This is a genomic window from Mycobacterium sp. 852014-52144_SCH5372336 (genome assembly GCF_001665615.1).
In the GTDB taxonomy this organism is placed as follows: domain Bacteria; phylum Actinomycetota; class Actinomycetes; order Mycobacteriales; family Mycobacteriaceae; genus Mycobacterium; species Mycobacterium neumannii_A.
The window spans coordinates 1-56,935 of record NZ_LZSW01000057.1; the positions used below are offsets into that span (position 1 = coordinate 1).

At 67.5% G+C, this 56,935-nt stretch carries 55 protein-coding genes (1 of these 55 cut by a window edge); 27 read left to right on the forward strand and 28 right to left on the reverse strand.

What is annotated here, in order from left to right:
• Positions 1-216: 216 nt before the first annotated feature.
• Both A5759_RS18500 and A5759_RS18505 read left to right on the forward strand, forming a co-directional pair.
• On the forward strand, positions 217-2,133 hold the full coding sequence (locus tag A5759_RS18500; RefSeq protein WP_082962192.1) for a dynamin family protein: 1,917 nt from the start codon (positions 217-219) through the stop codon (positions 2,131-2,133).
• A gap of 79 nt (positions 2,134-2,212) precedes the next feature.
• Complete coding sequence (locus A5759_RS18505; RefSeq protein ID WP_068200151.1) at positions 2,213-3,706, forward strand: dynamin-like GTPase family protein; 1,494 nt, start codon at positions 2,213-2,215, stop codon at positions 3,704-3,706.
• 5 nt (positions 3,707-3,711) lie between these two features.
• Here the strand turns inward: A5759_RS18505 and A5759_RS18510 are convergent, their stop codons facing one another.
• From A5759_RS18510 to A5759_RS18560, 11 genes are all read right to left on the reverse strand, one after another.
• On the reverse strand, positions 3,712-4,950 hold the full coding sequence (locus A5759_RS18510; RefSeq protein WP_068200154.1) for a glycosyltransferase: 1,239 nt from the start codon (positions 4,948-4,950) through the stop codon (positions 3,712-3,714).
• A gap of 3 nt (positions 4,951-4,953) precedes the next feature.
• On the reverse strand, positions 4,954-8,031 hold the full coding sequence (locus tag A5759_RS18515) for an adenylate/guanylate cyclase domain-containing protein (RefSeq protein WP_231984694.1): 3,078 nt from the start codon (positions 8,029-8,031) through the stop codon (positions 4,954-4,956).
• Between the two features lie 234 nt (positions 8,032-8,265).
• On the reverse strand, positions 8,266-8,718 hold the full coding sequence (locus A5759_RS18520) for a hypothetical protein (protein WP_068200159.1): 453 nt from the start codon (positions 8,716-8,718) through the stop codon (positions 8,266-8,268).
• Between the two features lie 19 nt (positions 8,719-8,737).
• The gene (locus A5759_RS18525) at positions 8,738-9,196 is read right to left on the reverse strand and encodes a hypothetical protein (protein WP_082962207.1); all 459 of its coding nucleotides are present in this window, start codon (positions 9,194-9,196) and stop codon (positions 8,738-8,740) included.
• A gap of 39 nt (positions 9,197-9,235) precedes the next feature.
• A complete protein-coding gene (locus A5759_RS18530; protein WP_068200165.1) occupies positions 9,236-10,180 on the reverse strand; it encodes an LLM class F420-dependent oxidoreductase in 945 nt (314 codons plus the stop codon).
• A gap of 28 nt (positions 10,181-10,208) precedes the next feature.
• On the reverse strand, positions 10,209-10,832 hold the full coding sequence (locus A5759_RS18535) for a TIGR03085 family metal-binding protein (protein ID WP_068200168.1): 624 nt from the start codon (positions 10,830-10,832) through the stop codon (positions 10,209-10,211).
• A gap of 26 nt (positions 10,833-10,858) precedes the next feature.
• Positions 10,859-11,335, reverse strand: a complete 477-nt coding sequence (locus tag A5759_RS18540) for a hemerythrin domain-containing protein (protein ID WP_068200172.1) — start codon at positions 11,333-11,335, stop codon at positions 10,859-10,861.
• A gap of 299 nt (positions 11,336-11,634) precedes the next feature.
• Positions 11,635-13,974, reverse strand: coding sequence for an arylsulfatase (locus tag A5759_RS18545; RefSeq protein ID WP_082962193.1), 2,340 nt, complete (start codon positions 13,972-13,974; stop codon positions 11,635-11,637).
• Between the two features lie 51 nt (positions 13,975-14,025).
• Positions 14,026-14,622 carry a hypothetical protein gene (locus A5759_RS18550; RefSeq protein ID WP_068200175.1) on the reverse strand — a complete coding sequence of 199 codons (597 nt, stop codon included), beginning with the start codon at positions 14,620-14,622 and terminating at the stop codon, positions 14,026-14,028.
• Between the two features lie 11 nt (positions 14,623-14,633).
• Positions 14,634-16,250 (reverse strand): long-chain fatty acid--CoA ligase, encoded by a 1,617-nt coding sequence (locus tag A5759_RS18555; protein ID WP_082962194.1) that lies wholly within the window; start codon positions 16,248-16,250, stop codon positions 14,634-14,636.
• Positions 16,247-17,758, reverse strand: a complete 1,512-nt coding sequence (locus tag A5759_RS18560) for a wax ester/triacylglycerol synthase family O-acyltransferase (RefSeq protein WP_068200178.1) — start codon at positions 17,756-17,758, stop codon at positions 16,247-16,249. Before A5759_RS18560 ends, A5759_RS18555 begins: the two co-directional genes overlap by 4 nt.
• Positions 17,759-17,873: 115 nt before the next feature.
• On the opposite strand from A5759_RS18560, the gene A5759_RS18565 reads away from it, so the two are divergent.
• Positions 17,874-19,139: a CdaR family transcriptional regulator gene (locus A5759_RS18565; RefSeq protein WP_068200181.1), complete on the forward strand. Its 1,266-nt coding sequence runs from the start codon at positions 17,874-17,876 to the stop codon at positions 19,137-19,139.
• On the opposite strand, the gene A5759_RS18570 is transcribed toward A5759_RS18565, so the two are convergent.
• The 4 genes from A5759_RS18570 to A5759_RS26490 form a co-directional block, all read right to left on the reverse strand.
• Positions 19,132-19,920 (reverse strand): SDR family oxidoreductase, encoded by a 789-nt coding sequence (locus A5759_RS18570; protein ID WP_068200184.1) that lies wholly within the window; start codon positions 19,918-19,920, stop codon positions 19,132-19,134. The two genes, A5759_RS18565 and A5759_RS18570, sit on opposite strands and share 8 nt — an antisense overlap.
• A complete protein-coding gene (locus A5759_RS18575; RefSeq protein ID WP_068200186.1) occupies positions 19,917-20,765 on the reverse strand; it encodes an SDR family NAD(P)-dependent oxidoreductase in 849 nt (282 codons plus the stop codon). Before A5759_RS18575 ends, A5759_RS18570 begins: the two co-directional genes overlap by 4 nt.
• 106 nt (positions 20,766-20,871) lie before the next feature.
• Positions 20,872-21,786: an alpha/beta hydrolase gene (locus A5759_RS18580; protein WP_068200190.1), complete on the reverse strand. Its 915-nt coding sequence runs from the start codon at positions 21,784-21,786 to the stop codon at positions 20,872-20,874.
• A gap of 3 nt (positions 21,787-21,789) precedes the next feature.
• Positions 21,790-21,918 (reverse strand): hypothetical protein, encoded by a 129-nt coding sequence (locus A5759_RS26490; RefSeq protein WP_255392536.1) that lies wholly within the window; start codon positions 21,916-21,918, stop codon positions 21,790-21,792.
• 290 nt (positions 21,919-22,208) lie between these two features.
• On the opposite strand from A5759_RS26490, the gene dnaK reads away from it, so the two are divergent.
• From dnaK to A5759_RS18605, 4 genes are all read left to right on the forward strand, one after another.
• Positions 22,209-24,068, forward strand: a complete 1,860-nt coding sequence (gene dnaK / locus A5759_RS18590; RefSeq protein WP_068200196.1) for a molecular chaperone DnaK — start codon at positions 22,209-22,211, stop codon at positions 24,066-24,068.
• Positions 24,065-24,670, forward strand: coding sequence for a nucleotide exchange factor GrpE (gene grpE, locus A5759_RS18595; protein WP_068200199.1), 606 nt, complete (start codon positions 24,065-24,067; stop codon positions 24,668-24,670). The genes dnaK and grpE overlap by 4 nt, the downstream gene beginning before the upstream one ends.
• Before the next feature lie 150 nt (positions 24,671-24,820).
• Positions 24,821-25,999, forward strand: a complete 1,179-nt coding sequence (gene dnaJ, locus A5759_RS18600; RefSeq protein ID WP_068200202.1) for a molecular chaperone DnaJ — start codon at positions 24,821-24,823, stop codon at positions 25,997-25,999.
• The gene (locus tag A5759_RS18605) at positions 25,999-26,385 is read left to right on the forward strand and encodes a heat shock protein transcriptional repressor HspR (RefSeq protein WP_068200205.1); all 387 of its coding nucleotides are present in this window, start codon (positions 25,999-26,001) and stop codon (positions 26,383-26,385) included. The genes dnaJ and A5759_RS18605 overlap by 1 nt, the downstream gene beginning before the upstream one ends.
• On the opposite strand, the gene A5759_RS18610 is transcribed toward A5759_RS18605, so the two are convergent.
• Genes A5759_RS18610 through A5759_RS18620 form a run of 3 tightly spaced genes read right to left on the reverse strand, consistent with a single transcriptional unit; the run spans position 26,382 to position 29,520 of the window.
• Complete coding sequence (locus tag A5759_RS18610) at positions 26,382-27,284, reverse strand: aldose 1-epimerase (protein WP_068200210.1); 903 nt, start codon at positions 27,282-27,284, stop codon at positions 26,382-26,384. The genes A5759_RS18605 and A5759_RS18610 overlap by 4 nt on opposite strands.
• A gap of 45 nt (positions 27,285-27,329) precedes the next feature.
• A complete protein-coding gene (locus A5759_RS18615; RefSeq protein WP_068200214.1) occupies positions 27,330-28,493 on the reverse strand; it encodes an FAD-binding oxidoreductase in 1,164 nt (387 codons plus the stop codon).
• 16 nt (positions 28,494-28,509) lie between these two features.
• Positions 28,510-29,520 carry a hypothetical protein gene (locus A5759_RS18620; RefSeq protein ID WP_068200217.1) on the reverse strand — a complete coding sequence of 337 codons (1,011 nt, stop codon included), beginning with the start codon at positions 29,518-29,520 and terminating at the stop codon, positions 28,510-28,512.
• Between the two features lie 99 nt (positions 29,521-29,619).
• On the opposite strand from A5759_RS18620, the gene A5759_RS18625 reads away from it, so the two are divergent.
• Positions 29,620-30,267 carry a TetR family transcriptional regulator gene (locus A5759_RS18625; protein ID WP_068200220.1) on the forward strand — a complete coding sequence of 216 codons (648 nt, stop codon included), beginning with the start codon at positions 29,620-29,622 and terminating at the stop codon, positions 30,265-30,267.
• Here the strand turns inward: A5759_RS18625 and A5759_RS18630 are convergent.
• Positions 30,262-30,924, reverse strand: coding sequence for a GAP family protein (locus tag A5759_RS18630; RefSeq protein WP_369816237.1), 663 nt, complete (start codon positions 30,922-30,924; stop codon positions 30,262-30,264). The genes A5759_RS18625 and A5759_RS18630 overlap by 6 nt on opposite strands.
• Positions 30,925-30,942: 18 nt before the next feature.
• Between A5759_RS18630 and A5759_RS18635 the strand changes: the two genes are divergently transcribed.
• Positions 30,943-31,161: a hypothetical protein gene (locus tag A5759_RS18635; RefSeq protein ID WP_068200225.1), complete on the forward strand. Its 219-nt coding sequence runs from the start codon at positions 30,943-30,945 to the stop codon at positions 31,159-31,161.
• A 33-nt stretch (positions 31,162-31,194) separates the two neighbouring features.
• On the opposite strand, the gene A5759_RS18640 is transcribed toward A5759_RS18635, so the two are convergent.
• Positions 31,195-31,614 carry a hypothetical protein gene (locus A5759_RS18640; RefSeq protein WP_068200229.1) on the reverse strand — a complete coding sequence of 140 codons (420 nt, stop codon included), beginning with the start codon at positions 31,612-31,614 and terminating at the stop codon, positions 31,195-31,197.
• Between the two features lie 192 nt (positions 31,615-31,806).
• Between A5759_RS18640 and clpB the strand changes: the two genes are divergently transcribed.
• From clpB to nhaA, 7 genes are all read left to right on the forward strand, one after another.
• Positions 31,807-34,353 (forward strand): ATP-dependent chaperone ClpB, encoded by a 2,547-nt coding sequence (clpB, locus tag A5759_RS18645; protein ID WP_068200231.1) that lies wholly within the window; start codon positions 31,807-31,809, stop codon positions 34,351-34,353.
• 155 nt (positions 34,354-34,508) lie between these two features.
• On the forward strand, positions 34,509-35,327 hold the full coding sequence (gene ttfA / locus A5759_RS18650) for a trehalose monomycolate transport factor TtfA (RefSeq protein ID WP_068200234.1): 819 nt from the start codon (positions 34,509-34,511) through the stop codon (positions 35,325-35,327).
• Between the two features lie 41 nt (positions 35,328-35,368).
• Positions 35,369-36,145 (forward strand): SDR family oxidoreductase, encoded by a 777-nt coding sequence (locus A5759_RS18655; RefSeq protein ID WP_068200237.1) that lies wholly within the window; start codon positions 35,369-35,371, stop codon positions 36,143-36,145.
• A 12-nt stretch (positions 36,146-36,157) separates the two neighbouring features.
• Positions 36,158-37,057: a hypothetical protein gene (locus A5759_RS18660; RefSeq protein ID WP_068200240.1), complete on the forward strand. Its 900-nt coding sequence runs from the start codon at positions 36,158-36,160 to the stop codon at positions 37,055-37,057.
• Positions 37,050-37,709 carry an RNA methyltransferase gene (locus A5759_RS18665; RefSeq protein ID WP_068200243.1) on the forward strand — a complete coding sequence of 220 codons (660 nt, stop codon included), beginning with the start codon at positions 37,050-37,052 and terminating at the stop codon, positions 37,707-37,709. The genes A5759_RS18660 and A5759_RS18665 overlap by 8 nt, the downstream gene beginning before the upstream one ends.
• Before the next feature lie 15 nt (positions 37,710-37,724).
• Entirely contained in the window at positions 37,725-38,825 is a 1,101-nt protein-coding gene (locus tag A5759_RS18670; RefSeq protein ID WP_068200247.1) for a glycoside hydrolase family 76 protein, read from the forward strand.
• A complete protein-coding gene (gene nhaA, locus A5759_RS18675) occupies positions 38,822-40,672 on the forward strand; it encodes a Na+/H+ antiporter NhaA (RefSeq protein ID WP_068200250.1) in 1,851 nt (616 codons plus the stop codon). The genes A5759_RS18670 and nhaA overlap by 4 nt, the downstream gene beginning before the upstream one ends.
• Here the strand turns inward: nhaA and A5759_RS18680 are convergent.
• The gene (locus A5759_RS18680; RefSeq protein WP_068200617.1) at positions 40,669-41,358 is read right to left on the reverse strand and encodes a DedA family protein; all 690 of its coding nucleotides are present in this window, start codon (positions 41,356-41,358) and stop codon (positions 40,669-40,671) included. The genes nhaA and A5759_RS18680 overlap by 4 nt on opposite strands.
• A gap of 139 nt (positions 41,359-41,497) precedes the next feature.
• Between A5759_RS18680 and A5759_RS18685 the strand changes: the two genes are divergently transcribed.
• Together A5759_RS18685 and fbaA are read left to right on the forward strand one after the other, a co-directional pair.
• Positions 41,498-42,511 carry an alcohol dehydrogenase catalytic domain-containing protein gene (locus A5759_RS18685; RefSeq protein ID WP_068200251.1) on the forward strand — a complete coding sequence of 338 codons (1,014 nt, stop codon included), beginning with the start codon at positions 41,498-41,500 and terminating at the stop codon, positions 42,509-42,511.
• A gap of 48 nt (positions 42,512-42,559) precedes the next feature.
• The gene (gene fbaA, locus A5759_RS18690) at positions 42,560-43,603 is read left to right on the forward strand and encodes a class II fructose-bisphosphate aldolase (protein WP_068200256.1); all 1,044 of its coding nucleotides are present in this window, start codon (positions 42,560-42,562) and stop codon (positions 43,601-43,603) included.
• A 49-nt stretch (positions 43,604-43,652) separates the two neighbouring features.
• Here fbaA and A5759_RS18695 read toward each other — a convergent pair whose 3' ends face one another.
• On the reverse strand, positions 43,653-44,540 hold the full coding sequence (locus tag A5759_RS18695; RefSeq protein ID WP_082962196.1) for a DUF4878 domain-containing protein: 888 nt from the start codon (positions 44,538-44,540) through the stop codon (positions 43,653-43,655).
• A 115-nt stretch (positions 44,541-44,655) separates the two neighbouring features.
• Here A5759_RS18695 and A5759_RS18700 point away from each other — a divergent pair, with 115 nt between their 5' ends.
• Positions 44,656-45,072, forward strand: a complete 417-nt coding sequence (locus tag A5759_RS18700) for a DUF3151 domain-containing protein (protein WP_068200621.1) — start codon at positions 44,656-44,658, stop codon at positions 45,070-45,072.
• Here A5759_RS18700 and A5759_RS18705 read toward each other — a convergent pair whose 3' ends face one another.
• The 3 genes from A5759_RS18705 to A5759_RS18715 all read right to left on the reverse strand — a co-directional run bounded on the left by A5759_RS18705 (position 45,073) and on the right by A5759_RS18715 (position 47,438).
• Positions 45,073-45,963 carry a cation diffusion facilitator family transporter gene (locus A5759_RS18705; protein WP_066846118.1) on the reverse strand — a complete coding sequence of 297 codons (891 nt, stop codon included), beginning with the start codon at positions 45,961-45,963 and terminating at the stop codon, positions 45,073-45,075.
• A gap of 70 nt (positions 45,964-46,033) precedes the next feature.
• On the reverse strand, positions 46,034-46,816 hold the full coding sequence (locus A5759_RS18710) for a site-2 protease family protein (protein ID WP_068200257.1): 783 nt from the start codon (positions 46,814-46,816) through the stop codon (positions 46,034-46,036).
• A 19-nt stretch (positions 46,817-46,835) separates the two neighbouring features.
• Positions 46,836-47,438, reverse strand: coding sequence for a peptidase M50 (locus A5759_RS18715; RefSeq protein WP_068200260.1), 603 nt, complete (start codon positions 47,436-47,438; stop codon positions 46,836-46,838).
• Positions 47,439-47,531: 93 nt separating this feature from the next.
• On the opposite strand from A5759_RS18715, the gene A5759_RS18720 reads away from it, so the two are divergent.
• The 3 genes from A5759_RS18720 to A5759_RS18730 are packed head-to-tail and all read left to right on the forward strand — an operon-like array spanning position 47,532 to position 50,164.
• Positions 47,532-48,827, forward strand: coding sequence for an adenylosuccinate synthase (locus A5759_RS18720; RefSeq protein WP_066846130.1), 1,296 nt, complete (start codon positions 47,532-47,534; stop codon positions 48,825-48,827).
• A 52-nt stretch (positions 48,828-48,879) separates the two neighbouring features.
• Entirely contained in the window at positions 48,880-49,512 is a 633-nt protein-coding gene (locus A5759_RS18725; protein WP_068200263.1) for a PaaI family thioesterase, read from the forward strand.
• 46 nt (positions 49,513-49,558) lie between these two features.
• Positions 49,559-50,164: a hypothetical protein gene (locus tag A5759_RS18730; RefSeq protein WP_068200623.1), complete on the forward strand. Its 606-nt coding sequence runs from the start codon at positions 49,559-49,561 to the stop codon at positions 50,162-50,164.
• Here the strand turns inward: A5759_RS18730 and A5759_RS18735 are convergent.
• The 3 genes from A5759_RS18735 to A5759_RS18745 are packed head-to-tail and all read right to left on the reverse strand — an operon-like array spanning position 50,161 to position 53,640.
• Positions 50,161-50,352, reverse strand: a complete 192-nt coding sequence (locus A5759_RS18735) for a ferredoxin (RefSeq protein WP_064348334.1) — start codon at positions 50,350-50,352, stop codon at positions 50,161-50,163. The two genes, A5759_RS18730 and A5759_RS18735, sit on opposite strands and share 4 nt — an antisense overlap.
• A 5-nt stretch (positions 50,353-50,357) precedes the next feature.
• Positions 50,358-51,566 (reverse strand): cytochrome P450, encoded by a 1,209-nt coding sequence (locus A5759_RS18740; protein WP_068200266.1) that lies wholly within the window; start codon positions 51,564-51,566, stop codon positions 50,358-50,360.
• A 55-nt stretch (positions 51,567-51,621) separates the two neighbouring features.
• Positions 51,622-53,640, reverse strand: coding sequence for an MMPL family transporter (locus A5759_RS18745; RefSeq protein WP_068200268.1), 2,019 nt, complete (start codon positions 53,638-53,640; stop codon positions 51,622-51,624).
• Between the two features lie 114 nt (positions 53,641-53,754).
• Here A5759_RS18745 and A5759_RS18750 point away from each other — a divergent pair, with 114 nt between their 5' ends.
• The 5 genes in view from A5759_RS18750 to A5759_RS18770 are tightly spaced (at most 59 nt apart) and all read left to right on the forward strand, a layout consistent with a single transcriptional unit that may run on beyond the window.
• On the forward strand, positions 53,755-54,195 hold the full coding sequence (locus A5759_RS18750) for a MarR family winged helix-turn-helix transcriptional regulator (RefSeq protein WP_068200625.1): 441 nt from the start codon (positions 53,755-53,757) through the stop codon (positions 54,193-54,195).
• 59 nt (positions 54,196-54,254) lie between these two features.
• Positions 54,255-55,508, forward strand: coding sequence for a formate-dependent phosphoribosylglycinamide formyltransferase (purT, locus tag A5759_RS18755; protein WP_068200272.1), 1,254 nt, complete (start codon positions 54,255-54,257; stop codon positions 55,506-55,508).
• A gap of 2 nt (positions 55,509-55,510) precedes the next feature.
• Positions 55,511-55,957, forward strand: a complete 447-nt coding sequence (locus tag A5759_RS18760; protein ID WP_068200275.1) for a lumazine-binding protein — start codon at positions 55,511-55,513, stop codon at positions 55,955-55,957.
• Positions 55,958-55,977: 20 nt separating this feature from the next.
• Entirely contained in the window at positions 55,978-56,397 is a 420-nt protein-coding gene (locus A5759_RS18765; protein ID WP_064399803.1) for a rhodanese-like domain-containing protein, read from the forward strand.
• Positions 56,394-56,935, forward strand: the beginning of a protein-coding gene (locus A5759_RS18770) for an O-succinylhomoserine sulfhydrylase (RefSeq protein ID WP_068200278.1). Its footprint extends 685 nt past the window's final position; only the first 542 of its 1,227 coding nucleotides appear in the window; its start codon is at positions 56,394-56,396; its stop codon lies beyond the right edge, outside the window. Before A5759_RS18765 ends, A5759_RS18770 begins: the two co-directional genes overlap by 4 nt.

Genomic DNA, 56,935 nt, shown 5'->3' on the forward strand with positions numbered 1-56,935 from the left:
GACAACTCGGTCGACAACTCGGTCGACAACTCCGGACAGGACAACTCGACTGACAACTCCGGTCAGGTCAACACCGATGTCGATGTGGACACCACCGTCGACACCGGCCTGTTCTGAGCCCAACCGCACAACGCCACTGGCGGGGATCAATCCACGATCCCCGCCAGTCGGCACGTCTACCGTTGACTCACCGGCCCACCCGGACGCGAGGACTTCATGACCCAAGGCAACGACCCACGACCGGCCAGACAAACGAAGGCCGGCGAGCCGGCCAAACAGACTTCACCCGGCGAGCCGGCCAAACAAACAAGGGTCATCGTCGAGCTGATCGACCACACCAGCAGGATCGCCGACGCCAACGATCGTGCCGATCTGGTCGAGCGATTGGCCAAGGCCAAGGACCGCATCACAGACCCGCAGATCCGGGTGGTGATCGCCGGACAGCTCAAACAAGGCAAGAGCCAGCTGTTGAACTCGCTTCTGAACGTTCCTGTCTCGCGGGTCGGTGACGACGAGAGCACGGTGCTGCCGACCGTGGTGACCTACGGCGAGACCGCCGCCGCCAAGCTGATCGTGGCGCGCGGCGAAGGTGAGGAACCCGAGGCCGTCGAGATCTCGATGGCCGACATCAAAAACGATCTGCGCCGGGCGCCGCAAGCCCACGGGCGTGAGGTGATCCGGGTCGAGGTGACCGCGGCCAGCCCGCTGCTCAAGAATGGACTCGCGTTCGTCGACACCCCAGGCGTCGGCGGGCACGGTCAACCCCATCTGTCGGCGACGCTGGGCCTGCTGCCCGACGCCGATGCCTTGCTGATGTGCAGTGACACCAGCCAGGAGTTCACCGAACCTGAGATGACGTTCATGCGGCAGGCCTTCGAGATCTGCCCTGTCGCAACGATAGTCGCGACCAAGACCGATCTCTACCCGCACTGGCGCCAGATCGTCGAGGCCAACAAGGCGCACCTGCAACGCGCGGGTGTCACCGTCCCGATGATCCCGGCCTCCTCGCTGCTGCGCAGCCACGCGATCGCGCTCAACGACAAGGAACTCAACGAAGAGTCGAACTTCCCGGCCATCGTGAAGTTCCTGAGTGAGCAGGTGCTGGCGCTGCAGAACGGCCGGATCCGCGACCATGTGGTCAACGAGATCTATTCGGCTGCCGAACATTTGACGCTCAAGGTCAAGGCCGAGCTGTCCGCACTCAACGACCCCGACACGCGGGATCGGCTCAAGGAGGACCTCGAACGGCGCAAGCAGGAGGCCCAGGATGCGTTGCAGCAGACAGCATTGTGGCAGCAGGTACTCAACGACGGGATCGCCGATCTGACCGCAGATGTCGACCATGACCTGCGCGGGCGGTTCCGTATCATCGGCCAACACATCGAGAAGGTCATCGACACCTGCGACCCGACGCATCACTGGGCCGAAATCGGAGCCGAACTCGAGAACGCGGTCGCCACGGCCGTGGGCGACAACTTCGTCTGGGCGTACCAACGAGCCGAGGCGCTGGCCGCAGACGTCGCGCGCACGTTCGTCGAGGCGGGTCTCGACGCGGTCAGCATGCCCCAGCTCGACCCCAGCCGGATGGGCGCCAGCCTCGGGGAGATGAAGTCTGTGGGCAAGCTGGAGGCCAGGCCGGTCCGTGCGGGGCGCAAGCTGACCATGGGGATGCAGGGCTCGTACGGCGGCGTTTTGATGTTCGGCATGATGACGTCGTTCGCGGGTCTGGGCATGTTCAACCCGATCTCGCTGGGGGCGGGTCTGCTGATGGGGCGCACGGCGTACCGCGAGAACATGGAGAACCGGATGCTGCGGGTCCGCAACGAAGCCAAGACCAACACCCGCCGCTTCCTTGACGACACGCAGTTCGCGGTCGGCAAGGAATCGCGCGACCGGCTCAAGGCGATCCAGCGGCAGCTGCGCGACCACTACCGCGGCATCGCCAACCAGACCTCTCGATCACTCAACGAGTCGCTGCAGGCGACCATCGCCGCCGCGCAGGTGCAGGAGGCCGAACGCAGCGGCCGGATCAAGGAACTCGAGCGCCAGCTGAACATCCTCAATCAGGTCACCGAGCACGCCACCAAACTGATGCCACCCGAATCCGTGCCTGAACCCGTCGGGACCACGTAGCCGCGGCGGTGCATAAGCTGGACTCTTGGCTATCGCCGAACGCCGGAGGGCAGCCAGGAGCATTGGTGGGCAGCGCGAGATGAGCACGAGCGACCAGGTACGCGCGATCCTGGGTGGAACCATCCAGGCGTACCAGGCCGATCCTGCATATGCTCATCGCCCCGATGTGCACAACGAGCTCGAACGCATCGGCGGTCGGCTCAACCAGCCGATCCGGATCGCGCTGGCCGGCACGCTCAAGGCGGGCAAGTCTACGTTGGTGAATGCGCTTGTGGGCGAGGATATTGCGCCGACCGACGCCACCGAGGCCACCCGGATCGTGACGTGGTTCCGGCACGGTCCCACACCGAAGGTGACCGCGAATCATCGCGGCGGCAGGCGATCCAACGTGCCGATCGGGCGCGATCCCAACGAGGGCGGGCTGACGTTCGACTTCGCCACGCTCGACCCCGAGGACATCGTCGACCTCGATGTGGAGTGGCCGGCCGCCGAGCTGATCGACACCACGATCATCGACACTCCGGGTACGTCGTCGTTGTCCCGCGACGTCTCGGAGCGCACTCTGCGCCTGCTCGTACCCGGGGACGGGGTGCCAAGGGTCGATGCGGTGGTCTTTCTGTTGCGGACGCTGAACGCCGCCGATATCGCGCTGCTCAAGCAGATCGGCGAGCTGGTCGGCGGTTCGGCGGGCGCCTTGGGCGTGATCGGCGTGGCCTCTCGCGCCGACGAGATCGGGGCAGGCCGCATCGATGCGATGCTGTCGGCCAAGGATGTCGCGACGCGGTTCACCGCCGAGATGGAGCGGACCGGGACGTGTCAGGCGGTGGTTCCGGTGTCCGGCCTGCTGGCGTTGACGGCACGGACGCTGCGGCAGAGCGAGTTCGTCGCGCTGGAGAAGTTGGCCGGGGTGGACGCCGCCGAGCTGACCAAGGCGATGCTGTCGGTCGACCGCTTCGTGCGCGACGACAGCCAGTTGCCGGTGGATGCGGCGACGCGGGCGGCACTGCTGGACCGGTTCGGCATGTTCGGGATCCGCATTTCGATTGCGGTGCTGCGCGCCGGTGTCAGCGATTCGGTGGCGCTGGCCGACGAATTGTTGGAGCGCAGCGGACTGGTGGCGTTGCGAGAGGTCATCGATCAGCAGTTCGGGCAGCGGTCGGATCTGCTCAAGGCGCACACCGCGTTGCTGTCGCTACGGCAGTTCGTGCAGGCCAACCCGATCTACGCGACGCCCTACATACTGGCCGATATCGACCCGCTGCTCGCGGACACGCACGCGTTCGAAGAGCTCCGATTACTGAGCCAGTTACGTTCGCGGCCAACGACCTTGAACGACGACGAGATGGCCTCGCTGCGCCGGATGATCGGCGGTTCGGGTACCGACGCGGCCAGCAGGCTCGGACTGCAGCCGGACAACCCGTACGACGGGCCGCGCGCGGCGTTCGCGGCCGCACAGCGCTGGCGCAGGCGCGCGGAACATCCGTTGAACGACCCGTTCACCACCAGGGCGTGCCGGGCGGCGGTCCGCAGCGCAGAGGCGTTGGTGGCCGGTTACGCCGCACGCGGGCGGTGAGAGCGTCAACGACCGGAGCGGTCGAGTATTCGTTGCTCGAACAGGTCGGCGCCGAACGATGTTCCCCCCGTCGCCGCAAATCCCGCTGCGACCCGCTTGGCACCCGCGGTCATCGTCATGGCTTCGCGAACTTTGAGACGCAGCCGTGCCGCTGACAACTTTTTCGCGGGCAGTCGCGTGCCGCATCTCGCCACTTCGACGCGCCTTGCAACCTCGAACTGGTCGCGTCCGAAGGGCACTGCGCACACCGGTACGCCGTGCTGCAGTGCCTTCTGTGTCACACCCATTCCGCCGTGCGTGATCGCGCACACGGCTCGGTCCAGGACTGCTTTGTGAGGGACCATTCCGCACACCGTCGCGTTCGGCGGAATGCTCATGTTCTTCGGCGGTCCAGTCGGGACGGTAGCCACCACATGCACCGGCTCATCGGCTAACGCCACAAGAGCTGTCGCAACGAGGTCGGTGTCGGCTTGCGCTTCCGACGACGTCGCGACGAGGATTAGCGGCTGGTCGATAGACTCCCTCCAGTCGGCACTGGCGTCCGAGGCAGGGTCGAGTGCGCAGGGCCCGATCATGTGGACCGCATCACCCCAATCGGTCTGCTCATACTGGAACGGCTTGCCAGAGGCGACAAACATCAGCGGTGCCTGACGCAGGTACTCATCGGTCGTCGTCACCGGTGGTAGGCCTACATCGGTACGGATGCTGTTGATCGACGGCAACATCACCTTTTCGATGGATTTAGTGACCACTGCTTCTATCACCGAATCACGGGCCCGGCCGAAGATTCCCTGCATCGGTTTGAGGCCTAACCCGAAGGGCGGCACTCCGCGGGACCGCATAGGCGGTGTGTACGGCGAAAAGCACGCCCATGGGATCTCACCGGCCTCGGCCGCCGAGCGCGCCCCCCAGCAATTCACATCGATCAGTAGAGCATCGGGCTTGACGCCATCGATCGCGGCGGCGAGGTCGGTGACTTCGTGCGCGGCGCGTCGACCGAAGGCCGCGACACCGACCTGCAGGGCTCGGCGAGGATCGGTCATGTCGCCGTCGCCGAGCGGGATGCTTTCGATGCGGGGGTCGATCGGGGCGGAGTCGAAACCCAGACGTGTGGCCATGTGGACCACGCTGGACAGCGTGCGGAGATGGATGGTGTGGCCGCGGCGCGACAACTCGATGCAGAGTGCGCTGATCGGCATCATGTGCCCCAACGCGGGGGATGTGTATGCCAAGACTGTGGCCATCTCTCACACCGTCTCAGCCTGCGCAGTCGATTTGCTTGCGAACCGGTGTGCTTCTGCCAGTCTGCCTCGCGCGTCTAACGTTTCGCACAACTCGAGGTACCGGCCCGCGAGATCCAAGTAGTCAGCCGAGCGGCCTTCGACCTTCGCCAGTAGGGCGCGCGACTTCATCCACCACATATCGAGAGCAGGCGCGCCGGGGCGTTCGTCGTGCCACTGAGCGACGATTCGATGTGCCTCCGCGAGATCATCTGCTGTTCCTCGCTCGACCAGGAGCTCGACTAGAGCTTCTTGCGCGACTACACCGAAAACCGGTGCACACCCTTTGCTCTGCGCCCGGACAACTCGAAGCTCACTGATCGCTTGGTCCAGTTTCCCCTGGCCCGCGGCATCCATGGCGAGATCTCTGCCGATCGTGGTCAATCCGACTACCCCAACCCGGTACTTGTTGATGCCCGCCCGCGCTTTGCGGAGCGCATCTATTGCCTTCCCGCGGTGCTCCTCGCCCGCGCGCAGCAATACCGTGCCGTACGTCCATCGCGCGATGACGATGCCGCAGGCATCCCCGAACGCCGTCGCGCGACTGAGCGCATCATATGTGTTATCGACCAAATGGCCTGCTTCGCAGAGGCCGAGCGTCACCATGACCGCCCAATAAACCTGCACCGACGCATAGTTGATGGGAGGTAGCGAGCGCGCTTGCCGATACCCTTCTTCGAGGTGCCGGCGGCCCGTCTCGGACTCGCCTAGACACGCTTCGATCACCCCTCGAAGTGCTACGGCGGGGGCGACTTCAACGGCCGGCGCCTCTGGTAGGAGGTTGACAATTTCGGTGACTGTCTGCAGAGCAGCTTCGAACTCGCAACTCGCGAATTGGGTAAAGGCTATTGCGTTCAATATGATTCCACGCGTCGCAGCATCGAGCTCGATACTGGATGCTAACGCATCCAGGTGTGGCAGCATCGCCGCTGCATCAGAGACGCGGAAGTCGTTGACCGTCAGGGAGAACATCCGTCCGGCCGTGCCGAGAGCGAGCGACTTCAGGTCGCCCGCCGCCATCGCCAGATCACGAAAGTCTTCGTACCGCTCATCGGTATCGGAGGCATCGCCGACGTACAGTAGTGTCGACATCAGCATCGTCCGGGGCGCGACGCGCATTGCTATGACGTCACTGTCGTTGTCGGGCAGTCGATCTGCGATGCGACGTGCGTTCTCCCATCCCGTCCGTGCCGCTGCCAGATCCCGCGGTCGGAGCCATTCCGACGCCCGCATGTGCCACCGATACGCACTCGAGAGCTCGCCCGCCGCTTCGAGATGGGTCGCGATCAGTGCCGCATTCTCGTCGGCGGCACTTGGGTCGCGTGCTTCGATGGCGGCCGCAAGTCGACGATGCGCTCGGCGGCGGGTTGCGCTCAGCTGCGAGTCGTAGGCGACCGCGCGCACCAGCGGATGATGGAAGCAATAGCGTTGCTGCGGAACAAATTCCGTCTGGTCGATCATTTCGGCAGCCACCAGCTCAGCCAAGCCCGCTGTTACCGCCTCTGCGCGCAGTATCCGGAGGGTGTCGATGTCGAACCGGCCACCGATCACGGCCGCCGAATTCAGAATCGCCTTGGCGTCGGCGGACAAGCGGTCGATTCGAGCCGCGAGCACGGCCTGGACCGTTGCTGGAACGGATATTTTGCCGATATCCGCGATCAGGCGATAGCTTCCCCGGTTTCCGGTCAGTGCCCCGCGGCCGGCGAGGTCACGAACGATTTCCTCCATGAAGAACGGGTAACCGGCCGCCGCGTCGGCGATCCGCTTCGCGACACCGGCAAGCGATGGGTCAGTGCCCAGAAGCTGGCCTAGCAGCTCCAAAGATTTCGAATTCGTAAGCGGCTCCATTGTCAGCTTGTGCTGAGAATGGCGGTGTAATGCACCATGGAACTCGGGACGGTAGGTTGTCACTAACATCGACGTCGTTCCCGCGAGTCTGCCAGCGAAATCGGCGAGGATAGCGTCGCTGGGCTCGTCGATCCAATGCGCGTCGTCAAGAACGAACAAGAATCTGCCCGAATGCGCCTGCACGGCAGAGCCCATCACTTCGGCCAGTCTTCGCCGCCGTCCGTCGACACCGATGTGCAGAGCAGTTGCTTTCGGGTCCGAGATCCCCGCCGCGTCGAAAAGTATTTGTGCGTCCAACGAGTCAGGATCGAGTCCCGCGCACGTCGCCAGGATGTGCTCGCGAGCGTCGGCATCACTCTGTGCCTCGACGTCGAACATGGCGCGCAGCAACCGCGTCACTGCACGGAACGCGAGCTGTGTGGTGTGTGCTTCGCAGCGGGCGACTACCACTCGGGCGCCTTCGTTGGCCGCGACCGCGCCGAACTCCCGGATGAGCCGGCTTTTCCCGACGCCGGCGCCGCCGACGATTCCGACCAGCGATCCCCGTCGCGCGGCGAAGAGGTTTTGTAGTCGATCCAGCTCGGCGTGGCGGCCGAGCATCGGTCCTTCGTTGCGGCCCAGTACAGTCTGGTCGGTTTCAACGGTGAGGATCTCTCGTGCAGTCACCGGTTTGTCACTGCCTTTAACCGCGATCGCATGGCGCGGGCCGAGCCGCACTGCGTCTTCGACGAGCTGGGCCGTCGACAAAGAACACAGCACGGTGTCCGGCGCAGCGGCCGCCTCCATTCGTTGAGCCATTCCGACGGGATGACCGATTGCCGTGTAACTGCCTGGGCCCGAACCGACTTCACCAGCGATGACATCACCGGAATTCAGGCCGACACGCAGACGCAGTGCGACGGCGTCCCGATTTCGCACTTCCGTCGCGAGCTCTCGGGCTGCCGACTGGATCTCAAGCGCTGCGGTGCAGGCCCGCAGTGCGTGATCTTCGAGAGCCCTTGGAGCGCCGAACAATGCCATCAAGCCGTCGCCGGTGAACTTGTCGACGGTTCCCTGGTAGCGCTGCACCACCGCCCCAGCGCGGTTGAACAGCTCATGCATGATCTCTTGCAGGCGCTCGGCATCGAGCCGCGCCGCGAGTTCCATCGAGGCGACCACGTCGGCAAACAGCACCGTTACTTGCTTGCGTTCACCCACGGGCTGCTGCTGGGTAACCCGGTCTCCGCAGGCGTCGCAGAAGCGCGCTCCGGCGCGGAGGTCATGGCCACACGACCCACACCGATCGGCGATCTCACTGGACGGACTGGCCATCCCCCGATATCTCCTGCGCCGTCAATTTCCGAAGTGATCATCGCAAATCTCTCGGCGAAGCGGCGGATAACCGAGAAGTCGGCGCAGCGGCAGCTTGGCCCGGCCCTTGCGCGGCACCGACTATGGAGCCGGCGTCGCCGTCACCGTCTCGGTCACCGTTTCGGTGCTGGTTTCGGTGCTGATGCTCGTCGTCGGCGGCGGAGTGGTCGTCGTGGTGGTCGTTGTGGTGGTCGGCTCCGTGGTGGTGGGCGCCACCGGTGGCGCGGTGATGGTCTCGGTCACGGTCTGGGGAGACACCGTCGTGGTGGCGGTGGTCCGCGCCGTCGTCGTCAGCGGCGTCAGCGACGTGGGTTCGGTAGTGGAGTCATTACCGCTGATCAGGCTGGCCAGGCCCCACACGATCAGGGCGACGAGCAGGGCGCCGATCGCGCCGAATGCGACCAGCGCAGCGGGCTTGCGGTACCAGGGAACCGGCTCCTCGGGCGGCACGCCGGGGCCGCCGTCGCCGTAATTGATGTACGCCGTCGGTTCGTTGTCCGGATGGTTCGGGTCGGGAGGTCCGTATCGCGCCACGGCCACCGATAGTAGGCGCTCAGGGGTACGGATAGAGCGTGCGCGTCACATTCGTCCGGGGTCGGCGCGTCGTGCGGGTCGTGGTCCGGTCCACGTCAGCCTCGCTCGTGGGCGGTCGTTCGCTGCTGGTCGTCGTCTCACTGCTCGAGGTCGTCTCGCTGCCGGAAGTCGTCGTTTCCGAGGGCGGCGGGTCGTTGATCTCCGTCGTCTCGGGAGGGCTGGTGGTGGCGACCGTTCCGGTGGTCGCGGTGGTGGCCGTCTGGGTCTCGGTCGGGGTGAACGTCGGCTCCACGTAGTTCAGCGGCGCCTGGGCCGGCTCGCTGGACCGGTCGGCAACGAAGGAGACCGCCAACACCAGGAGCCCGATCGCGACCAGGCCGAGCAGGCTTGCGCCGACGACTTCCGGCGTGCGGTTGTACCAGGGCTGCTGCGGCGGGTCCCCACCGCGGTCGTGGTCGTTGCTGTTGCCGCCGGGCACGGCCACTGATCGTAGGGCCGCGGGCCCGTGTGCGCCCGCTCAGCGAAACTGCGGAAGCACTTCGCGGGCGACGAACTCCAGGTGGGCGAGGTCTGACATATCGAGAACCTGCAGGTATATGCGTTGCACGCCGGCCTGGAGGAAAGGTCCCAGCTTGCCGGCGATCTCGGTGGCCGTGCCGACCGTCGGGGAGTTGCTCCGCAATTCGTCGACCTCGCGGCCGATCGCGGCCGCCCTGCGGGCGATCTCGCCGTCGTCGCGGCCGGCGCACAGCACGAACGCCGCGGAGTACGTCATCGAATCGGCGGAACGCCCAGCATCGGACACGGCCGCGGCGACGCGCTCGAACTGGGTCTTGACCGTGTCCAGTCCTACGAACGGGACATTGAACTCGGTGGCGTATTTCGCCGCTAGCGCCGGCGTCCGCTTGGCGCCCTGACCGCCGATGATCACAGGCGGGTGCGGCGACTGCGCGGGCTTGGGCAGGCCGGGAGAGTCGACGACAGTGTAGTGCCGGCCGGAGTAGTCGAACGTCTCACCCTGCGGCGTCGTCCACAGACCGGTGATGATCTGCAGCTGTTCGCTGAGCCGGTCGAATCGTTCGCCAAGCGACGGGAACGGGATCGCGTACGCCTGGTGTTCGGCCTCGAACCAGCCCGCGCCGAGGCCGAATTCGACTCGGCCCCCGCTCATCTCGTCGACCTGGGCGACCGATATCGCAAGAGGGCCCGGATATCGGAAGGTCGCGGAGGTCACCATCGTTCCCAGCCGGATCGTGGAGGTCTCGCGCGCGATACCTGCCAGCGTGACCCAGGAGTCGGTCGGGCCCGGCAGGCCCTCACCGCTCATGGCCAGGTAATGGTCGGATCGGAAGAACGCGGAGAAGCCCAGATCTTCGGCGGCTCGCGCGACGGCGAGCTGGTCGGCGTAGGTGGCGCCCTGCTGCGGTTCGACGAAGACGCGGAAGTCAGGCGATGAGCTCACACACGCCAGCTTAGGCACGATCGGCGGGTTACAACCCCCGCCGGTTTCCGCGCACCGACTCGACGGTCGCCGGGTCGCCGTCGAAGTCGAGGCGCACTTCGTCGCGACCGGAGATGAACAACAGCAATTCCTGCGCTTCGCCGACGATGGTCAGCGGTTGGCCTTTTCCGACGACCGCCAGCACCTTGCCCTGCGGCGTCTTCAGCGTCATCCGCGCGGGCGCCTTTGCCAGCGTCATCTTCGCCATCAGCGGCAGCGAACGCGTCAGGGCGCTGACCGTGCCGTCGTCCAGAGGCCTTGGCTCCCAACCGGATCGCGCGCGACGGACGTCCTCGTGGTGGATGTACATCTCGCCCATGTTGGCGACCGGGTCGAGCAGCTTGAACGGAGAGTACAGCGGCGGGCCCGAGGCAACCTTGTCGAGTAGTTCCTCCCACTCGGACCCCTGGGCCGTCTGCCGCTGGACCCTGTCGGTGTAGCCGGCGAGCGCGGGGACCATGATGCCCGGCGTGGCGTCGAGCCTGCGCTCGCGTACCACCAGGTGCGCGGCGAGATCGCGCGTCGTCCAGTCCCCGCACAAGGTGGGGGCGTCGGGCCCGACCTCGCGCATGGTCTCGACGAGTGCGGCGCGTTCCCGTTGTGCGGCGGTCATCTCTCCACCTTAGGGACGGCCGCTCATTACACACCCCACTTGACCATCTCGCGGCCGGGGTGGGCCTCGTGCCATGCAGCGATCGCGGCGTCCCAGTCCTCGCCGTCCAGTTCCGTGAGCGAGGCGGGGAAGATTCCGTCCTCTTCCTTGCGGGTGTGCTCCCAGAGGTCCTCGACGGCGACGCGCATGGCCCGCTGATCGGCCGTTCGGGTCAAGTCGACGTTGGCGAGGAGTTCGGCGAGATCCCGGTGCTCGCGAATAAGGGGCTCGATGTGTTCGGTGAACAGCTCATCGCGCGAGAGCACCTTGAACAGGCCCTCCTCCTCGCCGCGCCAGTGGGACTCGAGTTCCTCGGCCATTTCGGCCAGCAGGCGTCGCGCGGTGTCGAGGTCGCCGCGGTCGATGCGCCGGACGGCCTCGCCGCCCAGGTTGAGCACGTAAGCATGCTCGGCGATGTAGTCGCGAATCAAGGGTATGTCGCGGCAACCGCAGTATTGGCACATCCTCCGCGAGGCTACGCCGTGCAGCGGGCGATGTCGCTCCTGGAACAGCCATCGGAAGCGGGGCATGAGCGTGGCCTTGATGTGCGAAGTTCCCGGAGCGAGACTTGACCCGAAGCCCGCAGGGGTCTGCTGGCCAAGGCGGTAGGTGAGGCCGAGACCCACCGAAGCTGGGTGCGCCGATACAGCTCATCAGCTGAGCGGGCCGAGTTCAGCGGCCACATCGCCGCACCCGAGTCCATGGGGGCAGGTGATAGCTGACCTCCGGTACACAGACCGCCGTGCGACCGATCCGTCGAATCTCAGGTGTAGATGACATGGACGCGGTCGATACGCCCCTCGAACGGGAACGGGGCGCGTTCGCGGTAATCCAGCGAAACCGGTGAACCGAGGCAGGTACCGATGTCGAGGCAGTCGTTGGCGGTAAACAACAGTGGAGCGCTCACTGGAACCTGTCCTGTCGCAACGGTTTCACCTCCGACAAACAGAGTGATGTCCAGTGGTCCGGCGGGTCGCTGTTCGGCGTAGCGGGTCTGCACCGAGATCGTCGTGTGCCCCGGCGGCATCTTCGCGCGCGATCGAATCTTCGTGCGCTGCAGGATGAACAGGTTGTACTCGTAGCAGAGGTACCCGTCGTCGAGGTAGCAGGTCAGCCCTCCGGCCGCCGCCCCGAGTGCATACAGCACGCCGTTGGCGTCGGGGGGCAGGTCGGCGTCGATGGTGAGGACATTGTTCGTGTTGCCCAGTGCGGGGGCGCAGAACTCCGGCATGCGCACCATGTCTCCGGAGAACACCCATTCCCGGTAGGGCGGAGCGATCCGCAACTCGGGGTGATAGACGGGCACCCACAATCCGCCGCCGATTGGGAGCACCGAATTGCGCGCAGCCTCGATGGCAAACATCTCGCGCATCTGGGTCAGCTTCTCGGGCTGTTGTTGCGCCAGATCTTCGGCCTGCGACCAGTCCTCGTCGAGGTGATAGAGCTCCCAGGCGTCAGCATCGGGTGTCCAGGTGGCAATGCCCTCGGGCTGTCCTGGCACCCACGGGAGCCGCGGCCCGCGGGCACACGCCAGCCACCCCTCGTGATAAATGGCGCGGCTGCCCATGATCTCGAAGTACTGGGTCTTCTTGCCGCCAGCGGCGTCACGATCGGTCAGGGTGGCGGCGAAACTGGCACCGGCCAGCGGGATCTGAGGTTCACCGTTGACCACTCGCGGCGCAGTGATGCCGACGATGTCGTAGATGGTGGGAACGATGTCGTTGCAGTGCAGGAACACATCACGTGGTGTGGAATCCGCGGCGATCTTGGCTGGCCACTTGACCGCCATCGGATTGCGGGTTCCACCGAGATGAGAGGCGAGCAGTTTCATCCCCTTGTACGGCGTGCTGCCGGCCCACGCCCACGCGGCGTGGTACTGATTGTCGACCAGCGGCGAACCCAGCACGTCCAGACCGCCCAGCTGGTCGAGCGCATCGATGTGCTGGCGCACTGTTGTCGGAATCCCGTTCTGTGCCAACAGTTCGGCGATCGTTCCGTTCTGCCCTTCACCCGACGAACCGTTGTCGCCCCAGATGTAGAGGAACAGCGTGTTGTCGCCGTACCCCAGCGCGTCCAGTTCGTCGGCGATACGGCCGACCTGGACGTCGACGTGCTCGGCGTAACCGGCCGCGACCTCCATGAGGCGGCGTTGGAACGGCTTCTCGTCCTCGGGGATGCTGTCCCAGGAGGCCAGCGAGTCGTCGCGCTCGGTGAGCTTGCAGTCAGGAGGCAGCCAGCCCTTCTCCTTGGCCCGGTCGAACACCCGCTGCCGGTAGGAATCCCAACCGTCGTCGAACCGACCCGCGTACTTGTCGGCCCACTCCTTCATGATGTGGTGCGGGCCGTGCAGGCAGCCGCTGGCCCAGTACATGAAGAACGGTCTTTCAGCCCTGAACGCCTTGTGCCGACGCAACCAGGAGATCGCGTCGTCGGCTAGGTCCTCCGACAGGTGATACCCCTCTTCAGGGGTCCGCGGTGGGGCGACGACGGTGGTATTGCGGACCAGATGCGGCTCGTACTGCGAGGCCTCTCCCGCGAGGAACCCGTAGAAGTACTCGAAACCCAGACCCGTTGGCCAGTTCTCGAACGGCCCGGCGGCAGTGGTCTCCTCGGCGGGGGTGTTGTGCCATTTGCCGAACGCGGCTGTGGCGTAACCATACTGCTTGAGCACCTCGGCCACCGTCGCGCTGGAGCGCGGGATCTTGCCGGCGTAACCGTCCCAGTCGTTGGCCAGTTCGGCGATCTGGCCGTTGCCGATCTCATGGTGGTTGCGTCCGGTCAGCAGCGACGCGCGGGTCGGTGAGCACATCGCAGTGGTATGGAACCTGTTGTAGGACACACCTTCCGAACAGACCCGATCCATGGTGCCGGTGCGCACTTCGCCGCCGAAGGTGCTCGGTAGGCCGGGGCCGGCGTCGTCGATGAGCACGATCACGATGTTGGGTGCGTCGTCGTGCAGGCGCCACGGGACCACTCGCTGGGCGTACGTCGACTCCTTCAGCGTGCGCCCGGCGACACTCGCCGACGGGGTGGGAGGAAACGGTAGTGTCTCACCCCACGGCAGCTTCGGAGCGACCATCTCGGTGTCAGCGCGTTCGGGCATGGTTGTCCTTCCCCGGTTCCGACTCATCACCCTAGACACTGGGGGCCGTGGTCACCGCAGGAACGGATTGTGTTCCGGCAGCGGCTTGATCAACGGATCGAGCAGCGCAGCGGATTGATCGATGGTGAGCACGTCGGCCGGGTCGAGCACGATGAACTCCCGTGCGGTCTCGTCGTACTCCCACACGTCCTCACCGACGAGTAGTCCGTCGGCATAGGGCCAGATCATGTGCTCGGCGGTCTTGACCAAGTAGGTGGCCTCAGGATCGGCGGGCACCCCCTCGGCCGCCAAGATGGCGCCGGGGGTCTGTTGATAGATGAACGACGTCGACACGATCATGTCGTCGCTGATCGCCAGCTTCTCGTCATCGGCATAGAAAACGCACTGCGCCGTATCTCGCCATTGCCGGTAGAGCGTCTTGACGGCATCCGCGCCCTCGACGGTCACAGTCTTGCCGAGCATACTGAAGTGGTACACGGGTTTCTCGACCGTCATGTCCGGGGCGAAGATCTCCTCGTACCGGCCAGCCATCTCCAGGTAGCGGTGCCGGTTGTAGGCGTGCAGCAGGTAGAGATGACGGGGGTTGTCCGTGGTCTCGATCAAGCGTTCCACGGCCCGGTTGGTCTGGGTGATGTCGAATCTGCTCATGGTGCGTCCTTTCAGGTTGTGGCGAACAGGTTTCGAAGGATGGTTTTCTTGAACTTGCCGGTGGCGGTGCAGGGGATCGCTTCCATGAACTCGAACCGGTCGGGCAGTTGCCACTTGGCGAACTCCTGGGCCAGATGGTCGCGCAGTTCATCGGCCGACGCCCGCCCGCCGTCGCGGAGCACCACGACGGCCAGTGGGCGCTCGCCCCAGCGGTCGTCGGGCACCGCGATCACGGCGGCCTGCGCGACGGCGGCGTGCGACATGAGCTGGTTCTCGAGGTCCACCGAGGAGATCCACTCGCCGCCGGACTTGACGAGGTCTTTCGACCGATCGCAGATCCGGATGCAGCCGTGCGGGTCGATCCGCACCACGTCCCCGGTGCGGAACCAGCCGTCGGGTGTGAAGCTCTCGGCGCCCCGCCCGCCGTGGTAACTCGACGCCACCCAGGGACCGCGCACCTCCAACTCGCCCATGGCGGCGTCGTCCCAGACGATCAGGGCTCCGTTGTCGTCGCGCGCCCGGATCTCGAAGAACGGGGTGGCGACACCCTGCCGGGTGCGATGGCCATACTGCTCGTCACGCTCGCTCTCGAGGAGGTGCCCCGGCAGCCGGCAGACCGCTCCCAGCGGTGCGGTCTCGGTCATGCCCCACGCCTGCACGACAGTCAAGCCGTGGCGGTCGAACCCCTCGAACATCGACCGCGGCACGGCCGCGCCCCCGACGATCAGCCGGTCCAGCTCCGAAAGGTCCCACCTGTCCGGTTCGGCGTCGAGTGCCGCGAGCATCCCCGTCCACACCGTCGGCACACCCGCCGTCATCGTGACTCGTTCAGCGGCACACAGATCGAGCACGCTCTCGGCATCCAGCCGCGGCCCCGGCAACACCAGGCGAGCGCCGGCCAGCGCCGCAGCGTACGGCAAGCCCCACGCGTTGGCATGAAACATCGGCACGACGGGAAGGATTGTGTCGTGTGCCGATACCGCCAGCTGGTCGGGCAGCGCGGCGACGAGCGAATGCAACGTAAGCGCTCGGTGGGAATACACGACCCCCTTGGGCCGCCCGGTGGTGCCGGATGTGTAGCACATCGCCGCCGCGCGGGACTCGTCGAGGCGGGGCCACTCGACAGGCTCGGCGTCGGCTATCAGCGACTCATAGTCCAGCGTGCCCGCCGGTGCTTCACCGGTGTGCGCGACGACGATGACATGTGTGAAAAAGTGCGCGTCGCGGAAGCTTTCGAACACCTCCAACAACGACTCGTCGACGATTATTACGTTGTCCTCGGCGTCACCGACGATGAAGCCGAGTTCGTCGGGGAACAGCCGCGGGTTGAGTGTGTGGATGACCGCACCCATGGCGGGAACCGCGAAATACAGTTCGAGGTGTTCGCTCTGATTCCAGAGCAGTGTGGCCACCGGTTCGCCCTCGCGAACGCCAAGTGCCGACAGTGCCCCGGCGAGTCGCCGCGCCCGACTCACGCAGGTGCCGAGGGTCGTCCGGCTGATCGCCCCCGAGGGGCGGCGAGACACTACCGGCTGGTCGGCGTGGAACCGTTCGGCCCGTTCCACGATGGCGGTCAGCGTGAGCTGGTAATCGTCCATGCTGTTGCTGCGCAGCGTGTATGCGGTCATTTGGTCGCCTCCCTGCTCTGCGGCACAGTTGAATTCGCCGCATGGGCGGCGTCACGCAGCTCGTCCAGGCCGGCGCGCAGAGCGTCGAGGATCGGCCACGGGTCGTCGACGAGTTCGCGGTCGACGACGATGCCGAACTCGAGCGAGTCCTGGTAGCTCATCACGGTGATGTTGATGCCGATTCCGTCCAGAACCCCCGAAACCGGGAACTGCGCGCGTTGGCGGGCGCCACCGAGGTACAGCGGGGCCGACGGGCCCGGGACATTCGAGATCATCACGTTCGCAGGCTGATTCAGCCCGCGCAGGCCGGCCAGCCGCGACGTCGCCCTGGCCGCCTGAGCGAACAGCGCCGGCGGGATGAAGTGGTTGGCGTCTTGCAGCAGCGATGCGGGCAGCGCACGGTGGCGCTCTTTGGCGTCGCTCATCGCCTCGTTGATGCGGCATAGCCGCACAACCGGATCGGCCTCGTCGGTGGGCAGGGCGGTCAACATCACAGAGACCCGGTTGCCGAAGGTGCCGCGCTGCTCCGGGGTTCGCACCGACATCGGGATGAAGCTGGCCAGCGGCTCGTCGGGCAGCTCGGACTGGTCAGCGAGCCAGGACCGCAGACCTGCGGTGCAGATGGCCAGGACGACGTCGTTGACGGTGCACCCGAACGTGTTCTTGACGTCTTTGACCTCGCCGAGTGGCAACGAGCCGAAGGCGACGCGGCGGTGCGGTGACACGCGGGCCTGAAACCGGGTGCGCGGCGCGGAGATGTCGCAGCCCCGCAGAGTCGCGGCGCCCCCCCCGCCCCGCAACGCGCGCTTGACCAACCGGCTGCTGCGCGCAACGGCCTTCACGCCGGGCAGGTGCCGAATGGTCGGCACATCGTCGAGGTGTGGCAACGCTGTCGGGCCTGCGCGCAGCACCCGAAACGGCTGGCGCAGCAGGCCCACCAGGCCGCGGCCCAGCATTTCCACCTCCGAGGGGAAGCTCTCGGCGAGGACCTCCGGCGCGGGTCCGCGCGCGCGACCCGTCGTGTCGTCCGTCGTGTCGTCGAGCAGGATGCTCATCACCTCGGCGCCGGACACGCCATCGACCGCGGCGTGGTGCATCTTCGTCAGCACCGCGACACCGCCGTCGGCGAGGCCGTGGATCACGTACACCTCCCACAGCGGGCGGGCCCGGTCGAGTTGGCGGCCGATGATTCGAGCCACCTGCTCGGCGAGCTGGCCCGCGTCACCCGGTGACGGGAGCGCGAGTTCACGGACGTGGTACTCGATGTCGAAAGTGCCGTCGTCCACCCAGTACGGGTAGTCCAGAGCGAACGGGACCTGTGCGAGCCGCCAGCGGAAGGTGGGCAAGAGATGCAAGCGGCTGCCGATGACGTCACGGACGAGGTCGGCATCCAGTGGCAGGCCGGTCGCGGTGTGCGACTCGTAGACACCGAGGACGCTGACGTGGCCCTGCACGCGAGCGTTTTCCATGGCCAGAAACTGGGCGTCGAGGCTGGTCAGTTGTCGCATACGACGATGGTCGTCCGGGCTGGCCCCGGCTTTCTTGTCTGCGCGCGCCAACGTTGTGCCCGGCCGTTGTGGATTTTGCGTATCACCGGTGGCCGGCGGCGATACCGTTCTCTGCATGGAGCTGGCCTGGGCGGGCGCGCAGGGTGAGGACCGACGTCGGGTGTGGTCGTCGGTGCTGTGTCCGTCGGCCACCGAACTCGCGGCGCGGGCGAGTGAGATCTCCGCTGCAGTCAACGATTTCACCAGCGAGCGGCTGCCCGAACTGCTCGCCAGCGCCGAGGCACTCGAAGTGAACCGGGCGAGTACCGAGGCCAGTATCCGAGATTTCGCCGAAGTGCTGCTGGCCGGTGCCGATCCCGGCGAGGCGGCGCGGCTAGCATCGCCGACGCTCGCCTACGCCCTGGACGGTGCGCAACACGCCATCCCGTTGGCCACCCTGATGCGCAGCTACCGGCTCGGACACGCTGCGACCGCCCAACACTTCACCTCAATCCTGGAAAGCCACGCGCGCGACGCCGAGGAGTTGATCCTGGCAACGGAATTGAGTTCGGAGTGGATGTTCGCCTATGTGGACGCCGCGCTGTGTCTGGTGGAGGAGGCCTACACGGCAGAGCGCGACCGATGGCTGCGCAGCGCCGCGGCGAGCCAGGCCGAGACCATCGGCACCATCCTGGCCGGTGCGCCGATCGACACCGAGGTGGCGAGCAGGCGGTTGCGCCACGACGTCCGCCGAGTGCACGTTGCGGCGATTGCTTGGCTGGACTCGCATGAGGAGGGCCGCAACACCCAAGCACTGCTGGAGTCAGCCATCCGCGACATCGCCGCGGCGATCGGTGACCAGAAGCCACTGGTGCATCCGCTCGGCATCCTTTCGGCCGCGGCGTGGATCGGCTCGCACAGCGAGGTCCCGCCGAAAGTGCTCGACGAGTTGCGCTTTCGCACCGTCACGGCGCCAGGGGTACGGATCGCGGTCGGGGAACCAGCGCGCGGCATCGCGGGTTTCCGGAGCAGTCACGTCGAGTCGCTCGAAGCCCAACGGGTCGCCCGGCTAACCGGGCGCCCCCCGGGCAGTGTCACGCGTTACCACTCGGTCTCGCTGCGTGCGCTTGCCACCGTCGACGCCGACCAGGCGGCGACGTTCGTGCGACGCGAACTCGGCAAGCTGGGGGCGACGGATGAGGCGACCCGCCGGCTGGCCGCGACGCTGCGGACCTACCTCGAGGAGAACGGCAGCCGCGGACGGACCGCCAAACGGCTACACGTGCACGAGAACACCGTCGCCTATCGGATCCGTCAGGCCGAGGAACTGCTGGGGCGTCCGGTGGACAAGCGCACCCTCGAGTTGCGCGCCGCACTGGCCCTCGTTGAGCTGGTCACCTAGGCAGCATCGCCTCGCGCACCTGCCCGACGCCGGCCAGTCGAGCGACCTCACCTATCAAAACCGGTGCGAGAGCGCCGAATCCGACAAGCAGTCGCACGCCGGCCGGCGCGACCGTCGTCTCCGGTCTATTCCGCTCCACCGCCTGGGCTACCGCTCGCGCGACTTCCTTCGGTGTGCTCGTGCCGAATCCGCGCGGAAGGGTGACGCCCGTGTCGGCCAACATCCCGGCGTCCCGGATCGGTCCGGGGAAGACGGTCGAAACCCCGACGCCCGTTCCGTGCAGTTCCTGCCGCAGGGCCAGGCCGAGGCCCCGCAAGCCCCACTTCGTCGCCGTGTAGACCGAGCCGTTGCCCGGGGTCGCGATGAGCCCCGCTCCCGAGGAGATGAACACGATATGGCCGCGCCCGCGTCGCTTCATCGGGCCCACCGCCGCTCGTGCGAGAGCCGCCGGAGCGAGAAGGTTGACGCGGATGGCATCGGCGATCTCGGCGTCGCTCAGCATCGCCAGGTCTTCCGGGATGCCGACGCCTGCGTTGGCGACGAGCACGTCGACCGGACCTGCGCGGTCCATCAGGTCGCGCACCTGATCGAGGTCGGTGAGGTCGGCGGTGAGCCCCCGAGCGACCGGTCCAAGCTCGCCGACCAGCCGCTTGAGCTCCAGCTCGCGTCGGCCCGTGACCGTCAGCGAACAGCCGCGCGCGGCCAGTTCTTGTGCGATCGCGTGGCCGATTCCACCCGTTGCACCGGTCACCAGGGCGTGTCGGCCCGCCAGCTGCGTCATTTCGTCATCTCGGCGGTCCGGGCGGCAACCCACCGCGCCAGCGGCGGAGCCCAGCGCGAGAGCGCATACATGGCGTGCGCCTCGGCGGCGATCGGCGCCACGGCGCGGTCTCGGTCGACTGCGCGCAGGGTGTTGTGTGCGACGCGCTCGGGTGAGTACCCGCGCTTGCGGTAGGTCGACGCGAGCCGGGCGCGGCGCTCGTCGAGGTCGCCGTCGCCTCGGATCGGGCTGTTCTGCGTGATGGCGGTGTCGATGATGCCCGGGCACACCGCCGTGACACCGATGCGGTGTGGCCTGAGCTCCATCCGTAGAGCTTCCGACAATCCGAGGACGGCGAATTTCGTTGCGCTGTAGGCGCTCAGCTGTGGATTAGCCAACAGGCCCGCGGCCGAGCAGAGGTTGACGACGTGGCCGCCGCGGCCGCGCTCAATCATGGTGGGCAGGAAGGCGTCGCAACCGTGCACGACCCCCATCAGGTTGACGCCGACCAGCCACTGCCAGTCCTTGGCGCTGGTGTCGAAGAACCCGCCGACCAGTCCTACGCCCGCGTTGTTGATCACCATATCCACCCCGTCGAAGCGGTCGAACGTCGTGTCGGCGAACGCGGACATCTCCTTGGCGTCGGACACATCGACACGGCGGGTCAGCACCTGTGTTCCCCGGCTTCGAGCCGCGTCGGCGGTGTGGGCCAGACCGGCGTCGTCGATGTCGCAGAGCGCGAGGTGGGCGCCGCGTTCGGCGCACAGCCCCGCCAGCTCGCGACCGATGCCGCTGCCGGCGCCGGTGATCACCGCCACCCGGTCGGTGAGGTCTGCGGTTCTGAGTCGGGAGCTCGATCGAGGCATGGCGACCAGGTTATGGCCGTGGCGTCGTGGATCGCTCGTGCGAAGCCGCCAACTGGTCCCTTGTCCCTTGTGGGGCAACGACAATGGCAACGCACGCCGGCGCCTCTCACGTCAGGTACCGAATGAGATGAGCACGGATGAGGGCCATGGCTTCGCGAGCAGTATCCGTTTGCTTCCTCGTGAAGCCGTGGTCGATGCCGGGGAAGCTGCGGTGGGTGGTGGCCACACCTTGGCGAGCGAGTTCTGTGGCCAGCGCGTCACCTTCGGGTCCGAGCGTATCGAATGCGCCGGTCAATATCAGGCTGGGCGGCATGGCTTCGGCGAGGGCGGTGTCGAACACGGGGGAGGCCAGTGGTTCGCGCCGGACGCTCGGGCCGACGACATAGGCCTCGATGGCCAGGCGTTGAATCGTCGGAGAGATCCGCGGCCGCTTTTTGGCCGACGTTCGATCGAAGCGCGAGAGGTCCGTGACCGGAAACGCCAGAAGTGCTGCCCGCCAATCCAGCTCATCGTCTACCCGTGATTGCTGGCACACGTTCACCGCAAGCTTGGCGCCTGCGCTCGCACCCGAGAGTGACATGCTCGAGGTGTTCCAGCCATAACGGGAACCCTCGTGGCGCAACCACCGTGCGATGTCATAGCACTGCTGCTCAGCCACCGGGTACTGGGCCTGGGGCGCGGTGGCGTAGTCGGGCAGTACCACCACGGCGCCGACCTCGGCCGCGATGTACTCGGCGAGGTACTCCTCCTGTCTGGGGTTACGCACGATGAACGCGCCACCGTGCAGGTGCAGGGTAACGGGCGGACCACCGCTGGCATCGGCCAACGGCGCCGCCGGATGCGGCAGGTAGATCAGGCAGCCGACGCTGCCGTGACGGGTGGGCACGTTGATGCGGCCGGGCCCGGCGATGTGGCGCGAGGTGAACCGGAAACTGCGCGGGGCAGGAACGAGCGGAAGCAGGCGCTGTGCCGAATACGCGGCCAGCCAGGTACCTGCGCGGCGCCTCGGACGTGTGGGCATCGCTCAGGCGGCCGTGTTCGGGAGGTGCTTACGCGCCGCGCCGAGGGCATGGACTGCGGTGACCGCCGCCCGGATCAGTACCGGCGAGAGTGTGAACAGGCAGATCAGGGCGGCCGATATGTACAACGACACGGTGACTCGTTTCCTCCGCGCACGGTCGGCAGTGCGGTCCGGATAAGAGTCGGCCACCGCACCTCGCGTTCGCTTGTGCCGGCGTGACGAAAGCCCGCAGCGGATATGTCGCGGCCGCACATACCGGGCCTCGGATCGAACCGGGGAACAAAAGCCGTGGCGGCTCCGTTCAGTCTAATCGATACTTGAGTGAAACAGACTCAAGTCTGGTTGACAATGTAGGGTTCGTCGGCGCAGGCTTGAGTGCGGTGCACTCAGACCCCAAATAGGACAAACCAGGAGGAACCAACATGGCTCGTGCGGTCGGAATCGACCTCGGGACCACCAACTCCGTCGTCGCGGTACTGGAGGGTGGCGATCCCGTCGTCGTCGCCAACTCCGAGGGCTCCCGCACCACGCCGTCCGTCGTCGCGTTCGCGCGCAACGGGGAGGTGCTGGTCGGCCAGCCCGCCAAGAACCAGGCGGTGACCAACGTCGACCGGACGATCCGTTCGGTCAAGCGGCACATGGGCACCGACTGGTCGGTGGAGATCGACGACAAGAAGTACACGGCGCAGGAGATCAGCGCCCGAACGCTACAGAAGTTGAAGCGCGACGCGGAGAGCTACCTCGGTGAGGACATCACTGACGCGGTCATCACCGTGCCTGCCTACTTCAACGACGCTCAGCGTCAGGCCACCAAGGAGGCCGGCCAGATCGCCGGGCTCAACGTGCTGCGCATCGTCAACGAGCCGACCGCGGCGGCGCTCGCGTACGGCCTCGACAAAGGTGAGAAGGAACAGACGATCCTGGTCTTCGACCTCGGCGGCGGCACGTTCGACGTCTCGCTGCTGGAGATCGGCGAGGGCGTCGTCGAGGTGCGCGCCACCAGCGGTGACAACCACCTGGGCGGCGACGACTGGGACGACCGGATTGTGGAGTGGCTGGTCGACAAGTTCAAGGGCACCTCTGGCATCGACCTGACCAAGGACAAGATGGCGATGCAGCGGCTGCGTGAGGCCGCCGAGAAGGCCAAGATCGAGCTGAGCTCGAGCCAGAGCACCTCGATCAACCTGCCCTACATCACCGTCGACGCGGACAAGAACCCGCTGTTCCTCGACGAGCAGCTGACCCGCGCCGAGTTCCAGCGCATCACCCAGGATCTGCTCGACCGGACGCGTCAGCCGTTCCAGCAGGTGGTCAAGGACGCCGGCATCTCGGTGTCCGACATCGACCACGTCGTGCTGGTCGGCGGTTCGACCCGCATGCCCGCCGTGTCGGATCTGGTCAAGGAAATGACCGGCGGCAAGGAGCCCAACAAGGGCGTCAACCCGGACGAGGTCGTCGCGGTGGGCGCCGCCCTGCAGGCCGGCGTGCTCAAGGGTGAGGTGAAAGACGTTCTGCTGCTTGATGTCACGCCGCTGTCCCTCGGTATCGAGACCAAGGGTGGCGTCATGACCAAGCTGATTGAGCGCAACACCACGATCCCGACCAAGCGGTCGGAGACCTTCACCACCGCCGACGACAACCAGCCGTCGGTGCAGATTCAGGTCTATCAGGGTGAGCGTGAGATCGCGGCGCACAACAAGCTGCTCGGCAGCTTCGAGCTGACCGGTATCCCGCCGGCTCCGCGCGGTGTGCCCCAGATCGAGGTCACCTTCGACATCGATGCCAACGGCATCGTGCACGTGACCGCGAAGGACAAAGGCACCGGCAAGGAGAACACGATCCGCATCCAGGAAGGCTCCGGCCTGTCCAAGGACGAGATCGACCGGATGATCAAGGACGCCGAGGCGCACGCCGAGGAGGACCGCAAGCGTCGCGAGGAGGCCGACGTCCGCAACCAGGCCGAGTCGCTGGTCTACCAGACGGAGAAGTTCGTCTCTGAGCAGCGCGGCGGCGAGGGTGGCTCCAAGGTCCCCGAGGACACCCTGGCCAAGGTCGACTCCGCGATCGCCGATGCCAAGAAGGCGCTGGAAGGCACCGACATCGGTGAGATCAAGTCCGCGATGGAGAAGCTGGGCGTCGAATCGCAGGCGCTGGGCCAGGCCATCTACGAGGCCACCCAGGCCGAGCAGGCCGCGGGTGGCGGCGCCGACGCCGGTCAGGCGGACGACAACGTCGTGGACGCCGAGGTCGTCGACGATGACGCTGACAAGGAGAACAAGTGACAGGAAACGATCCGCACGAGCCGGTGACCGTCACCGACAAACGGCGCATCGATCCGGTCACCGGTGAAGTGAGAGAAGCAGGTTCGGGTTCGGCGGCCGGTGAGCCGGCGCCGGGCTCGCCCACGCAGCCGGCGGCGGGGGAGGAGGCCGACAAGGCCTCCGAACTGCTCGCCGATCTGCAGCGGGTACAGGCCGATTTCACGAACTACCGCAAGCGGGCGTTGCGCGATCAGCAGGTGGCGGCCGACCGGGCCAAGGCCTCGGTCATCTCGGAGCTATTGCCCATCCTCGACGACCTCGACCGCGCGCGCAGCCACGGGGACCTCGAGAGCGGTCCGCTCAAGGCGATGGCCGACAAGCTGGTCAACACCCTTGAGGGGCTGGGTCTTTCGGGGTTCGGCGCCGAAGGCGACGAGTTCGACCCCGAACTTCACGAGGCCGTGCAGCACGAGGGTGAGGGCACTCACCCCGTCCTCGGCACCGTGATGCGACGCGGGTACAAGGTCGGCGACCAGGTCGTGCGCCACGCCCTGGTCGGAGTGGTGGACACGGTTCCCGGGGACACCGCCCCCGCCTCGGGTGACGAAGCCGAGGCCGAATGATGAGAAGGTGGCGCGGAATAGCCGAAACGGACGGATTCTGCGCCACCTTCGCGTCAGCGGCGGCGACTAATCCGGCGCGATTCGTCGTCAATCATCAAAATCGGAATGAGACTGCGATAAACAGACATGAGCGGAAGGAGGTGACGCGGTATGGCCCAGCGTGAGTGGGTCGAGAAGGACTTCTACAAGGAGCTCGGCGTCTCCTCTGACGCCAGCGATCAGGAAATCAAGCGGGCGGCCCGAAAGCTGCTCGCGGAGAACCATCCCGACCGCAATCCCGGGAACTCGGCCGCCGAAGATCGGTACAAGGCTGTATCCGAGGCCAAAGAGGTGCTCACCGACCCGGCCAAGCGTAAAGAGTACGACGAGACCCGACGCTTGTTCGCCAACGGCGGTTTCGGCCGCGGCCGGTTCGGCGGCGGTGGCGGCTTCGGTGGATTCGGTGGCGGCGACGGCGCCGAGTTCAACCTGAACGACCTCTTCGATGCGGCCGGCCAGACCGGCGGCGCGAACATCGGCGATCTGTTCGGTGGGCTCTTCGGCCGCGGCGCCCAGCAGGCCCGACCCAGCAGGCCGCGTCGCGGCAACGACCTCGAGACCGAGGCGGAGCTGTCGTTCCTGGAAGCCACCAAGGGTGTGGCGATGCCGTTGCGGCTCACCAGCCCCGCGCCGTGCACGAACTGTCACGGCAGCGGCGCCCGGCCCGGCACCAGTCCGAAGGTTTGCCCGAACTGCAACGGGTCCGGGGTGATCAACCGCAACCAGGGCGCGTTCGGGTTCTCCGAGCCGTGCACGGAATGCCGTGGCAGCGGGTCGATCATCGAGCACCCCTGCCAGGAGTGCAAGGGCACCGGCGTGACCACCCGCACCCGCACGATCAACGTGCGGATCCCCCCGGGCGTCGAGGACGGACAACGAATCCGGTTGGCCGGCCAGGGCGAAGCGGGTCTGCGCGGTGCACCGTCGGGCGACCTGTACGTCACCGTGCACGTGCGGCCCGACAAGGTGTTCGGCCGCGACGGCGACGACCTGACCGTCACCGTGCCGGTCAGCTTCCACGAGTTGGCGCTCGGCACAACGCTTTCGGTGCCGACGCTGGAAGGCAAGGTCGGTGTGCGGGTGCCCAAGGGCACGTCGGACGGACGCATCCTGCGAGTGCGCGGGCGTGGCGTGCCGAAACGCTCTGGCGGACACGGCGATCTGCTCGTGACGGTGAAGGTCGCGGTGCCGCCGAACCTCGAGGGTGAGGCGGCCGAGGCGTTGGAGGCCTATGCGAAGGCGGAGCGGGCCAGCGGCTTCGATCCGCGGGCCGGATGGGCAGGTGCCTGATGGCAGCGAAACGGCCGAACGACGAGGCGCGTACGTTCCTGATCTCGGTCGCCGCGGAGCTGGCGGGCATGCATGCCCAGACGCTGCGCACCTATGACCGGCTCGGTTTGGTGCGCCCGCAGCGCACCTCGGGTGGCGGGAGGCGTTACTCGCAGCACGACGTGGAGTTGCTCCGCGAGGTGCAGCGGTTGAGCCAGGACGAGGGTGTCAACCTCGCGGGCATCAAACGCATCATCGAGCTGACCAACCAGGTCGAGGCGCTGCAGGCGCGGGTGCGGGAGCTGACCGAAGAAGTGGAGGCGTTGCGCGGATCTTCGCGCCGCGATCTGGCCGTGATGCCGAAGAGCACCGCGGTCGTAGTCTGGCAACCGCGAAATAAGCGCTAAATCACCGTGATCGAGAACCGAGCGGTCTCCGGCTTGCCGGGGGCCGCCTTTCGGTATCCGCCCCTTCGCAGTGAATCCGTCGGCGCGGCCATCGGCTCGATGCCGATCAGGTCGTCGTCGGGTGGGGCGAAGAGCTGTGCTGCGGGATAGCCGGTTTCGAACCGCACCTCGATGCGGCGCTCACCGTCGGTGAGGGTGAACACCGCGCCTTCTGGGACCTGGTCGAAACCGTCGTCGTAGGCGGTGATCTTCAATTGTTCTGCGCCGCCGGGCCACTGCTCGTGAGCGCCGGTGGGGATGCCGTTGTCGTCGACCGGCAGGTGGCGCATCGCCGGGGTGCTCAGCGTCCACTCCTCGCGTGGGACGCCGGGGATCTTCAGGTACGGGTGGTAGCCGAAGCACAGCGGCACGGCCGCCGACGAGGTGGGCGTGACCGTCGTCTCGATGGTGAGCGTGCGGTCGTCGAGCATGACGTGTTGGGTGAGTAGGTGCGGGAACGGAAACGACGCGAGCAGTTGCGCGTCGGCGCCGTAGTCGAGCTCGGCGGTCAGGACGTTCTCGGTGCGGGTGGTCACCTTCCAACCCGGATAGGCGGCGAGCACACCGTGGATCGGCGCACCGTGCTCGTCGGTGCGGACACCATTTGCGCCGGGGGTCAAGGTGACGACCGACCCGTCGACCTCATAGCTGTTGGCGCTCAACCGGTTCGCCCACGGATACAGGATGGGGATGCCCATCGTCTTGCCGTTGTTCACGTAGGCGGTCAAGCCGCGGCGCTGACCGAGGAACTCGTCACCCGACTCGGCCAGCGACGTGCCGATCATGCCGGCGGACGGGACGAAGGTCGCGGTCAGGTCCGACGACGGGTCTCTCAGCGTGACGGCATCGAAGTCAACCACCAGACGATCGTCCCATGCTGGGCTGAGATGAAGCCATGGCCGGATTCAGGAGCTCAACGGATCGTGCTGAATGCGTTCGGCCGGTGCTCCTTTGGCGAGCAGCGCCGCCTTGGTCGCCGTCACCATGTTCGGGCTCCCGCAGATCAGGATCTGCCGATCGCCCCAGTTGCCGTAACGGGTGACCACGTCGGCCAGCGTGCCGGTCTGTCGCACATGCAAGCCGCGCGGTGGCTGCACGTCAGGATAGTCGGCGGCCCACGGCGGGTCGACGTTGAACTCCGAGACCGGGGTGACGGACAGCCACGGGTTCTGCGACGCGATCTCCCACAGCGTGCGCAGGTCGTACAGGTCGCACGGATACCGTCCGCCGAAGAACAGGTGGACGCGCGGATTGACGCCCCAGCGGGTGAGATCCATGATCAGCGTCCGCAGCGGCGCCAGCCCGGTGCTGCCCGCCACCATCAGCACGTCGCCGCCGTCGCGGTCCACGTGCAGCCCCCCGTGCGGGTTGGACAGCCGCCACCGGTCGCCGGGTTTCGTCTCGGCGACGATCGCGGTGCTCACCATGCCGCCGGCCACGGAGCGGATGTGGAATTCGATCGCGCCGGACGGCTCGGTCGGTATCGACGGGCTCAGATACCGCCACCGGCGCGGCCATTGCGGAACCTGGACCGTCACGTATTGGCCCGGGTGGTAGAACAGCGGACGGTCCAGCTGCAACCGCACGACCGAGACGTCGCGGGTGACCCGCAGGTGTTCGATGACCGTGCCGTCGCAGAATGGCGGGCCCTGCTCCGCGTCGGCGGCCCCGCGCATCACCCCGACCATCAACGCGACGGCGTCCTGTGCGGTCTCGGCGAGGGACTCATCCCAGTGCTCGGTCAGGTGATTGCGGAAGCTGGCGTACAGCGCCGTCTGCATGGTGTCGTAATGCCGTTGCAGCACACCGTACTTGCGATGGTCGCGGCCCAGCTGAGCGAGGAATGCGACCGGCTCCTGTGCTCGTTGGGCGACGAGTTCGCCCAACACCCAGGAGACGGCGTGGCCGAACCGCCGACGCTGCTCGTCCATGTCCGGCGGGAACAGGTCGCGCACCGAGATGTCGATCGCGAACCAGTGGGTGTAGAAGCTACGAATCAAGTCCGAGCCGAGCGCGGGATCGACCGCGTCACGCAGCGTGCGCAGCGCGTCACGGTCGTCGAGTCCCACGCGGCCCGAGTGTATGTCAGCCGGGCGTCACCCTTCGCTGCCGAAGCGCCGCCAGCACGATCAGCGCCACTCCGACGGCCGTCCAGCAGGTCAGCACGATGACCGGCATCGCGGCACCCGCACCGTCGAAGAACGCCGCGGACCGCAGCAGGGTGGCGTTGGCGCCCTGGGGCAGGAACTGGCCGAACTGTCCCCAGCCGCTGGGCAACAGTTCGGGGGCGCTGGTCAGGCCGGACAGCGGGTTGCCGACGAGCAGCGCGAGCACCGCGCCCAGCGCGAGGCCGACCCGGCCGAACAGCGACCCCAACCCCAGCATCGTCAACCCCATGGCCAGTGCGCCCAATGTCAGCGCACCGGCGACTCCCCAGAAGTTCGCGTCGATCGAGCCCATGACCCAACGCAGCAGCGCGGCGATCGACAGCCCGGCCACGCCCGCGAAGACCACGGCGGCGGTGAAGCGTGTCCACACCTCGCGCTTGAGCGCGAACATCAACGCGATAGCGGGCAGCAGCCCGGCGAGGGTGATGGGCAGGGCGGAGGCGGCCAGACCGGCACCGCGCGGGTCGTCGGCGGTCGGGGGCGCCAGGTCCTCGACGCGCAATTGCGTGCGGGTCTTCTGCGCAACGCCGTTGCCGATCTGGGTCAACATCTGGGCGACCATGGGGCTTGCGCCCGTCGCGGTCATCAGGGTCGGCCCCTCGGGTCCGAATGCGATGCCGCCGTACACGTCGCGATTGCGGATCGCCTCGCGAAGGGCGTCGGCACCGGGGTAGTAGGTGACCGCGAACGCGCCCGGCGCCTGTTGATCCAGCGTCGCCGCGACTTGACCACTGGCCGCCTGCGGCCCGGCCGCGCCGATCGGCACGTCGTGTGGACCGCTGCGGGCGGCGGGCAGTGCGAAGGCCAGCGCGACGATCGCGATGACGACGGTGAGCACCACGACCACGCCCGTCGCGCGTACCGCGGCGGGCGGCTCGTGAACCGGTGACGCGTGGTGGGTGGCCCTTTCGAATGTTTCGGTAGTCATGGTTCACGCCTTTTCATTCGTCGTTGAATTTCTGCATAGGGGCAGGGTATCGCCCTGGACCAATAATTTCAACACTCATTGAAATGCTAACCTCGTGGTATGGCGTCACCAGCCAAAACAGTCCGGCGCAGGGGCCGGCGACAGGGCGAGCCGGTCTCGCGTGACGCGGTGCTCGCCGCGGCCCGCAAGCGCTTCGGCGCCGAGGGTTACGAGAAGACGACGCTGCGTGCGGTGGCCCGCGACGCCCACGTCGACCCGTCGATGGTCCTCTACCTGTTCGGCTCGAAGGCCCAGCTGTTTCGGGAGTCGCTCAACCTCGTCGTCACCCCCGGCGCGCTCGTGTCTGCACTCGCCGGAGGCCCGGACGACGACCCCGACATCGGCACCCGCATGGTGCGGACTTATTTGCGGATCTGGCAGTCACCGGATTCGGGCCCCACGATGGTCGCGATGTTGCAGTCGGCCACCTCCAACCCCGACGCGCACGAGGCGTTCCGCGGCTTCATGCAGGATCACGTGCTGAGCGCGGTGTCCGCCGAGCTCGGCGGCGGGGAAGAGGCCCGGCTGCGAGCGCTTCTGGCGGCGAGTCAGCTCGTGGGTACCGCGGTGCTGCGCTTCGTCATGAAGATCCCGCCGTTGGCGACGCTGCCCGACGACGACCTGGTGCGGCTGCTCGCGCCGACGGTGACGCGGTATCTGACGGCCGACGCCGCGGAGCTCGGGCTGCCGGAGCCCGGCGGGTCATAAGCCGTGAATGCCCTTGTACAACACCATGAGCCCGATCACTACGAGGATGCCCGCGATGAGAACGGCGTGCTGGCGGTCCATCCAGTCCTTGAGCCGCGCCAGCGGTCGGTCGAGCCGGTCGCCGGAGACCGCGTAGGCCAGGATCGGCAGCGCGACCGTCGAACCGGCCGCGATCACGAACCAGGCGACGGCCACCCAGTCGTCGCGGGATCCGCCGGCGGTGCCGATCGCCAAACCCGCTGCGGCGCAGATGAACAGGACCTTCGGGTTGGCGACCGTCAGCAGCATCGCGGTGCCGCCCGCGCGTAGCGGGGTCAACGTGCTCAGGCCCTCCATCCAGCGCGGCTTGTGCGACGTCTTCTTGCGGGTGAACCAGCGATACAACCCGAACACGATGAGCGCCGCTCCGACCACGATTCGCAACAACGACGCCCATCCCGGCGGCCGGCCCTCGCGGCCGCCGAGCAGGCTGGACACCTGAAGGAAGATGCTCGTCAGCACCGCCAGCCCGATGAACCACCCGGCCAGGAACGCCAGGCTCGTCGGGCGCGGCCGCGTCGTGTGCAGCACGAGCACCGCGGGGATGATCGACAGCGGTGAGAGCGCCACCACCAACGCCAACGGGATCAGTTCGGTGAGCAACGATCCCTTGTCCACGAGGCCGAACATAGCGGAATGCCCACTGCCGGTGCGGTTCTTACGCCGCATGCGCTGTGCGCGTCGCTGTTTCGGGGTGTCGAAGCGGTACATCCCGGTCCACTCGTGCTGGACCCCCACCACGGGGCGGAACAGCTCGCTGCCACGGAAGCCGGGAAACTCGTTCTCGGCCAGGCGAAGTCGGTCCTGCCAGGCGAGGAACTCGTCGACCTGATCGGCGCACCCGGTGGCCGATGATGACCGTCGCGGCGGCAGCGCCGTCCGTCGTGATCAGATGGATCGCGCCGCGTGGTACTGGCAGGCCTTCCACTCATCGTCCTCGCGCAGGAAGTCGATGTCGAAGATCTTGGCCTCGGGCCGATTGGCGGCCGCGAACCGAACGGTGGCCACGGCGGTGAGCGCGGGTTCGCCGGCGACCCTCACCGAGCTGACCGTGACCTGGGTCGGCCCGTCGGCCTTGCGGCTGGCGTACCACTCGGCCGCGAAGCCCGCGGACCGACGCATCGGCGCGCAGATGTGCGCGGCGAACGATGCGAAGTCCTCGCGGTTGTAGGAGCCGTTCATTCCGTCGAGGACGGCGCGGACCTGATCCTCGTCGCTGACCGCGGCAGCTGGCACGGCCGACGCCGGCGGGACGAACCCGCTCACGCTCACCGCGAAGCCCGCGAGAATCACGCAAAGCCGACGCATGCGTCCAGCCTCGCTGATACAGCTGTGAAAATTGTGACAGCTGAGCGGCGTGTTGTGCACATCGGTCCCGAGGTGGGTGCCAAGGGGGCCGAAAATTGACTAGACTTGAGCGGAACAGACTCAAGATTGACGACGTTGATCTATGCGACAAGCATTTCGCCAAGCTCACGTACCTAAGAAAGGGAAGGTGTCGTGGACTCGTTCAATCCGACGACCAAAACTCAGGCGGCGCTGACCGCGTCGTTGCAGGCGGCCACGGCCGCGGGCAACCCGCAGATCACACCCGCCCACCTGTTGATGGCACTGTTGACGCAGAACGACGGCATTGCCGCACCCCTTCTCGAGGCCGTCGGCGTTGAACCCGCAACGATTCGCGCGGAGACGCAGCGGCTCCTCGACCGCCTGCCCAGCGCCAGTGGTGCGGCCTCGCAGCCGCAGCTGTCCCCGCAGGCCCTGGCCGCGATCACCGCCGCCCAGCACCTGGCGACCGAGATGGACGACGAGTACGTCTCGACCGAACACCTGATGGTCGGCCTGGCCACCGGCGAATCGGACACAGCGAAGCTGCTGACCGGCCACGGCGCCTCTCCACAGGCCCTGCGCGAGGCGTTCGTCAAGGTGCGCGGAAGCGCCCGGGTCACCAGCCCGGACCCCGAGGGGACCTACCAGGCGCTGGAGAAGTACTCCACCGATCTGACCGCCCGCGCTCGGGAGGGCAAGCTCGACCCGGTCATCGGGCGCGACACCGAGATCCGACGCGTCGTGCAGGTGCTGTCGCGTCGCACCAAGAACAACCCCGTGCTGATCGGTGAGCCCGGCGTCGGTAAGACCGCGATCGTCGAGGGCCTCGCCCAGCGCATCGTGGCCGGCGACGTGCCGGAAAGCCTGCGCGACAAGACCGTCGTCAGCCTGGACCTGGGCTCGATGGTGGCCGGCTCGAAGTACCGCGGCGAGTTCGAGGAACGGCTGAAGGCCGTCCTGGACGACATCAAGAACTCGGCCGGCCAGATCATCACGTTCATCGACGAGCTGCACACCATCGTGGGTGCGGGCGCGACCGGTGACGGTTCGATGGACGCGGGCAACATGATCAAGCCGATGCTGGCCCGCGGCGAGCTGCGGCTGGTCGGCGCGACCACGCTCGACGAGTACCGCAAGTACATCGAGAAGGACGCCGCGCTGGAGCGCCGCTTCCAGCAGGTCTATGTCGGTGAGCCGTCGGTCGAGGACACCGTCGGCATCCTGCGCGGGCTCAAGGACCGCTACGAGGTGCACCACGGTGTGCGCATCACCGACTCCGCGTTGGTGGCGGCGGCGACACTGTCCGACCGCTACATCACCTCGCGGTTCCTGCCGGACAAGGCGATCGACCTGGTCGACGAGGCCGCGTCCCGGCTGCGCATGGAGATCGACTCGCGGCCCGTCGAGGTCGACGAGGTCGAGCGGCTGGTGCGTCGCCTCGAGATCGAGGAGATGGCGCTGTCCAAGGAAGAGGACGCCGCCTCCAAGGAGCGGCTGGAGAAGCTGCGCGGCGAACTGGCCGATAAGAAGGAGGAGCTGGCCCAACTAACCAGCAGGTGGCAGAACGAGAAGAACGCCATCGACATTGTCCGCGAGCTCAAGGAGCAGCTCGAGTCGCTGCGAGGTGAGGCCGACCGCGCTGAACGCGACGGCAACCTGGAGCGGGCCGCCGAACTGCGGTACGGCCGCATCCCCGAGGTGGAGAAGAAGCTCGACGCGGCGCTCCCGCACGCCGAGGCGCGCGAGGACGTCATGCTCAAGGAGGAGGTCGGACCCGACGACATCGCCGACGTGGTGTCGGCTTGGACCGGTATCCCCGCGGGCCGGATGCTCGAGGGCGAGACGGCCAAGCTGCTGCGCATGGAGGACGAGCTGGGCAAGCGCGTCGTCGGGCAGCGCAAGGCCGTGCAGGCTGTTTCTGATGCCGTGCGGCGCAGCCGCGCCGGTGTCGCCGACCCGAACCGGCCGACGGGTTCGTTCATGTTCCTGGGCCCGACCGGTGTCGGTAAGACCGAGCTGGCCAAGGCGCTGGCGGAGTTCCTGTTCGACGACGAGCGGGCGATGGTCCGCATCGATATGAGCGAGTACGCCGAGAAGCACTCGGTGGCCCGCCTGGTCGGCGCGCCTCCCGGCTACGTCGGCTACGACCAGGGCGGTCAGTTGACCGAGGCGGTGCGGCGTCGCCCGTACACGGTGATCCTGTTCGACGAGATCGAGAAGGCCCACCCGGACGTGTTCGACGTGCTGTTGCAGGTGCTCGACGAGGGCAGGCTGACCGACGGCCAGGGCCGCACGGTCGACTTCCGCAACACGATCCTGATCCTGACGTCGAACCTGGGTGCCGGCGGTACCGAGGAGCAGGTGATGGCCGCCGTGCGTGGGGCGTTCAAACCGGAGTTCATCAACCGGCTCGACGACGTGATCGTGTTCGACGGGCTGAACCCCGAGGAGCTGGTGCACATCGTCGACATCCAGCTCGAGCAGCTGGCCAAGCGGTTGGAGCAGCGCAGGCTCACCCTCGAGGTGTCCCTGCCCGCCAAGAAGTGGCTGGCCCAGCGGGGCTTCGACCCGCTCTACGGCGCCCGCCCGCTGCGCAGGCTGATCCAGCAGGCCATCGGCGACCAGCTGGCCAAGCTGCTGCTGGCAGGCGACGTGCACGACGGCGACATCGTTCCGGTCAACCTCAGCGCCGACGGCGACTCGCTGGTGCTGGGCTGACGTCCGTCGTTCCGCCGCGAAATTGCATTCCGGCAGCGAAATGTCGAGTAGACACCTGCTGGAATGCAATTTCGCGCGGCGGATATTGGCAGATGCCGGGTTGTGACCAGGAAGAGTTCGGGATTCGGCGCTACCTGCACGTAGGCTAGAGCGCAATGGTCCCGCTTTGGTTCACGCTGTCCGCGCTCTGCTTCGTCGGTGCGGCCGTGTTGCTCTACGTCGACATCGACCGTCGACGCGGCTTGGGGCGTCGACGCAAGTCCTGGGCGAAGTCACACGGCTTCGACTACGAACACGAATCGACCGACATCGTCCAACGCTGGAAGCGCGGGGTGATGTCGACGGTCGGCGAGGTCGCCGCGAAGAACGTGGTCCTCGGGCAGATCCGCGGCGAGGCGGTGTTCATCTTCGACCTCGAAGACGTCGCGACGGTGATCGCGCTGCACCGCAAGGTCGGCACCAACGTCGTCGTCGACCTGCGGCTCAAGGGCATCAAAGAGCCGCGAGAAAACGACATCTGGCTGCTCGGCGCGATCGGCCCGCGCATGGTCTACTCCACCAACCTCGATGCCGCTCGACGTGCGTGCGACCGGCGGATGGTGACGTTCGCCCACACCGCCCCCGACTGCGCCGAGATCATGTGGAACGAGGAGCACTGGACGCTGGTCTCCATGCCGGTGACCAGCACACGCGCGCAGTGGGACGAGGGTCTGCGCACCGTGCGCCAGTTCAACGACCTTCTGCGCGTCCTGCCGCCGACTCCGCAGGCCATGGCGCAGGGCAGCCAGGGCGCGCTGGCCCGGCGAAGCGGATCGCCCAGCCGCCCGCTCACCCCCGCGGCCGGCCGCGAACCGGTACCGGGCGTCGACGCTCCGGGCCGCCCCGAGGCGCGCTACCCCCAGCAGCCGCCCCGGCCCGACGCACGGCGTCAACCGCCGCGTAACGGACGGCAGTCACCGCACTATCAGCGGTAAGTGGCGCCCGGAGCTCGCGACCGGGGAAGTAGCCTGAAGCCATGTCTCGCCCCGTCGCCCTGATCACCGGACCGACGTCCGGTATCGGCGCGGGCTTTGCGCGCAGGTTCGCCCGCGACGGCCACGATCTCGTGCTCGTCGCGCGCGATGCGACCAGGCTCGAGCGCCTTGCCGCCGAACTGCGCGACGAAGGCGGTGCGGCCGTCGAGGTGCTCACCGCCGACCTTGCCGAGGCCGCCGACCGCGCGAAGGTCGCCGATCGACTCGCCGCGGGTGTTCAGGTGCTGGTCAACAATGCCGGTTTCGGAACGTCCGGCGAGTTCTGGAGCGCGGACTATTCACTGCTGCGATCGCAGCTCGATGTCAACGTCACCGCCGTCATGCAGCTGACGCACGCGGCGCTGCCCCCGATGCTGGACGCCGCGCGCGGCACGGTGATCAACGTCGCCAGCGTCGCCGGTCTGGTACCCGGCCGCGGGTCGACGTATTCGGCCTCCAAGTCCTGGGTGGTCGCATTCTCCGAGGGCCTCGCCAACGGCCTGGGCGGCACCGGAGTCGGAGTGCACGCGCTGTGCCCGGGCTTCGTGCGCACCGAGTTCCACCAGCGGGCGGGCATCGACATGGACGGCACACCGTCGTGGTTCTGGCTCGAGGTCGACGACGTGGTTCGCGAGACGATGGCCGGCGTCGCGAAGGGAAAGGTCGTGATCATCCCCGGTGTGCAGTACAAGGTGCTCACCACCGCAGGACGGGTGGTGCCGCGAAACCTGGTGCGCGCCATGACCAAAGTCGTGGGCCGGGGTCGTGGTCGGACATAGGGCACCGCGTACGTGCGTGCGCTGATCGTGGCGCTGACCGCGATCGTCGTCGTCGCGGCATCGGCATGCTCCACAGACGATGCGTCGATTCACCCCTACGGCGCGCAGACCGCCACCTTGGGCGAATCCCTTGCCACACTGGGCTGGAACATGTCGGTGGCGAACCTGCGCTTCGACGGCGACTACGTGCTGTTCGACGTCGACGCGTCACCCGCGGACGCCGACGGGCCGCACGCCAAGCCGGAAGACCTCCGGTTCGGCCTGTACGGGGCGCTCGCGCACCCGATCGAGGCCAACGGCATCGGAAGCTGTCGCGATGCGACCGACCTTGAGCTGCAACCACTCTCGGCCCCCACGCCCGACCGCCTTACCGGCACGGTCTGCATAGGGCCCGCGCGTGACCAGGTGCAGGTGCGCGGCGTGTACGTCTACTCGCCGCGCGACCGGACACCGGGAACCACCGTCGCCCATCCCGCGGCGTTTCCCGTCGGACTGCCCGCGGTCAGGGACAACGACACCGGATTGTCGATCCGCACGACGAGCCTGGATGCTTTCCGCGCCGACGGCGCCATGCTCGCTCCGGCGGCGCTGGGCGATCCGAACGCGTTCACCGGAAACGGCTACATGCTGATCGGTCTCGAGATCAGCGGTATGGCAGAGCAATACCGCGAGGTCTCGCAGCAGCGCGGTGGGCCGGCGATGGTGCTGGTCTCGCCGACACTGCCGGCACCCGGGCTGAGTCACGCATGCGACGTCTACGGCGCCTCGGTGTTGGTACTTCCCGATGCCTCCCGCGAGGCCGTCCAGGTGCGGGCATCGCTGTGCACCCAGGGCGAGATCAACAAGGCGCTGCTGTACGCGACCGTTTCGCTCGTCGGGACCCACGCCGCGCTCTGGACGAAGGATGACTGACCCACCGGAACCCGAAGCCGCCGGCCCCACCGAATGGGGCGAGGCGCCCGGCGTCGGCCCGTGGCAGGGGCCCCAACCCGACGACCCACGCTACGACCTGGCCCTCCTCCGCGACGGGGACACCCGCAATGTCGTTGACGCGTACCGCTATTGGACACGCGAAGCGATCATCGCCGACATCGACGAGCGCAGGCACGCCCTGCACATCGCGATCGAGAACTTCGGCAACGACGCCAACATCGGGGCGGTCGTGCGCACCGCGAACGCGTTCGCCGTCGACACCGTGCACATCGTCGGCAGGCGACGGTGGAACCGTCGCGGCGCGATGGTGACCGACCGCTACCAACGCCTGCGCCACCACGACACCACCGCCGCGCTGCTCGCTCACGCGGCCGACGCCGGGCTGACGGTCGTCGCCGTCGACAACGTCCCGGGCGCGGTGCGCATCGAGACCACGCCGTTGCCGCGCGACTGCCTGCTGGTCTTCGGCCAGGAGGGGCCGGGGATCACCCCCGAGGCGAGGGCCGGCGCGGCCCTGACCGTGTCCATCGCCCAGTTCGGCTCGACACGCAGCATCAACGCCGGCGTCGCGGCGGGTATCGCGATGCACACCTGGATCACCCAACACGGGGACCTTTCGGCGGCCTGGTAAGGCAGGATCGACACCATGGATCAGCTCTGGGCCAACCGCGCAGCCAGCGCTGAGGCCGCGATCGCCACCCGACACATCAGACGGCTGTGGGGCCTGCCGGGCACCCAACTGGGCGTTGTCGCCTGGCCCTCGACGCGGCAGCACCGGATGTTCGGAACGTGGCACTACTGGTGGCAGGCGCATCTGCTCGACAACCTCGTCGACGCCCAACGGCGCGATCCCCGGCCCGAGCGGCAGAAGGCGATCGCGCGCCAGATCCGCGCACACCGGTTGCGCAACAATTTCTCCTGGGTCAACGACTACTACGACGACATGGCGTGGCTGGCGCTGGCGCTGGAACGCGCGGCCGCGCTTGGATCCGTCGAGCGGCCCAAGGCGCTGAAGAAACTGTCCGAGCAGTTCATGAACGCGTGGGTGCCCGAAGACGGCGGCGGCATCCCCTGGCGCAAACAGGACCAGTTCTTCAACGCGCCCGCCAACGGCCCGGCCGCGATCTTCCTGGCTCGCTACGACCGGTTGCGCCGGGCACAGCAGATGTCGGACTGGCTCGACGAAACCCTGATCGACCCGGATACCCACCTCGTGTTCGACGGCATCAAGGGTGGCTCGCTCGTGCGGGCGCAGTACACGTACTGCCAAGGCGTGGTGCTGGGGCTGGAAACGGAACTGGCGGCGCGCACCGACGACCCCGAGCACGCCGCCCGGGTGCACCGGTTGACCGCCGCGGTCGCCGAACACATGGCGGTTGACGGCGTCATCAGGGGCGCAGGCGGTGGTGACGGTGGCCTGTTCAACGGCATCCTCGCCCGCTATCTCGCGCTCGTCGCGACCACGCTGCCGCAGAACGGCGAAGACGACGCGGCGGCTCGAGACACCGCCCGCTCGCTGGTGCTGGCCTCCGCGGAGGCGGCGTGGCAGAACCGCCAGGTGATCGACGGACTGCCGCTGTTCAGCGCATTCTGGGACCGCACCGCCGAGATCCCCACCGCAGCAGGGGAACAGGCACAGTTCGTCGAGGGCGCGGTCAACGCCTCCGAGGTGCCCGAGCGCGACCTGTCGGTGCAGCTGGCGGGCTGGATGCTGATGGAAGCGGCCCACGCGGTGGCGGGGGAGTGAGCACCGAAGCCGGTCTGCGCATCGCCCGCGTGCTGCCCGCTCGGTTCAGCGCCGGCGCCAAAGCGGCCAAGACCGGGGAGAACGCCGCGGCGGGGCTGCTGCTGCTCTTCACCCTCGCGGCGCTGCTGTGGGCGAACTCGCCGTGGGCGCACAGCTATTGGATGCTGCTGGACACCCATGTCGGGTTCACCTTCGCCGAACACCGCTTCGAGCTGACCGTCAAACATCTGATCAACGACGGTCTGATGGCGTTCTTCTTCTTCATCGTCGGCCTCGAGGTCAAGCACGAGTTCGCCGTCGGCGAGCTCACCGACCGGGCCAGGGCCGCCGTACCTGTGGTGGCGGCGTTCGCCGGCCTGGTGGTGCCCGCCGCGATCTTCTTGTTGATCAACCCTTCCGGACAGGATGCGCAGGCGTGGGGTGTGGTGATCTCCACCGACACCGCGTTCTTGATCGGGGCGCTGGCGATCATCAAACCCAAGTTCCCGGCCCGGCTGCGGATCTTTCTGCTCACCCTGGCCGTCGTCGACGATGTCGGCGCGCTGTGCGTGATCGCCCTGTTCTACTCCGATCGCATCGACGTTGTGCCGCTTGTGATCTCGCTGGCGCTGATTGCGGCGATCGCGGTGGTGCGCTTCATGCCCGCCGGCCGGGGACCGGCCTACGCCGTGCTCGGCTTCTCACTGTGGGTGAGCCTGTACATGGCCGGTGTGCACCCGACGCTGGCCGGCGTGGCGGTGGCCCTGTTGATTCCGGTGTTCTCACCCGAGCGCAGCCAGGTCGAGGAGGTCGTCGCGCGTATCCGGGCGTTCCGGCAGTCGCCGAACTCCCGCTATGCCCGCGAGGTCACTCGCGGTCTGCGCGACTCGATCTCGATCAACGAGCGGCTTCAGACGAGCGTGGGCCCGTATGTGTCCTTCCTGGTGCTGCCGCTGTTCGCGTTGGTCAACGCCGGTGTCCAACTCGACGCCCAGACCGTCTCGGCGGCGTTGCGCTCACCGCTGACATGGGGTGTCGTCGCCGGTCTGGTGGTCGGCAAGTTCATCGGCATCACCGCCGCGACATGGATCATGCAACGCAGCGGCGTCGGTGCACTGGCCCCCGGCCTGAGCTTGCGCCGGATCGCCGGCGGTGCAGCGCTGTCCGGAATCGGTTTCACCATCTCGCTTTTCATCGTCGACATCGCGGTCGACGATCCGGGCCGTCGCGAGCAGGCCATCATCGGCGTGCTTCTCGCGTCGGTGATCGCCTTCTTCCTCGGCTGGTTGATCTTCCGGATCACCGACCGGCTCAGCCCGCCGGACCCGGTCGGCCTGAAACTGTTGCGGCCGATCGACCCGGACCGGGACCACATCGCGGGCGAACCCGACGCCCCGCTGACGTTGGTGGAGTACGGCGACTTCGAGTGTCCCTTCTGCAGTCGCGCGACCGGGGCCATCGACGAGGTGCGCGAGCACTTCGGCGCCGAACTGCGCTACGTGTGGCGCCACCTGCCGCTGGAGCGCGTCCATCCCCGCGCCTTCGACGCCGCACGGGCCAGCGAGGCCGCCGCGCTGCAGGGCAGGTTCTGGGAGATGGCCCACGAACTGTTCGGCCACCAGGACGACCTGGAGTGGTCGGACATCTACCGCTACGCCGTGGGCGCGGGCTGCGACATCGAGCGATTCGACCAGGACGTGCGGGTGCACTCGTCGAAGGTCTACCACCACGTTCAGGACGACGCGCAGGACGCGGAGTTGATGGACCTGAACTCGACGCCGACCTTCTTCGTCAACGGCAAACGGCACAAAGGTCCTTGGGACGCCGCCAGCCTCATCCGCGCGCTCGAGAACAGCCGAGGCCGCTAGCCCGGCTGCTCCCCTGAGGTGGAATCGAGCGGGGGTGCGGCGATCCCTGCACGTTTGGCCGCGCGGCGACGCTTGTACCACTCGACGAACATCGGCAGCACCGAGATCACGACGATTGCGATCACGATCGGCTCGAGCAGCTTCTGGACGGTCTCGAACCGGCCGAGCCAATATCCGAGCAGGGTCAGTCCGACACCCCACACGACCGCGCCGATCACGTTGAACAACGTGAACACCGGATAGCTCATCCGGGCCGCGCCCGCGGTCAACGGCGCGAGCGTGCGGACGATCGGCACGAAGCGGGCGATGACGATCGCGAACGGTCCGCGCTGCTCGAAGAACACGTGCGCCTCTTCGAGGTACTTCTGCTTGAGGATCCGCGCATCGGGTTTGAACATCGCGGTGCCGATGTTGCGGCCGATCCAGTAACCGACCTGCCCGCCCAGCACCGCGGCGATGGGGATGAACAGCAGCAGCTGCCAGAGCTGGAAGTTGATGACCTCGCCGCCGCCTTCGGCCAGCGCGGCCGTGCCCGCGGCCAGCATGCCCGCGACGAACAGCAGCGAGTCGCCAGGCAGGATCGGGAACAACACCCCGGACTCGACGAAGATGACGACTAGCAGCCCGATCAGCGCCCACGTGCCGAAGTAGCCCAGCAGGGTCATCGGGTCGAGGAAGTCCGGCATCAGCGCCAGGTGGTCGGTCGCCGCGAGGGCCATCGACGGTGAGGGGGTGGTCACAAGGCCCCAAGATACCGGGCTGTCTCGTCGGTCCGGGAAACGACGATGCCGGGCGTACTCGCGCGACCACCGATACGCTCACAGAATGCCCACCCATAAGGCGGTTCTCGTCGAATCCGTCGGCGCTCCTCTCACGCTGGCCGACGTCGAAACCACCTCCCCGCCGCCGCTGCATGTGCGCATCGCAGTCGCCGCCTGCGGCGTGTGCGGTACCGACCACGGCTTCGTGGCCGGCGGCTTTCCCAATCTGAACTGGCCGATCACGTTGGGCCACGAGATCGCCGGGACCATTGCCGAGGTCGGCGAGGGTGTCGGGGATTTCGCGGTCGGTGACCGGGTGGCCGTCGGATGGTTCGGCGGCAACTGCAACCGATGTGTGCCGTGCCGCAAGGGCCAGTTCATGCAGTGCGAGCGCATGCAGGTGCCGAGCTGGCACTATCCGGGCGGCTACGCCGAATCGGTCACCGCGCCCGTCACCGCGCTGGCCCGCATCCCCGAGGGGTTGTCGTTCGCCGAGGCCGCCCCGATGGGCTGCGCGGGCGTCACAACCTTCAACGGCCTGCGGCAGACCAAAGCCAAGTCCGGTGACCTCGTCGCCGTGCTCGGGGTCGGCGGCCTCGGTCACCTCGGTGTGCAGTTCGCCAGGGCGATGGGTTTCGAGACCGTGGCGATCGCCCGCGGTGCGGACAAGGAGGCCGACGCCCGCGAACTCGGCGCTCATCACTACATCGACTCCAAGGCCGTCGACGTCGCCGCGGCGCTCCAGCACCTCGGCGGTGCGGCCGTGGTGCTGGCGACGGCGGCGAATTCACAGGCGATGGCCGACACCGTCGGCGGGCTGGCGGCCCAGGGCGAGCTCGTCATCATCGGCGTCACCGCCGACCCGCTGCCGATCGCCCCGGTCCAGCTGATCACCGACGGTCTGAGCGTCAGCGGCCATCCGTCGGGCACCTCGCGCGATGTCGAGGAGACGATGCACTTCGCGGTGCAGAGTGGGGTGCGCGCCCGGATCGAGGAGCGCCCGCTGACCGAGGCCGCCGAGGCGTACGCCGCAATGGAGGAAGGCCGGGCCCGATACCGCATGGTCTTGACCATGTGAACCGGCCGTCGCGGTGGGATAATCGCCGAAACGGCGAGAGGACGGCCCATGCCCATCGCAACGCCCGAGGTGTACGCGCAGATGCTCGACCGGGCCAAGGAGCACGGCTACGCGTTTCCGGCCATCAACTGCACGTCATCGGAATCGGTGAACGCGGCCATCAAGGGCTTCGCCGACGCCGGCAGTGACGGGATCATCCAATTCTCCACCGGCGGAGCCGAATTCGCATCGGGGCTCGGGGTCAAGGACATGGTCACCGGTGCAGTTGCGCTCGCCGAGTTCGCTCACGTCATCGCCGACAGGTATCCGATCACCGTGGCGTTGCACACCGACCACTGTCCCAAGGACAAGCTCGACACCTATGTGCGGCCGCTGCTCGCCATCTCGCAGCAACGGGTTTCCGACGGTGGGCAGCCGTTGTTCCAGTCGCACATGTGGGACGGCTCGGCGGTCCCGCTCGACGAGAACCTCGAAATCGCACGCGAACTGCTCAAGGACGCCGCGTCGGCGAAGATCGTGCTGGAGATCGAGATCGGTGTGGTCGGCGGCGAGGAGGACGGCGTCGCCAACGAGATCAACGACAAGCTCTACACCACCGCCGAGGATTTCGAGAAGACCGTCGAGGTGCTCGGTGCCGGCGAACACGGCAGGTACCTGCTGGCCGCGACGTTCGGCAACGTGCACGGCGTGTACAAGCCGGGCAACGTCAAACTCCGGCCCGAAATCCTCGACGAGGGGCAGAAGGTCGCCGCAGCCAAACTCGGATTACCCACGGATGCACAGCCTTTCGACTTCGTCTTCCACGGCGGCTCGGGCTCGCTGAAGTCCGAGATCGAGGACGCGTTGCGCTACGGCGTCGTGAAGATGAACGTCGACACCGACACCCAGTACGCCTTCACCCGCCCGGTGGCCGCGCACATGTTCACCAACTACGACAAGGTGTTGAAGATCGACGGGGAGGTCGGCGACAAGAAGGCCTACGACCCGCGCAGCTACCTGAAGAAGGCGGAGGCCTCGATGAGCGAACGCGTCGTCGAGGCGTGCCGCGATCTGCACAGCGCGGGCCGTTCGGTCACCGCGGGGGGCGCGTGATTTCGGTGTAGTTGGTTGCGGTCGGCGCGACGAACTACACCGAACTCGCTTATTGGGGGGCCTGGCAGATCTTCCACTGGTCGTCGCGGAATTCCAGATCGAAGCTGCGCGTCGACCGGGTCTGGGGCGCGTAGGCCATGAACGCGGTCACGTTCGCCTCGGCGTGGTCGCCGTTGATCACCACCTGGTCGATGCTGGCGACCACCGGATACTGCTTGGCGGCGGCGACTCGTTCGTGGATCTCGTCCCACGTCTTGTCGTCGTATCTGACGTAGCTGTCCCGCTTGCTGCCGCAGGTGATGCTGCGCAGTTTGGCCAGATCGCCGTTCTGGATCGCGGTGTCGAACTCCTCGATGGTGTTACGGACCATCTCCTCCTGCGACACCCGCGGCCCCGAGTCCCGGGTCAACAACACGGTGCCCAGCACCGCGATCGCCACCAGCGCGGCGATGACCAACACCACGGCCACCACCCAACCCCAGCTGCGGCGCTGCCGCGGCGCCGGGGGAGCGTCGCCACGGGGCGGAATAACTTGTGGAGCAACGTTTTTCTGCTCTCCGACGGAACCGGGAGCGGAGAACACCTCGGTGGCCGGCTCGGCTGGGGTGTCGATCTTCTGCGTGGTGCCCGCGTCGAATCCGGACGGCGCGGTGAATCGGCGCTCACCCTGCTCGGGCCCCGGCGCCGACTCGGCGTGCGGTTGCGCGGTCGACATCACCTCGGTCGCGGGCTCGTGGTCGCCGTGCGGTTCGATCACCTCGGTGACCGGCTCGCCGTCGCGGACCTCGCCGGTCGGCGAAGCGTCGTCAGCGGAGCCCGCGGGCCCATCGGCGCGTTCGCTCTCGGGGGCTTCGGGGTTCTGGGAGGCGTGACCGTCCGAGGCCTTCGACCTTCCCGGACCGTCTTCCGGCTGGTCAGGCCCTGATGGATTCGACATGCCTGCTGCGGTCCTCCCTTACGACGCTACGGCCGAAGCTTAGCCACCGCTGCCCAGACCGCGCTCGGACCCGTGCGGTACGGGCGGCGGCGGCGTGCACGGCACAATGGGGGTCATGACAGGCATGGGCGATCTTCTGGGGCCGGATCCGGTACTGCTGCCAGGCGACAGCGACGCCGAAGCCGAACTTGCCGCGGGGGAGAAGCCGGCGATCGTGGCGGCCGCGCATCCCTCGGCGTCTGTCGCGTGGGCGACGCTGGCCGAGGAGGCGCTCGCCGACGACAGGGCGATCACCGCGTACGCCTATGCGCGCACCGGCTATCACCGCGGGCTGGATCAGTTGCGCCGCAACGGCTGGAAGGGCTTCGGTCCCGTGCCCTACCGTCACGAACCCAACCGCGGGTTTCTGCGCTGTGTCGCGGCCCTGGCTCGGGCGGCCGACGCGATCGGGGAGACCGACGAGAACCAGCGCTGCCTGGACTTGCTCGACGACTGCGATCCGTCGGCGCGGGCCGAACTCGGGCTTGCCTGACTATTCCGCTTCGCAGTTGCAGTCCCCGGTGCCGTCGCCGGGTTCCACCTGAACCGTCGCATGATCCAGACCGCGTTCGGTCAGCACGGCACGCGCATCGTCGAGTACCAGCGCCGAATCGCGGTTGCTGGTCAGGTGCGCGGTGACCATGTCCTTGCCCGGCACCAGGGTCCACACGTGCAGATCGTGCACATCGGTCACGCCCTCGACCGCGCACAGGGCGACCCGCAACTCCTCGACGTCTATGTGAGCGGGCGACGACTCCGACAAGATCCGCAAAGCGGCCCGCGCCAGTGCGAACGCCCGCGGCAACACCCACAGCGCGACGAACACCGCGACCACGACGTCGGCGTACGGCCAGCCCGTCGTGACCGTGACGATGCCCGCGATCAGCACACCGATGCTGCCAACGGTGTCGGCGACGACCTCCATGTAGGCGCCCTTGACTGCCAGGCTCGTCTCGGAGTGCGAGCGCAGCAGCAGCACGACGACGGCGTTGGCCACCAGCCCCGCCAGGGCCACGACGATCATCGGCACGCCGGGCACCTCGGGCGCGTCGCCGATCCGTTCGATCGCCTCGATGAGGATGAACGCCGCGACGCCGAGTAGCAGTACCGCGTTGGCCACGGCGGTGAACACCTCGGCGCGGTGCCAGCCGTACGTGCGCGCCGGGGAGGTACTGCCCCTGCGGGCCAGCAGCACCGCGGTCAGGCCCATGAACATCGCGACCAGATCGGTCAGCATGTGGCCGGCGTCCGCCAACAGCGCGATCGAGTTGATCATCAGCGCCGTGACGAGCTCGATCACGAAGAAGGCGGTCAGGATCGCCGCGGCGACCGCCATCCGGCTGACCCGGGTGTCGCCTCTGCTGTGATCGTGACCGGCACCCATGCCAGCAATATATGCGGAGATGCGCATATGTTGCAAGGAGGTGGCCCGCCCGGCGCTCATCGCGGCGGGATCAGAACCAGGCCGACCAGAACCGGGTCAGATCGCTGCCCAGCCACACCAGCGGGCGCGGCACGCCCGTGAAGTCGAAGAACCACAGCACCACCTGCCAGAACCACGTGTTGAGTCCCGGGGTGAAGAGCAGCAGCAGCAAGACCAGCAGGCCCCACTGCTTGGCCGGAGCCACCGCTCGCTGGGTCTGCGGGCTCAGGTGCGGTTCGAGCGCGCCGTATCCGTCCAGTCCGGGGACCGGCAGCATGTTCAGCACGAAGGCGGTGACCTGGAGGAAGCCCAGGAACGCCATGCCGGCCCAGAAGACGCCGTGCGCGGGGTCGTAGAGCACGCTCGTCAGTACCAGCAGCAGCACCGCGAACACCAGGTTGGTGGACGGTCCCGCCAGGCTGACCAGTGTGCGCTGGCGTCGGGTCATCCAGGCGGTGTGGACATACACCGCCCCGCCGGGCAGGCCGATCCCGCCGATCGCGATGATCGCGACCGGCAGCCCGATCGACAACAGTGGGTTGGAGTACTTGAGCGGGTTGAGCGTGAGGTAGCCGCGCACCGCGACGTCGCGGTCGCCGAACCGCCATGCGGTGTAGGCGTGCGCGAACTCGTGCACGCACAGCGACACCAACCAGCCCGCGATCACGAACGTGAACACCCCGACATAGGCCAGCGGTCGCGAGATCTCCGTCGCGCACACCCATGCCAGGACGCCGCCGGCCACGGTGGCCGCCACGATCGCGAGGAACACCGGGCTGGGCCGCACCGACCGGTGCAGCGGACGAACGCTCACGGGTCGAAGCTACCCGAGGTCAGCGCACCCGCAGCCAGCCTTCGGTGTGCCGGTAGAACGTCGAGCGCTTCACCGGACGCGCGGCCTTGACGCCGTCGCGGACCACGATTGCGCCGGTGGTGCCGAGCTGGGCCGCCCGTCCCGTCACCCACCGTTGCGGCCGCATGTGACGCGACAGCACGCTGGCGCGCAGACCGGGCATGGTCGGTATCGGTTCGATGCGCACTCCGGTCGCCGCTCCGTCGAAGAGCACCTCGTCGTCAACCACGGCCTCGCCGATCAATTCGGCGGGCCGCGAGCCCTTCTCGAGCCCGCTCTCACCGAGCCAGAACGCGGCGCCGACGAGCGCGGTTCCCCGGTCGTCACGGATGAGCGGCACCCGCGTGGCGCGGCCGCGCAGTGCCCGGCGCGCGTGCCACGGCCTGCGCACGTGCGCCACCTCGACACCGAGCCGATCGGTGCGCAGCAGCCGGGTCAGCACCGTCGCCACATCAGCCTCGGAGCCGACGACGACGAGGCGACGGCAGGGCGTATCCGGTGTTTCGGCAACCGGGAGGCCGCGCAGCGTGGTCGGTATCCGACGTCGGCCGAAACGCAACACCACGACTTCAGCGGTGCTCAAGTTCGGCTCCTCGCAAGTTGCTGGGATAGGGTGTCTCACCGGCTGCAACAAGGTTTTGGGTGCAAGGGTAGCCGGAATTGCGAGGTCCAAGTCATGCCGGCAATCGTGCTCATCGGCGCGCAATGGGGCGATGAGGGCAAAGGTAAAGCCACCGACCTGCTCGGTGGACGCGTCCAGTGGGTGGTGCGCTATCAGGGCGGCAACAACGCCGGCCACACCGTCGTCCTGCCGACCGGTGAGAACTTCGCCCTCCACCTGATCCCGTCGGGCATCCTCACCCCGGGCGTGACCAACGTCATCGGCAACGGCGTGGTGGTCGACCCGGGGGTGCTGCTCACCGAACTGCAGGGACTCGTCGACCGCGGCGTGGACACCGAGCGCCTGCTGATCTCCGCGGACGCACACCTGCTGATGCCGTATCACGTCGCGATCGACAAGGTCGTCGAGCGGTATGCGGGCAGCAAGAAGATCGGCACCACCGGCCGCGGTATCGGCCCCTGCTACCAGGACAAGATCGCCCGGATCGGCATCCGCATGGCCGACGTGCTGGACCCCGCGTTGCTGGCCGAGAAGATCGAGGCCGCACTGGACTTCAAGAACCAGGTGCTGGTCAAGGTCTACAACCGCAAGGCGCTCGACGCCGCCGAGGTGGTCGACAGCCTGCTCAACCAGGCCGAGGGTTTCAAGCACCGCATCGCCGACACCCGGTACCTGCTCAACACGGCGCTGGAGAACGGCGAGACGGTGCTGCTCGAGGGCTCCCAGGGCACCCTGCTCGACGTGGACCACGGCACGTATCCCTATGTAACGTCGTCGAATCCGACGGCCGGTGGCGCCGCGGTGGGGTCGGGCATCGGGCCCACCCGGATCACCACGGTGCTCGGAATCCTCAAGGCTTATACGACGCGCGTCGGCTCGGGTCCGTTCCCCACCGAGCTGTTCGACGAAAAGGGCGAGTACCTGTCCAAGACCGGTGGCGAGTTCGGCGTGACGACCGGCCGGCGACGCAGGTGCGGTTGGTTCGACGCCGTCATCGCCCGATATGCCACCAGGGTCAACGGCATCACCGATTACTTCCTCACCAAACTCGACGTGCTGTCCAGCCTGGAGACCGTGCCGGTGTGTGTCGGGTACCGGGTGCACGGCCGGCGTCTGGACGACATGCCGATGACCCAGTCCGAGATCGCGCTTGCCGAGCCGATTTACGAAGAGCTGCCCGGTTGGTGGGAGGACATCTCCGGAGCGCGCGAGTTCGACGACCTGCCCGCCAAGGCGCGCGATTACGTACTGCGGGTCGAAGAGCTTGCCGGAGCGCATGTTTCGTGTATCGGCGTGGGCCCCGGCCGAGACCAGACGATCGTGCGTCGCGATATCCTGGCCCAGCCGTGATGTGGGGGCACCGCCCGCTTGCGGAGGACACTTGCCCGAAGAGCCGACAGCGATGACGGATCCGCACCTCGAAGATCCCGACTACGACAAGCACGGCGGATTCCCGAACTATCAACGGGCCGAACCCGGGCCGGGATTCGGCCGCTTCCTGGCGGCGATGCGCCGCGCACAAGACCTCGCGGTGTCGGCCGCCCCGGACAGCGGCACCTGGGACCGAGCCGCCGACCAGGCCGAGGCCTTGGTGGCACTGCTCGACCCCTTCCACGCCGCCGAAGGTGTCGGCCCGGCCAACCGCGTGCCGTCGCTGCCGGGCGCGGGCAGCCTGCTGATGCCGCCGTACCGGGAGGTGGAGCTCGACCCGACCGGTGTCACCCTCAAGGTCCAGTTCAGCCGGTATCACGTCGGAGGCAACTCCGCGGTGCACGGCGGGGTGCTGCCGTTGCTGTTCGACTCGGTGTTCGGCATGGTGATCCACGCCGTCGGCCGGCCGATCAGCCGCACCGGCTTCCTGCACGTCGACTACCGCAAGGTGACCCCGATCGACACCGAGCTGTCGGCCCGCGGCTGGCTGCGGGAAGCCCAGGGACGCAAGGCGTTCGTCAACGCCGAGCTGCGCGACCCCGACGACAACCTGCTCGCGGAGGCGAACGGGTTGATGATCCAGCTGCTCGCCGGTCAGCCGTGAGGCCGATGGCGTGACAACCGACCGAACCGGTCCGCGGCCTCGAAGCCTGACCGCCCCTCGCTCGGCCGCCCTGGCCGGTGTCGCGTTCGCGCTGCTGTTCGCGGCGGCGCTGGTGCTGATCCGCATTGCCCTCCCCGAGGGCGGGGAGCCGGGTTCGCAGTGGGTGGCCGAGCACAGCGTCAACATGCGGATCGCGGCGATCCTGATGCCGTTCGCGGGGATCGCGTTTCTCTGGTTCATGGGCGTCCTGCGGGACGGCATGGGCCGCTACGAGGACAAGTTCTTCGCGACCGTATTCCTCGGAAGCGGCCTGCTGTTCTTGGCGATGATGTTCGTCGCCGTGGCCTTGGGCGTGGGTCTCGAACGCGGCGGCGCGGCAGCGTATCCCGGCGTCGCCGCGTTCGGACAGATGACGCTGATGACGATCTCGAAGACCTACGCGCTGCGCATGGCGGCGGTGTTCATGATCTCGTTGGCCACGATCTGGCTGAGGACGCGGCTGATGCCGCGTTGGTTGAGCATCGCCACCTACGTCGTGGCGGTGGCGGTGCTACTGGCCGCCGACCTCAGCATGTGGTCGGTGCTGATCTTCCCGGCGTGGGTGCTGGTGGTCAGTGTGCAACTCCTCGCGCACCGACCCGACCCCGGCTAATCGACGAGTCGTAAAGCCTGTGCCGGACAGAGTTTCACGGCTTCGCGGGCGTGGTCGAGCTCATCGTCGGGCACCTCATCGACCAGCACCACGACGATGCCGTCGTCGTCCTGGTCGAAAACCGCGTCGGCTGACATCACGCAGTTGCCCGCCTGGATGCAGACGTCGCGGTCGGCGTGCACCTTCACATCCGTCACCTCCAATCCACTGACAGCGATTTGAGACCGTAGATGAAGTGGAACGACCGGAACTGCACATCGGCGAAGTCCTCGGCCAGCCGCAGTGCCGGAAAACGTTGCAGCAGAGCGGGAAACGCGATCCGCATCTCCATGCGGGCCAGCGGCGCCCCGAGGCAGTGGTGCACGCCGTGACCGAAGGCGAGATGTCCGGCGGCGCCGCGGCCGATGTCTAGCACATCCGGGGCGTTGATGAAGTCGGGATCGCGGTTGCCCGACGGTAGCGACGCGAACACCAGCTGCCCGGCCGGGATCGCGACATCCGCGATCTCGACGTCGGTGGTGGTGATGCGCGGTATCGCGGTGTGCACGATGGACAACCAGCGCAGCAGCTCCTCGACTGCGGGCCCGACGGCGTCGGGATCGTCGCGGACGACGGCGAGTTGTTCGGGATGGCGCAACAGGGCCAGCGTGCCAAGACCGAGCATGTTGGAGGTGGTCTCGTGGCCGGCGAGCAGCAGCAGCCCGGCGATGCCGACCAGTTCGTCGTCGGTGAGCTCGTCGCCGTGTTCGCGAACCAACATGCCGAGGATGTCGTCCCCGGGCTGTCGCCGTGCGCGTTCGACCAGCGACCGCATGTAGGCCCGCCCGGCCCGCTGCAACTCGAGGCGCTCGGTGAACGGCAGCGACAAGTCGAGCTGGCGTGCGCTGCGGTGCTGAAAGTCGTCCCGGTCCTCGTAGGGCACCCCGAGCAGTTCGCAGATGACCAGCGACGGGATCGGCAGCGCGAAGTGTTCGACGAGATCGGCCGGGGCTCCGGCGGTTTCCATCAGGTCCAGGTGCGTTTGGACGATCTCGACGATGCGAGGCTCGAGCCGTTTGATCCGCCGGATCGTGAACTCCGGGGTGAGCATGCGGCGCAGCCGCTGATGCTCGGGCGGGTCCAGACCGAGCAGGTTGCCGGCCCTGGCGCTGGCGAGCTCTTCGTCCGACAGCGCCGGAGCGCCGGGGACGACGAATCCCGGAGGGCGGCCGTTGGAGAACCTTTCGTGGTCGGACAGCACCATCTTGACGTCGTCGTGCCGGGTGACCAGGTACACCGTCATACCGAAGGCGTTGACCACCGTGCGGACACCGGCGGTGTCGCGGATCTCGGCCAGCGCAGGGGTCGGATCGAAGGCGTCGCGACGCATATGCAGAGGCGGCAGCTCCGGTGCTTGCGTCATGACCCGACGCTACCCGCGAAACGCGGTGTCGCCGAGACCGACGATATGGTCGCTTTCACCCGCGCGAATCGACCGAAGCGTCCCTTTCGGCGTCCTGCCCCTTGAGCGCGGGCCACCAGATGCGCGGTCCGATCAGCGTGAACAGGGCAGGGATGATCACCGTGCGCACGATGAAGGTGTCGAGCAGGATGCCAAGGCCGACGATGATGCCGATCTGCGTGAGCACGATCAACGGCAGCACGCCGAGCACGCAGAACACCGCGGCCAACACGATGCCCGCGCTGGTGATCACCGCTCCGGTCGCGGAGACTGCGCGCACGATCCCGCCGCGCGTGCCGTGCTCGGGAGTCTCCTCACGCGCGCGGGTGACCAGGAAGATCGTGTAGTCCACCCCGAGCGCCACCAGGAACAGGAATGCGAACAGCGGTGTGGTGTTGTCGAGCGCGGGGAAGCCGAACACGTGCACGCTGGCCCAGCCGCCGAGGCCCAGCGCTGCCAACGCGCTCAACACCGTGACCGCCACCAGGATCAGCGGTGCCAGTGCGGCGCGCAGCAATACGTACAGCACCGCGAGCACCACGACGAGGATGGCCGGTACCACGACCGCCCGGTCGCGGGACGCGGCGGCGCTGGCGTCGCGGGCGGTGGCGTCCGAACCGCCGACCAACGCCTCCGGATCGGCGGTCCGCACCGAATCGCGCAGCGCATCAACGGTTTCGAAGGCCTCGTCCGAGGCGGGGTCGGCGTCGATGACGACCGACCACTGCGTCAGACCGTCGGGCGTTTGGCCCGCGGGGTTGGCCGACACCACGCCGGCTGTCTCGGTGATCACGCGCTGCACGTCGGCGGCGCGCTCGGTGGACGCGATGACACGGGTGGGATCGGTCAGACCGCTCGGGAAGTGGTCGGCCAACCGCTCGTATCCATAGACCGACTCGGCCTGCACCCGGAACTGTTCGGTCTGCGACAACCCGATCGGGGTGCCGACCAACCCGATGCACAGGACCGCCAGACCCCCGATCGAGATTGTCGCGACGGCACCGGGCCTGCGGGCCACCGCCTCGGCGATGCGGTGCCAGATACCGCTGTCGGTGAGCACCCGGTCGCCGATCTTGGGGATGAACGGCCAGAACAACCGCTTGCCGAACAGACCGAGCAGCGGTGGCAGGACCAGCAGCACGAACACCGCGGCCACGATGAGGCCCGCTGCTGCTTGAACACCCAGGCTGCGAACGCTCGGAGACGACGCGAACACCAGCGTGAGCAGCGCCAGCACCACCGTCGCGTTGCTGGCAATGATCGCCGGACCTGCCCGTCGCACAGCAGTGTCCAGCGCGTCGTGATGGTTCTCGGTGCGGCCCAACTCTTCCCGGTACCGGGAGATGAGCAGCAGCGCGTAGTTGGTACCCGCGCCGAACACGAGCACGCTCGTGATGCCCGAGGTCGAACCGTCCGGGCTCATACCGACCGCCTGGGCTACCGCGGTGCCGAGTACGGCGGCCACCCGGTCGGCGAATCCGATCACCGCCAGCGGCACCAGCCACAGCACGGGAGAGCGGTAGGTGATGATCAGCAGCAGTGCGACAACCGTGGCGGTCACCGCGAGCAGCGTGAAATTGGCGCCGGAGAACGAGTTCGCGATGTCGGCGCCGAACGCCGGGCCGCCGGTGACTTCGCTGCGCAGGTCGGCGGGCAACCCCTCGGAGGCCTCCGCGCGCACGTTTTCGACCGCGTCGGTGAGGTCGAACCCCGACAGCTCGGCGTCCATCGGCACTACGGCCAGGCCGGCCGCGCCATCCTCGGAAATCTGGGCCGCGGGCCACTTCTGCTTGACCGCACCGACGTCGGCCGGGCTCAGCGGGGCACCGTCGGTGCGGGTGATCACGACGATCGCGGGCACGCGGTCGCCGCCGGGGAACTGGGCGCGCAGCGCGTCGACGCGCGCGGACTCGGCGGAGTCGGGTACGGGCACCGGTGACTGTGAGCTCGAATCGTCGCTGCCGACGAGGCCCATCAGGGCGCCGGAAACGAGCACCACGAGTACCGCGAGTATCCAGGAGATGCGCCGGGACATGCCTACGAATATTTCAAAAACTTAACTAACAATCAAACCACTCCCGCCGGGTCGGCCTATGCTTTCGGCGTGTCAAAGGACCGCGGCGCGCTGGAGGCGACGATCGCCGCCGACATGCGCGCCATGAACGCCGAATCCGACGAGATCGGCAGGCTGTTCGCAAGCCGACATGATGTCGCGGCCAACGACTTTCGGGCATTACTGCATGTGATGGTCGCCGAGACCGAGGGTGTGCCGCTGACGGCGGGGGAACTGCGCAAGCGGATGGGCATGTCGGCCGCAGCGATCACCTACCTGGTCGAGCGGATGATCGCCTCCGGGCACTTCCGTCGAGAGTCCGATCCGAGGGACCGCCGGAAGGTCATCCTGCGTGTGGCGGATCACGGAGTGGACGTCGCCCGAGGGTTTTTCACCCCGCTCGGTGAACAAACCCGCACCGCGCTGGCGGATTTGTCGGATGACGAGCTGGCCGCCGCCCACCGCACGTTCACCGCACTCATCGACGCCATGCGGCAGTTCCGCGGTCAGCTGGAACGGTCCGCCATCCCGAATTGAGCACGCCTGTTCGACGGCGGTGGCCGGTGCGCGACGGTGTCTGGCAGGCTTGAGCCCCGATGACTGATACCCCGCAGACAGCGGTCGAGCCCGCCGATCCGGTGACCGACCCCGAACCGGTTGCCGGCACGCCCGGCGCCTCATCGGTGATGCTGCTCGGCTCGGGCGAACTGAGCCGGGAGCTGGCGCTGGCGTTCCAGCGGCTGGGCGCCGAGGTGATCGCGGTCGACCGCTACGCCGACGCCCCGGCGCACGGCGTCGCCGATCGCCCGGTCGTCGCGAAGATGAACGACGCCGAGGAGTTGACCGCGCTCATCGAGAAGGAGAATCCGCGCTATGTGGTGGCCGAGGGCGGTGTCGTCGCCGCCGACGCGCACCTCGCCGTCGCCGAGCGCGGTGTCGCCGAGGTGCTCCCGACCCCGCGCAGCACCCGGCTGTCCCTGGATCGGGAGGGCCTGCGCCGGTTGGCAGCCGACGAGCTGGGCCTGCCCACCGCACCGTTCTGGTTCGCCGGATCGCCCGAGGAACTCAGTGCGGTCGTTCAGCACGCCGGTTTCCCGTTGGTGGTCAAGCCGATCGCTTCGGCCGCGGGTGAGGGCGAGTCGGTCCTGGTGCGCGTCGAGGACGTCGAACCCGCGTGGCACCGCGCGGTCGCCGCCGGCCGGATCCCGCACAACCGCGTGATGGTCGAGTCAGTGGTCGAGATCGATTTCGAGGTCACCCTGCTGACAATCCGCACAATCGGGCCGACGGGACCCGCGGTGCACTTCTGTGAGCCCATCGGGCACCGCCAGGCCGACGGCGACGCGCTCGAGTCGTGGCAGCCGCAGCGGTTGGCGCCGGCCGCGCTGGATGCCGCGAAATCGATTGCCGCGCGCATCGTGAACTCGCTGGGCGGGCGCGGCGTGTTCGGTGTCGAACTGTTGGTGCGCGGAGACGAGGTGTACTTCGACAACGTGCGTCCGCGCCCGCACGACAGTGGCCTGGTCACGCTGCGCTCGCAGCGGCTTTCGCAGTTCGACCTGCACGCTCGCGCGATCCTGGGCCTCCCAGTCGACACGATCATGATCTCGCCCGCCGCCGCGGAGATCGTCTACGCCGGCGCGGAGGCGCAGCCCGCGAGCGGTCAGGACCCGCATGCGGTGCTCGCCGAGGCGCTCGCCGTGGCCGAGAGCGACGTCGCCTTATTCAACCGCCCCGACGAGACCGAGGACAGGCGCCGGCTCGCGGTGGCAATGGCGACCGCGCCCGATCCGATCGTCGCCCGTGACCGCGCCCGACGCGTCACCGCCGCGCTGCGCAGGCTCTGGTAGCGGTGGCCGAATCCGAATCCACGCCCCGCGACCGGCCCACCGCGGCGCCGTTTCTGATCGGGCTCACAATCTTTGTGCTCGTCGTGATCGTAATCGGGCTGCTGAACCTGTTCAGCGGCGAGCAGGAGCCCGCCGACCAGCAGGTGGCCCGTGCCGCGGTCGGGCAGAACGACGCACTGCAACGGCAGAACTACTCCGACTACCGCGGCTACACCTGCCCGGAGCAGGCCGGCACCGAAGCGCAAGTGCTTGCCGCGCAACGGGATTCCGTCGCTCAGCGCGGTGAGCGGTTCGTCGATGACGTCACCGAGGTCGCGGTCACCGGGGACCGCGCCACCGCCAAGGTGACCTACCATTTCGACAAGGCGCCCGACGACAAGAAGATCGTCGAGATGTCGTTCGTCCGCGGCGGCGACGCCTGGAAGGTCTGTTCCCCCGGTCCCAGGTAGCTGTGGGACACTCAACGACCGTGAGTTACGCCGGAGACATCACGCCCGAAGAGGCTTGGAAGCTGCTGACCGGCACCCCCAACGCGGTGCTGGTGGATTGCCGCACCGACGCCGAGTGGCGCTTCGTCGGCGTACCGGACCTGTCGTCGCTGCAGCGCGAGGTCGTGTTCATCGAGTGGAACCACGCCGACGGCACGCACAACGACGCGTTCGTCTCCGATCTCCGGCGCGAGATCACTGGCGCCGGTGTCGACGCAGGGCCGGTGGTGTTTCTGTGTCGCTCCGGCAACCGATCGATCGGCGCAGCCGAGGCCGCCACCGAGGCCGGGATCGGGCCGTCGTACAACGTGCTCGACGGCTTCGAGGGCCACCTCGACGAGAACGGGCACCGCGGCGGCACCGGATGGAAGGCTGTCGGACTTCCCTGGAAACAGTCATGACGCCGGAGCCCGACGACACCGTCCCGTCGGTCCGCATACCCGCCGAGCTGCCGGAGGGAGTCAGCCAGGCGACCATCGGTGTGCGCGGCGGGCTGTTGCGCTCGGAATTCGAAGAGACCGCCGAGGGGCTGTTCCTCACCTCGGGCTATGTGTATGCCTCGGCCGCTGACGCCGAGAAGGCGTTCACCGGAGAGATCGACCGATATGTGTACTCGCGCTACGGCAATCCGACCATCTCGATGTTCGAGGAGCGACTGCGCCTGATCGAGGGCGCGCCCGCGTGCTTCGCGACCGCGACGGGAATGGCGGCGGTGTTCACGTCGCTCGGGGCGTTGCTGGGCGCCGGTGACCGGCTGGTCGCCGCGCGCAGCCTGTTCGGCTCCTGCTTCGTGGTGTGCAACGAGATCCTCCCGCGGTGGGGTGTGGAGACGGTGTTCGTCGACGGGGACGACCTGTCGCAGTGGGAGCAGGCCCTCTCGGTTCCCACACAGGCGGTGTTCTTCGAGACCCCGTCCAATCCGATGCAGTCGCTGGTGGA

Coding starts and splice junctions, on each gene's coding strand:
- A5759_RS18635 (WP_068200225.1), top strand. CDS start 30,943: ATGCCCACTGCCGGTGCGGTTCTTACGCCGCATGCGCTGTGCGCGTCG.
- A5759_RS18750 (WP_068200625.1), top strand. CDS start 53,755: ATGCGCGCCATGAACGCCGAATCCGACGAGATCGGCAGGCTGTTCGCA.
- A5759_RS18655 (WP_068200237.1), top strand. CDS start 35,369: ATGTCTCGCCCCGTCGCCCTGATCACCGGACCGACGTCCGGTATCGGC.
- purT (WP_068200272.1), top strand. CDS start 54,255: ATGACTGATACCCCGCAGACAGCGGTCGAGCCCGCCGATCCGGTGACC.
- A5759_RS18740 (WP_068200266.1), bottom strand. CDS start 51,566: ATGACGCAAGCACCGGAGCTGCCGCCTCTGCATATGCGTCGCGACGCC.
- A5759_RS18605 (WP_068200205.1), top strand. CDS start 25,999: ATGGCAGCGAAACGGCCGAACGACGAGGCGCGTACGTTCCTGATCTCG.
- A5759_RS18555 (WP_082962194.1), bottom strand. CDS start 16,250: ATGACCGCATACACGCTGCGCAGCAACAGCATGGACGATTACCAGCTC.
- A5759_RS18545 (WP_082962193.1), bottom strand. CDS start 13,974: ATGCCCGAACGCGCTGACACCGAGATGGTCGCTCCGAAGCTGCCGTGG.
- A5759_RS18505 (WP_068200151.1), top strand. CDS start 2,213: ATGAGCACGAGCGACCAGGTACGCGCGATCCTGGGTGGAACCATCCAG.
- A5759_RS18565 (WP_068200181.1), top strand. CDS start 17,874: ATGGAGCTGGCCTGGGCGGGCGCGCAGGGTGAGGACCGACGTCGGGTG.
- A5759_RS18580 (WP_068200190.1), bottom strand. CDS start 21,786: ATGCCCACACGTCCGAGGCGCCGCGCAGGTACCTGGCTGGCCGCGTAT.
- A5759_RS18620 (WP_068200217.1), bottom strand. CDS start 29,520: ATGACTACCGAAACATTCGAAAGGGCCACCCACCACGCGTCACCGGTT.
- A5759_RS18570 (WP_068200184.1), bottom strand. CDS start 19,920: ATGACGCAGCTGGCGGGCCGACACGCCCTGGTGACCGGTGCAACGGGT.
- ttfA (WP_068200234.1), top strand. CDS start 34,509: ATGGTCCCGCTTTGGTTCACGCTGTCCGCGCTCTGCTTCGTCGGTGCG.
- A5759_RS18695 (WP_082962196.1), bottom strand. CDS start 44,540: ATGTCGAATCCATCAGGGCCTGACCAGCCGGAAGACGGTCCGGGAAGG.
- A5759_RS18745 (WP_068200268.1), bottom strand. CDS start 53,640: ATGTCCCGGCGCATCTCCTGGATACTCGCGGTACTCGTGGTGCTCGTT.
- dnaK (WP_068200196.1), top strand. CDS start 22,209: ATGGCTCGTGCGGTCGGAATCGACCTCGGGACCACCAACTCCGTCGTC.
- A5759_RS18670 (WP_068200247.1), top strand. CDS start 37,725: ATGGATCAGCTCTGGGCCAACCGCGCAGCCAGCGCTGAGGCCGCGATC.
- A5759_RS18500 (WP_082962192.1), top strand. CDS start 217: ATGACCCAAGGCAACGACCCACGACCGGCCAGACAAACGAAGGCCGGC.
- A5759_RS18705 (WP_066846118.1), bottom strand. CDS start 45,963: ATGGGTGCCGGTCACGATCACAGCAGAGGCGACACCCGGGTCAGCCGG.
- A5759_RS18575 (WP_068200186.1), bottom strand. CDS start 20,765: ATGCCTCGATCGAGCTCCCGACTCAGAACCGCAGACCTCACCGACCGG.
- A5759_RS18625 (WP_068200220.1), top strand. CDS start 29,620: ATGGCGTCACCAGCCAAAACAGTCCGGCGCAGGGGCCGGCGACAGGGC.
- A5759_RS18680 (WP_068200617.1), bottom strand. CDS start 41,358: ATGCCGGACTTCCTCGACCCGATGACCCTGCTGGGCTACTTCGGCACG.
- A5759_RS18700 (WP_068200621.1), top strand. CDS start 44,656: ATGACAGGCATGGGCGATCTTCTGGGGCCGGATCCGGTACTGCTGCCA.
- A5759_RS18640 (WP_068200229.1), bottom strand. CDS start 31,614: ATGCGTCGGCTTTGCGTGATTCTCGCGGGCTTCGCGGTGAGCGTGAGC.
- A5759_RS18560 (WP_068200178.1), bottom strand. CDS start 17,758: ATGCGACAACTGACCAGCCTCGACGCCCAGTTTCTGGCCATGGAAAAC.
- A5759_RS18540 (WP_068200172.1), bottom strand. CDS start 11,335: ATGTGCCAATACTGCGGTTGCCGCGACATACCCTTGATTCGCGACTAC.
- A5759_RS18720 (WP_066846130.1), top strand. CDS start 47,532: ATGCCGGCAATCGTGCTCATCGGCGCGCAATGGGGCGATGAGGGCAAA.
- A5759_RS18550 (WP_068200175.1), bottom strand. CDS start 14,622: ATGAGCAGATTCGACATCACCCAGACCAACCGGGCCGTGGAACGCTTG.
- A5759_RS18725 (WP_068200263.1), top strand. CDS start 48,880: ATGACGGATCCGCACCTCGAAGATCCCGACTACGACAAGCACGGCGGA.
- A5759_RS18510 (WP_068200154.1), bottom strand. CDS start 4,950: ATGGCCACAGTCTTGGCATACACATCCCCCGCGTTGGGGCACATGATG.
- A5759_RS18685 (WP_068200251.1), top strand. CDS start 41,498: ATGCCCACCCATAAGGCGGTTCTCGTCGAATCCGTCGGCGCTCCTCTC.
- A5759_RS18535 (WP_068200168.1), bottom strand. CDS start 10,832: ATGACCGCCGCACAACGGGAACGCGCCGCACTCGTCGAGACCATGCGC.
- dnaJ (WP_068200202.1), top strand. CDS start 24,821: ATGGCCCAGCGTGAGTGGGTCGAGAAGGACTTCTACAAGGAGCTCGGC.
- fbaA (WP_068200256.1), top strand. CDS start 42,560: ATGCCCATCGCAACGCCCGAGGTGTACGCGCAGATGCTCGACCGGGCC.
- A5759_RS18665 (WP_068200243.1), top strand. CDS start 37,050: ATGACTGACCCACCGGAACCCGAAGCCGCCGGCCCCACCGAATGGGGC.